Origin of the sequence: Vibrio sp. 05-20-BW147, assembly GCF_013369385.1 — a bacterium.
Taxonomy (GTDB): Bacteria; Pseudomonadota; Gammaproteobacteria; order Enterobacterales; family Vibrionaceae; genus Vibrio; species Vibrio floridensis.
Genome location: NZ_SZTO01000006.1, coordinates 115,344 through 173,014 on the forward strand (window position 1 = coordinate 115,344; position 57,671 = coordinate 173,014).

The following is a 57,671-nucleotide window of genomic DNA, read 5'->3' on the forward strand; positions in this document are numbered from 1 at the left end:
CGCGACTGCGTTTGAGGTCACCGAAGACCAACCTGCATCTTGGTTCGTTCGTCGCTCTCCTGACGAATCGCTTTATGCTTTGATGATTGAATTCTTCGGGGACATCAGCCAATCTGGTGAGCTTGCTCGATTAGAAGAGAAGTACATTGGTCACATTGGTACCTTCGATTATGTCGATACGCGCGCGTTTATTCGAGCGCTAGACAGTAAGTTGCCTCAATGGGCACCGCTGTTTGAACAATATTCTGCCGAGTTTGACTGGCGCTTGATTGCTGCGTTGGCTTATCAAGAATCGCATTGGAACCCGTTAGCGAAATCGCCAACGGGGGTTCGTGGCATGATGATGCTTACCCTGCCAACCGCACAAAGTGTCGGCGTCAAAAACCGTTTAGATCCAGAACAATCGATTCGAGGGGGTGTAGAGTATTTGCGCCGTATTGTCGCGCGAGTACCAGAATCCATCCCCCAACATGAGAAAATCTGGTTTGCCCTCGCATCGTATAACGTTGGCTTTGGCCATATGATGGACGCTCGCCGTTTGACAAAAAAACAAGGAGCCAATCCGGATTCTTGGGCTGATGTGAAAGAAAGGCTGCCTCTGCTAAGACAGAAAAAGTACTTCAGCCAAACTCGCTACGGTTATGCCCGTGGAGACGAGGCGAAAAATTACGTTGAGAATATTCGCCGCTACTACCAAAGCATCATTGGCCATGTAGGACAAAACTCTCTAATTGCCAGCGATCAAGAGGGCGAAATTCAAGTGATTCCGCCACTCGAAAATGAAGAGTTGGCCGCGGTTAATGATGTTAGTGAATCCGCAACCGGCTCGTTAGCACAAGATACGGTTGTCAGCCAAGCAGAAGGCAACGTACCGACCAACCAATAACCACCACATAGGAAGCGATTTTTGTAAAAGTCGATTGCTTTTTAGCAACGACTTTATCTAAAATCGCTCTCCTGAATTAGGCCAAACTGACCGTTTCGTCAATTATGCTGGCCCTCTTTATAACGCTTCTTTGTAACAAAATAAGCTAACTGAAGAACATTCAAATTGAACGCCCCAAACGCTTTTTATTTTTCTCAACATCAACAATACCTGGTGACGTTGAGCATCGTGGTGGGGATTTTTTTATCGTCAGTAGGAGGTCGTTGTGTTAAGACGTCGCGTCCAATCCAAGCGCCTAAATAAAACGGTAGCGGCTAACCGCCGTAAACGTAAGTTAACGAATACAAAACGAAAAATATGCGCTCGCAACCGTATTTACGTACATCTAGTAAATCACGCGTAACCTGTCAGCAAGCATCTGCTTTCAATGCAGATGTTTGTTTTACCTTCTCACGCTACTGATCTTCGCTTTCGTTTTCGCTCACGTGCAGCTCCCTCTTCAACGCCTTGATCTCTTTACGACGACGCTTAAAAAAGGCCTGTAACTGCTCACGGCATTCCGACTCTAACAATCCTTTTTCGATGGTTGCGTAATGATACGCCGCTTGACTAGAAAACAGATCGAGTACCGTCCCAGCCGCCCCTGCTTTCAAATCAGGAGCCCCAAAGACAATGCGTTTCACACGGCTATGCAGCAGTGCGCCAGCACACATTGGGCATGGCTCTAAGGTGACGTACAACGTGGTGTCGAGCAGACGATAGTTACCCAGACTCTGCCCAGCCTGACGTAAGGTCTGTATTTCTGCATGGGCCGTCGCATCATGTTGGCCAATCGATTGATTCCATCCTTCAGCAATCACTTCGCCATCTTTGACCAGTACCGCACCAACAGGCACTTCCCCTTCATTTTCAGCAATCGCGGCAAGCTCAATGGCTCTGCGCATAAAACGTTGATCATCGAGACTAAAATGACTATCAGACAAAGAAACTCCTAAATCGAACTGACAACAATTTTGAACAGATTATAGGGAAAACATTTCGCAGAGCCCATAAAAAAACGCAGGCGAACCTGCGTTTTTCATTTCATGCACAATGATTACATTGTGTAGGTGTATGGCGCTTGAACACCCAGCGGAATACCCACAGCCCAGTAAGCGAGCAAGAAGATAGTCCAACCAATCAGCATCGCAATAGAGAATGGCATCATCAGTGATGCAAGCGTACCGATACCGGTTGATTTCACGTAACGTTGACAGTAAACAACAACAAGTGGGAAGAACACCATCAACGGTGAAATGATGTTGGATACAGAGTCACCCACACGGTAAGCCGCTTGAGAAAGCTCAGGAGAAATACCCACAGCCATAAGCATTGGAACTAGGATAGGACCAATCAATGCCCACTTAGCCGATGCTGAACCGATAAGTAGGTTCACTGACGCCGTCAGCAGAATCATACCAACAATCGTCGCCTCACCTGGCAGGTTCATCGCTTTCAGACCTTCAGCGCCGTAAAGTGCCAACATGGTACCGATGTTTGACTGAGCAAATGCCGACAAGAACTGTGCACAGAAGAACGACATCACAATGTATGCGCCCATCGTCGACATTGTTGTTGCCATCGCTTTGATAATGTCGTTACTGGATTTGAACGTGCCAGACACACGACCGTAAACATAACCAGGGATGATAAACAGGATGAAGATCAATGGAACAATTGACTTCATGATCGGAGCTGAGAACGCCGTAATTTCACCATTTGGTGAACGCAGTGCTGAGTTCTCAGGCCAGATAGCCGCGATAAGCAGCGCAATACCTGCCATCATTGCCCAACCAGCGTAACGGAACGCTTTTGATTCTAATTCAGTGAATGAACCAAGATCTGGTGCTTTTTCTGCATCGTCATCAATTGGAGTATTCGCAAGACGAGGCTCGATGATTTTCTCTGTCACATACCAGCCAATCGCAATGATGATCACCGAAGAAAGACCAGTGAAGAAAATGTTCGCCAGCGGGTTAACCACGTATGCAGGATCTAGAACCTGAGCTGCCGTTTGTGTAAAGCCAGCCAATAGAGGGTCGATACCTGAAGGGATAAAGTTGGCCGAGAAACCACCCGATACACCCGCAAACGCAGCCGCGATACCCGCAAGAGGGTGACGACCTGCTGCATGGAAAATGATACCACCTAGAGGAATAACCAGTACGTAGCCTGCATCCGCTGCGGTGTGCGAAACGATCGCAACCAAAATCAGCATTGGAGTCAGAAGCTTAGCTGGCGTGAAATTCAGCATCTTCTTGAGGCCTGTGGTAATAAAGCCAGAAGAGTCTGCAACGCCGACACCAAGCATCGCCACTAACACGATCCCTAGAGGTGCAAAACCAGTAAATGTGGTCACCATGTTTGCAAGAAAACTGGCTAATGATTCACCGGTTAGAAGGTTTTTGATTGCAAGAGCGTCGCCAGTTCGAGGATTGATAAGATCAAACGAAACGTTTGACAAAAGTGCAGACGCAGCCCAAGTAATCACTAGTGCCCAGAAGAACAAAATCGCAGGATCTGGGATCTTGTTCCCTACCCTTTCGATGAAGTTCAAAAAACGATCCATGCCGCTCGGCTTCGGCGATGGCGCTTGATTTACCGCTTGGTTACTCATGGTAACTCCATAATCAATGATGTTGGTGCCAATGGCTTCTTAAAATTATTGTTTCAGCCAATTTTTCAACGTTTGATTCTATTAAATCCGTTTAAGAAAAGCACAAGGTTCTGAAAGTTTTTCCATATTTGGAGACATATTTTGCAAAAACACAATTAATGTGCAACAAATTAAACACAAACAAACGACAACTTGCGAAACAAAAAAGAAACCTTCCAGAAACACATCATCTTAACCGTAGCTAACCATCTGTACTCATCAGCACTACTAACCAACTAATCACATAGTAAATTCACTGTGTTTGGAAATCATGGTTTTGAGTTCTACCGAATGGTTATTGCCAAAGCGATCTTGCCAAGTAGTTTGAACATGGACTGTTTTCAGCTCACCAGATAACGCTGTGTTTGGAACGCTCCATGTAACGGTATATGGGGGGTGTGCGCTGGAGCCTGCGCCGATATCAGAATCAAAATTGGCCACGGCAATCGCAGAGGAAGCAGTCGCACCACGAGTGCGAAACCATTCCAATTTTTGCTCCGCCAAATTAAGTGCTTCAATACTATGAATGGCATAGTCGGCCTTTTGCTCGATGTAAACCTGTAGCTTAACTAACCCCAGCGCACCAAAGCCAATCAGTACAAATGAAATCAATACTTCCAACAAACTAAAACCATGTTGCTTACTTTGCATTCCAGCTCCCCTTTTGCCATCTAGGAGGAAGAGTACTATTCACAAACTCTTTCATGATATCTGAACTAAATTTAAGATTGATTGAGTTTTTAAATAATGCATTTTGATTTTTAGTATCTAAAATCATTCCCCCCGTAAAATTAAATGAACCTTCCATATACATGGTAGCTAATGTTGCATCGCCTTGGGAATATGTACCATTAATCGCTTCGAGACCCGCTTTGAAATCATTGGGGTCATGTTTTAGTGTGGCAATTAATGTCGCATCAAACTTTTTATTATCCCACTGCTCTTTTATTGGCGTATAAGTACTATTTACATGAACAAAAACACCATTAACATTCACAGCACTTCTCCCCCCCACAATTCCATCATGCACGACAAGAAGAACCTTCATATTGGGGTAAGTATCTTTATTCAGTAAGGCAGCAAGCTCCGTATTAAATTCACAAGGTCCATCTACCCAAATTGCGTTCTTACCATTGGTTTTCAAAACCAGTTTATTTATCTCTGTATAACAATCGCTACCTTTAGTGGTGGATACTTTTTTAAAATTATTTTTCGGATCATCTCTTACTTGCTTCCAATCCGAAACTTTTTTACCAAAAATGTCTTTAAATGGAGACAAGTCCGTTTGTCGTTTTACGTCAAGTTCCAATCCATTTCTTTGAACCAATCCATCTTTAAAATAATATCCTATTTTATCACTGGATGACGTAATGAAACTCGATCCACATTTAACGCCAGATTTATATCCATTTCCTGGATGAACACCTGCAGAATAGTTCAAATCGCTATTAATAAAACCTGAACCAAAGTAAGCTTTATCTCTGATGACCATGGAAACACATTCATAATATTCTTGTTCATCATATTTTTTAAGTTCTCCTGGATCAGGTGAAATAGTTACAGCTGCATTAACAACTAAATTTGATGAACTACGTATCGATCCCGCACCACCTCCTGAGGCAGAACTGACTATATTTTTACTTAAACCTGCATAACCAATTTTGCTGGTAACCTTAGTTGGGTTGTTCACTGCAGTGACAGCTTCATAGGTAAAAGTCACTGAATGACTCCCTATGTTGCATTCGGGTATCGAGGATGCGGTAGGAATAACACCATCCTGCACTGTTTTTGTGTAAACACACTCCAATCCACCTTCTGCCAACCAGTGCTCTTGCCTTGACTTGACTTCATTTTGAGCGATTTTTATCTGATAAAGTAATCCTCTGGCAGAGGCTAAGGAAATAACCAAGGAAAACAACAATAAAAACGCAGTAAATAACAATGTCACATAGCCAGTTTTTAATTTCATTGCCAGTTCCTTTGTTTAATTATGACGGTTGATGTATCACTCAATGATCCATCATTAGCACTTAACCCAAGAACTATTGTGGTCATCCTACTTGATGATTGAGTACTTTTGACTTCCTCAGAGACCACTGAAAAATGATTAACTTTAAGTACGCCATCATCAATTAATGGTTTGCAAGATCCAATTTCAGAAAAGCTTTTTATACCTGATGACGAAATTACGCCTTCTTCACAAATATATAGCTGATCTCGATCCTGCTTATATTTGATATTGCGATATTTTTTGTTTTCATTCGCATCACTTTTGAAATAGACAAAGCCTATTGCATTAGCGCCACTGACCACTAATGTCCCCGTTGCACCTGAAAGCGTTAAGGAATGTCCAAAGCCACCATCATAGCCTGCAAGTTGAACATCCTCTTTCATAACCGATAACGTACTATCTAAACTTTGCATCAAGTTAAGATGTAAACTATTCTCTCTCACTGATTTTTGTAAGTTTAAGAACAAAGAACCAATAGTCCCGATCAGTATTACTCCCAACATCGCACTGATCATCAACTCAATCAAAGAGCTTCCTCTTTGTTGCGTCCTACTAACACGTTGGATAGTCATATAGTTTAGCTCCCGACAGACTGCATACCCGAACTCGTCCTGGCGGATTGGAAATGACAACAGATAATTTTTTGGTTTCATCTGATGTAGGATAAAAGACTATGCTTCCGCCTTGAGGCCTACCTCTGACTGGATCAAATGAAATATACTTATGTTCATAGTTATGGACGATCGAAAGACCTGAGTAAGATGACCCCGATAAGTAGAGCAATACATTGCTGGCGCTGCTTGAAGATGCACTTAGTTTTAAGGACCATTGGCCTTTGTTAGCCACTTCAGCTTTTGCTTTAGTAAAATGAACATACAACTTGGTGTTTCTCAGCACCGCTTCTGACTTACTTTGATTAAAAAAGCCATTCAGTTCAGAGGCCAATCTTTGCATCTCGACCGTTTGAGAAACACGAGTAAAACTGGGTGCCGCCGAAGCTAAAACAACAGCCAAAACAGCGACTGTGATTAAAAGCTCCAAGAGTGTGAAGCCGCGAGTCATTTCCCAAATTCCTATGTAATGTACTGCTGAACGAGAATTCAGCTTGCACCTATGCTAGCACCATAGAAAAATAGGCGGATAATCAACAAGGAAGTGTTCGTGATGATTCGAAATTTTCCCTGCAAACGCTACAAACTATACTCATCAGGCATGACATTGATCGAATTAATGATCGCTGTTGTCATCATTGGGGTATTGGCAAGCATCAGCTATCCGAGCTACAAAAATTATGTAATCGAATCGCATAGAACCGTTGCTAAAGCGGATATGGCGAAAATTCAATTGGCGTTGGAGCACGGTTATAACGGAGCTTACCAATGGTCGCAGATTGTTTCTGGCGGCTCTTGCACGATTTGTGATTCTTCGTCAGACAGATATGAATTTGAGGTCGCCAGTTCTGCAACTATTTCATACACCATTACAGCGAAGGCGCAGACCGATAAAGGTCAAAACAACGACCCTTGTTTAGCCAATGAAACAGTAAAAAAAATGACGCTCGATTCCACCAACCAGGCGAAACCAACGGCTTGTTGGTAACAAAAAGCCCGTTTGGCATCACCAAACGGGCTTTGTCGTACTGAACTTTTTATCACATGACTAGCTGGTCAAATCGTCAAAGAACTTCTTCACACCATTAAAAAAGCCTTCTGATTTTGGTTTGTGCTTGGTGGCCGCTTCACCACAGCAAGACTCTTCAAACTCTTTCAGCAATTCTTTTTGACGTGAACTTAAGTTAACTGGCGTCTCAACCACGAGCTTCACAATCAAATCACCAATTGCGCCGCCGCGAACGCCTTTAACGCCTTTGCCACGCATACGGAACATGCGGCCAGTTTGGGTCTCAGATGGCACTTTTAAGTTCACACGGCCATCGAGCGTCGGTACTTCCACTTCGCCACCCAGTGCCGCCATAGCAAAACTTACTGGCACTTCACAGTAAAGGTTATTGCCTTCACGTTCAAAGATGTGGTGCTCTCTCACGTGCACTTGTACATACAAGTCTCCCGCTGGCGCGCCGCGTTCGCCCGCTTCCCCTTCACCAGAGAGGCGAATGCGATCGCCTGTGTCAACACCTGCTGGAATCTTAACATTGAGCGTTTTGGTTTTCTGCTTGCGGCCTTGACCATGACACACATTACATGGGTCTTTGATGATCTTGCCTTTTCCGTGACAGGTTGGACAGGTTTGCTGTACAGCGAAGAAACCTTGGCGCATCTGAACTTGACCATGGCCATGACAGGTACCACAGGTTTCAGCTGAAGTGCCTTTCTTCGCCCCAGAGCCTTCACAAGTGTCACAATGAACCAATGTCGGAACTTCAATTTCCTTCGAAACGCCACGTACGGCTTCTTCTAGCGACAGTTCCATGTTGTAGCGTAGATCGGCACCACGCTGCGGACGAGCGTGACCACCACCGCGGCGACCACCGCCAAAAATATCGCCAAAAACATCACCGAAGATGTCACCAAAATCAGCGCCACCGCCACCACCGAAACCACCACCGCCTTGTTCAAATGCAGCGTGACCATATTGATCGTAAGCCGCTTTTTTCTGTGGATCGGTCAGAATTTCGTACGCTTCTTTTACTTCTTTAAACTTATCCGCAGCAGACTCGTCACCCTGATTGCGATCTGGGTGAAATTTCATCGCCAAGCGCTTATATGCTTTTTTGATGTCTCGCTCTGAGGCATCGCGACTAACGCCTAATACTTCGTAAAAATCACGTTTTGACATGTTATTCGTCACCAATTAATTACTACAAACGGTTGATTCCGCTTGGTGTTTGTATCGATATAGATAAAGGTGCGACGTTCTCAAACAATGCGGTCCTTTATCTATAAGTACACAGGTATTTACAAACTTACGGGCGTCAGAGTTTCCCCAAACGCCCGCAAACAGGAAGTTAAGTACCAGATGGCTCAACACCATCTGGTCAAACAAGATTATTTCTTGTCGTCTTTTACTTCTTCAAACTCTGCATCAACTACGTCGTCATCTTGAGACTTAGCGCCAGCGTCTGCTGAGCCTTGTTGTGCTTGAGCTTGTTGCTGAGCGATTTCCATTAGCTTTTGAGCTGCTGCCATTAGCGCTTGGATTTTCGCTTCGATCGCTTCTTTGTCTTCGCCTTTACGAGCTTCTTCAAGTTCGCTGATTGCTGTTTCGATCTTCGCTTTCTCATCTGCTGGTAGCGCTTCGCCCGCTTCTTCTACTTGCTTGCGTGTACCGTGGATGATTTGGTCAGCTTGGTTACGTGCAGTTGCTAACTCTTCGAACTTTTTGTCCGCTTCTTTGTTTGCTTCTGCTTCTTGTACCATTTTTTCGATCTCAGCGTCGCTTAGACCACCAGATGCTTGGATAGTGATCTTCTGCTCTTTACCCGTCTGCTTATCTTTCGCAGATACGTGTAGGATACCGTCCGCATCAAGGTCGAAAATGACTTCGATCTGTGGCATGCCACGTGGTGCAGGGTTAATACCTTCAAGGTTGAACTGACCTAGCGACTTGTTGTACATCGCTTGTTTACGCTCACCTTGTAGCACGTGAATCGTTACCGCACTCTGGTTGTCTTCCGCCGTTGAGAACACTTGGTTCGCTTTGGTTGGGATAGTGGTGTTCTTCTCAACCAATTTCGTCATTACACCACCCATAGTCTCGATACCTAGAGACAGTGGCGTTACGTCTAGTAGCAGAACGTCTTTCACATCACCCGCAAGTACACCACCTTGAACAGCTGCGCCTACCGCTACTGCTTCATCTGGGTTTACGTCACGACGAGGCTCTTTACCAAAGAACTCTGTTACTTTCGCTTGAACCATAGGCATACGAGTCTGACCACCTACTAGGATAACGTCAGTGATGTCACCTACAGAAAGATCTGCATCCGCAAGCGCAACTTTTAGTGGCTCAAGTGAACGTTGAACTAGGTCTTCAACCAGTGATTCTAGCTTCGCACGTGTCACTTTGATGTTCATGTGCTTAGGACCGGTTGCATCTGCCGTGATGTATGGCAGGTTTACGTCAGTCTGGTTAGTAGAAGACAGTTCGATCTTCGCTTTTTCTGCTGCTTCTTTAACGCGCTGCATCGCTAGAGGATCTTTCTTCAGATCCAGACCTTGGTCTTTCTTGAATTCTGCTACTAGGTAGTTGATTAGACGGTTGTCAAAATCTTCACCACCAAGGTGAGTATCACCGTTAGTTGCTAGTACTTCGAAGGTTTTCTCGCCTTCAACTTCATCGATTTCGATGATAGAGATATCGAATGTACCGCCACCTAGGTCGTATACTGCGATAGTGCGATCACCGCCTTGCTTGTCTAGGCCGTAAGCTAGCGCTGCCGCAGTTGGCTCGTTGATAATACGCTTAACTTCTAGGCCCGCGATACGGCCAGCATCTTTTGTTGCTTGGCGCTGAGCATCGTTAAAGTATGCAGGAACGGTAATTACTGCACCTGTTACTGCTTCACCTAGGAAGTCTTCTGCTGTTTTCTTCATTTTCTTAAGAACTTCAGCAGAAACCTGAGGTGCAGCCATTTTCTGGCCTTTCGCTTCAACCCAAGCATCACCGTTATCCGCCTTCACAATTTTGTATGGCATGATTTCGATGTCGCGTTGAACTTCTTCATCTTCAAAACGACGACCAATCAAACGCTTGATTGCAAATAGCGTGTTTTCTGGGTTTGTTACCGCTTGACGTTTTGCAGGTTGACCAACAAGAGTCTCACCATCGGTATAAGCGATAACTGAAGGAGTTGTGCGCTCACCCTCCGCATTTTCGATTACACGTGGTTTGTCGCCGTCTAGTACAGCAACACAAGAGTTAGTAGTACCTAAGTCAATACCAATGATTTTACCCATCTGGCTATCTCCAAATAAATTCTATTTTCTTTTGCTTTATCCCCTATATGGGGATCGACAATGGGGATTCAACCCTTACTCACAAAACCAAAATAAGTTGTGTGTTTCACTTATGCCTCATAAATAGGGGCGTCAAAAACCTTTTCAAGGGGCAACAAGAAAAAAAGTGATATTTTTTTATTGGATTCGAGTCATCAGATGGCGGAGTCAATATCCGCTCCGCACAATTGAAAGGATAATTTAAGACGAGAGAGGACGAGACTCTGCGCGTTGAAAATATAAACTCGCTAGCTTAACCATCACGCCAACGGCGCCGACACCTGCCATGGTCAGCACAATACTGGGCCCGACCGGATAATCTCCCCACAATGACATCAAAAAGCCGGCGCTCCCACCAACAATACCCAAGCTTATCGCTGCCCACCAATAGAGCGAAGTTCGGAAGAGCAAGGCAAACAAAGCGGGCAAAATGAGTGCCGCAAATTCAAGATACACCCCTAGGTTGATCACCAAAGGCGGAACCGCCAAAGCGAACAGCAGATAGAATTTTGCGCCCTCCAACCAATGACAACGCAGCCATTGCACCCAAATTAAACTGAGCGTCACCATCAAAACCAAACCAACATCAGTGATGCCTGTCCAAAGCAGACGCCCACCCAACAGTGAATCAATCAACTCTTTACCATGTGCTTGAACGCTCACCACATTGATGGAAACACTCGCAGCAATGACATACAGCATACCAATCATGGCTTCCAAATACGGCGTCGCTCGATGCTCTAAATAGCTGAGTAACCCAGCCACTGGTAAAGTCAATAAATACGAAGCCAGTACTTTACTCAGCAAACTGGCTTCAAACCCCGCATAGAGCTCTACGATGATCATCGCCAGTGCCGAGATTTGTGCCATGGCCAAATCAATAAAGACCACCCCACGGCGTAACACTTGCCTTCCTAAAATGATGTTACTCACCAAAGCCAGCAACCCAATGGCCGCTGGCATCATCAACCACATGTGCGCACTCATGGCACACTTCTCAACTGAAGCAGTTGCGCAATGCTGTCATCAATCAGCGCAATCAAATCACTGGCCTGCTCTCTTCCTCCAACACTTTGAGCCAACTGCACAATCGGCAACTGGCTTCGCTGGGCCAGCCAGTTGGCCGCATCCACAGGTTGATGGCTGGAGTAGACGATACCACTCACTTGGCTCAAATCGAGCTGATTCAACTTTTGCAGATGCGCCATCGTCGGTGGCAGTCCGGGCTTTGGTTCAAGATCCGCCACTTGTTCTATTCCCAACCAAGCATAAAGGTAGCGATAGGTCTGGTGGTAACCCACCACTTGCATACCTCGTAATGATCTTGCTTGCTCACGCCAAACGGATAAACGTTTTTGCCACGCATGACGAAACTTTACCCCCATCCCTTTATATAGGGACTGATTGTCTGGATCGATAAGCGTAAGCCTATCCGCTAACGCGCGAGACACCGCTGGCATATCGGCCAGTGCAAATTGGACGTGAGGATTACCGTGTGCGTGGACATCGCCCATAGAACGATCAAGCAGCTCATGTTTATCCAACATTTGCACATAGTCACTGACCCAAAACAACCCCGTTTGCCCGTTTTGTACTTTCGGGTTGCGGCTTTGTCTTTGCAGTTCAGGTAGCCAACCGATCTCCAGCTCAGCACCAGAGCAGACGACCAGATCTGCACGGCGCATTTGTGCAATCAGTGATGGCCTAGCTTGAACATAGTGCGGATCTTGCATCGCCGTGGTTGCAGAGTAAATCCGTGCATCAGGCGCGTGCTGGCGAACTAAATCGGCCCAATCCGGCTGGCAGACAAAGACATTCAGCCCAGCGATGCTCGGCATGCTCAAAAGTAACAGCGACAAACAAACACTAAAACGCATGAGCATGGTGCGCTCCAAATGACATCACGTATTGCAGGCTAAATAAGGTCTCATCACCATCAACGTTTTCTTCATAGGTCACCTGACCACGAATGCGACCAAAATGGGAAGCATGCCAATCCAGCGCGACATCCCACTCTTTCAGATCGCCACGAGAAAACTCGCCATGCAAGTGATCACCATGAGCATGCACATCTCCTTCCACAGTTCGCACTTCCCCATAACGTGTACTCATGGTCCAACTCGGACGGAATTGATAAGCAAGCTCCGCATACCAACCTTGTGCAGCTTGTTCCGCTCCAGGCACACTCGCCATTGACGGATCAAATCGATTGTCTAAATACCAAAATTCACTGCTGGCTCTCACATTGGTTTGACGATAGTTACCTTCCGGTGCCCATTTCCAAGTGAAATCCGTACCGTATAAATTACGCCCGGTTATCGCGGGCCCATGCGAATGGCCAGCGTGATCATGATGATGGTCATGCGCACTGTGATCCGATGACTCGGAATGAATAAACTGACGACCATTGGTATTGTAAAGTGCACTCACTCCCCAGCGCCAACTGTGCTCCACACCTAAATCTGCGCCAATTTGCACGTTCGCGGTATACACACCAACATTCACCGGATCGCTATACCCTGCATCCAAAGGTTTTCCACTTAATGCTTCGATGCTCGTCTGTAGATAAAAATCGGTCGGCGCTAGCCAACTCATTTGAACGCCATCATCAAAATAGTGACCCCCAAGAAATGCACGATAAACAGCAGGACGTTCGATAAACGCGTCTTCATGCATGTGTTTATTGTTTAGATAACCAATGTGAGAGAGCAATCTCCCTGCTTTCACTTTGGCCCCCAGCGGTAAACTGAGCGTTTCTATCCAGGCCTCTTCGAGTTCAAGCTCAGTTTCTCCCCCATGGCTCGCCAGTACCGTAACGAGCTGACCTTTGAAGTGATGATCAATGTTACTGCTTAGTACAAGCTCAGAATGACCAAGCGAAAATCCCTTGTCACGGCTTCCCCAATGGCGAGATTCATTTTGATAACTGCCATCCAGAACGACGCCAATATCAATATTTGCGTTTACCGCTGAACTACTGATGAGCATGGCACCACACAAAAACAACCTACTCTTCTTTACTGCTGGGACTCTCACGACATCCATCTCCGATTAATTAATGATAATACGTCTCAAAACTATTGAATGAAATAAATGTTATGTTATAACATTTCAAAAATCAATCAGACCTACCTCAATTAATCTCGTAGGTTTATTCCATCGCTCAAATGAAAGGACATCTTTAAATGCAACCCCTGTTGACCACCAAAGGCAAATACACCGCACTCTCTCTGGCTGTCATACTGACACTCAGTGGCTGTAGTGAAGGCGAGAACAAAGCAGACCATCACAATCATCAAGATTCAGAACATTCGCCATCCGCCATGAGCCGTTTGGTCGTCACAGAGCAAGGCAGCACGAACCTCTACGTTCTTGAAGGCAAAAATTGGGCACCCTTGGAACAGTTTAATTTACAAAATACGCCATCAGGCCTGAAAACCAGCCCAGATGGGCGTTACGCGTTGGCCTTGCAACGCAATCAAAACCTCGTGGAAATTCTCGATTCTGGTATTGAAGCAGAAGCGCATGGCGATCATTTCCATTTACACGTAGAGCGTCCGCAATTACTCACGACCCAGTATCAGGGCATCAAACCAACGCATTACGACCTTAGTGACGACGCTGCGGCGCTCTTTTTTGATGGCGACAGCAACAGCGGAGAAAACGCAGAGTTCCGAGTACTGAATGATGCCAGCATCGCTAATGGCACAGCCCTAGCTCATTACACCTTTAGTTATGCCGTGCACGGCACCGCGCAACTGCTTGGGGAACATGCTTTTACCGGCATTGTCGACAATGCGGCCAATCCCGCTTTGCCAAACAAAGTCGTGGCTCTTGAGCGGCACGGTGACCATTTTCACGAATTAAGCACCTCACCCGATGCGTGCCCAGCGCTTCACGGCAGTGCGCAATCCAAAACACAAGTGGCTTTTGCGTGTAGTGATGGCGTGATCGTTGTTGAGACACCAAGTACCACCCCGCAATTCACCAAACTCACCAATCCGGCAGGTTTAGACACAGGATCTCGATTTGGCACTGTGGTGGGTTTTGATGCTGCGGATAAACTGTTGTTTCTCACTCGTCAGGCTCAAGCCTTTTATCTCGCCCAAGGGGAGCTGAAAGAGGTCAATTGGAAATCTTCTCCGGAGGAAGGCGCACTAGCTCATTATGCCGCTAACGATGCCTTGATTGTGGTGAGCTCCAACGGCACATTGAAAGTGTTTAATGCCGCGGCGAATTTCATTCAAAGCCACAATATAACTTTATGGGAAACGCCACCAGCATTAGCGGAAGGACAAAAAATTCAGTTAACGGAAGACAAACGTACAGGTCATCTTATTGTGAGCGATCCTGCCAATAACCAACTGCTAGAAATCGACCTTGTCAAAGAAGAGGTCCGTCAACATCCGCTTGGTTTTGTTCCTCACTTACTCACTTGGGTAGGGACCGTAGAACAAGAACACCAGCATTGACGCTTGATGTACTCAATGAGCAAAAGAGGGGGCATCATTTCAAAGTACAAAAAAGCGAAGCCGCTAGGCTTCGCTTTTGTTTCGCAGAAAAAGTGTGCTTACGCATTCGCTGTGGTTGAAGGCGCTGTTTGCGCTTCGCCCGCTTCCACACCAATTTCCCCTTCAGATTTCGCAACGATGGTATTCACCGCGGTATCGCCTACTACGTTAGACGAAGTACAGAACATATCATTGATACGGTCTACCGCGGCAATAATAGCAAGGCCTTCAGGTGGCAAACCAAGTTGATGAAGCAATACACCCACCATCACTACGCCGCCGCCAGGTACACCACCGGCACCAATCGAAAGTAGAAGAATCGTCAAACCCAGTGTAAAGATGTCTGCCGTGTTAATTGGCTGGCCAAATGCGTTTGCCACAAACATGGTCGCCAACGCAATGTAAATAGACACGCCTGACATGTTCATGGTCGCGCCCAGTGGCACACCAAAACCAGCCACAGACTTAGATACATTAAGCTTCTCAGTCAGGGTTCTCATGGTCACGGGGATGGTTGCATTCGAGCTCGCGGTCGATAACGAGAACAAGATCTGCTCACGAGTTGCACGCAAAAATGCCTTGGGTGTGATCCCAGTAGTAATGCCCACCACCATTGGGTAGAAGAAGAAGATCCAAAACACCAGCATGGCCACAACTAACGCGACATAGCCCGCAACCGACATCAGCGTGTTGGCATCCAAAGTCGCTCCAAGTTGAATCATCAGAGCAAACACACCGTAAGGCGCAAGGCTCATCACAAGGCCAACCAGTTTCATCATGATCTCATTGGCCATTTTGAAAGTACGGATAGCAGGACCACCACGAGAATCCAGCGCTTGGATTGCCAAACCGGTCAAAATCGCCATAAAGATGATTTGCAGCATGTCACCATTGGCGAAAGCTTGCACTGGGTTGCTTGGCACAATGTTCACTACCAACGAAAAGATATCCGGTGTTTCCGTTGTGGTTAGTTTTACCGTTTCTGAAATGGTACCCGCAAGATGTGCATCCGCCCCTGGTTGGAAGATAAGACCAACCGTCAGCGCTGCCGCAATCGCAATAATGGTATTGATAATGTAAAGCGCAAAAGTTTTACCACCAAGGCGACCAAACGCAGTAATGTCTTTTAGGTCAACAATGCCACACACAATCGAAACATAAACAAGTGGCACAACCAGCAGCTTGATTAGCGATACAAACATACCACCAGCGCCCTCTGCGGCACCCAGCAAATAAGTATCAAAGATAGCAACGCCACTAAAGAGATACTGAATAGCAGTACCGATAAGTAGACCAGCAAACAAGCCTACAAAAATCTTACTTGAAAGTGATTTATCCATCCTTCACTCCAGAATGTTGTGTTTGTAATTTATGGTTTTGTAGTTAAAACCGCCTATATTTCAGACGGAGTTCGCACATAATACACACCTGAGTTACAAAATGAAGCTTTTGTTTACAATAATGATACAAATTTCCAATCAGAAATTAATTTTCAGTTAAAGGAAAAGCAAAGAATAATCGACTAAATCAAAGGGTTGGTTTGCTAGGTGCGGGGGCTTAGGAGACATAAAAAGAGCGGCAAAAGCCGCTCTGTGTGTTTGAATCGGTCTATCAGTTCGCTTATTTCGCAACCATAACCATCGCAGGACGAATCACTCGACCATTCAATTCGTAGCCTTTTTGCATCACGAACATCACGGTGTTTGACTCGTGATCTGGGCTTTCCTGAATCGACATCGCCTGATGCCATTCTGGGTTAAATGGCTGACCTTCAGGATTGATTTCTTTCAAACCAAACTTACTGACCACATCAACGAACGTTTTATGAGTCAATTCAACGCCTTCAAGCAGCGGTTTTACCGCTTCGCTTTCAGCGTCAGCCGCTTGAATCGCACGCTCTAGATTATCAATCACTGGCAGCAGTTCTTCAGCAAAGCGATTCAACGCATATTTACGCGCTTTATCAATTTCTTGCTCAGTACGGCGACGCATGTTTTCCACTTCTGCTTTCGCACGTAGCACTGAATCTTGCTGCTCTTTCACACGCGCTTCGCTGGCCAATAAAGCGGCTTCCAGTTCAGCGATTTTCGCCGCTGATTCATCGGCCTCTTCGTTCCATTCGATATCAGCATCAGTGCCAACAGCTTCTACTTCTACTTCCGCAGCGTCTTGCTGTGTAAGCACTTCTTCGTTGATCTTGTTCTCTTCGTTGCTCATGATATCTCCAGAATTCAACTATTTGTCCTTAAAGCCCTTCACGTTTTATGGGCTTTATCTTCACAAAAATTCGCAAAGTTAGATAACTTGCCATTATTATGGGGATGATGAATCCCGATTCAAGCCTCTTTAGTGCGGAAAAGCTATGAAAAAACCATTTAACGTGATCGCTATTATCGGTAAGCCAAGAGATCAACAAGCAATTCAGACGCATCGCGACCTATATCATTGGTTGAGTTCACTCGGCTATCAGGTATTTATTGACGATCGACTTTCCGCCATTCTCAATGATGTTCCCGAAGAACACTTTTCTGGTTTGGTCGAGTTAGGTGAAAAAGCCGATTTGGCCATTGTGGTTGGTGGTGATGGCAATATGCTCGGTGCAGCCCGTATTCTCTCTCGCTTTAACACCCGTGTTATCGGGGTAAACAGAGGCAATCTTGGATTCTTGACCGACTTAAACCCTGAAGATTTCCAGCACTCTCTGAAAGCAGTTTTGGACGGAGCCTACATCGAGGAAGAACGATTTTTGCTTGAAGCAGAAATCCACCGGCATGGGCAAGTAAAAAGCCACAACGCCGCACTCAATGAAGCCGTGCTCCATCCGGGGCAAGTCGCGCATATGATTGAGTTTGAGGTTTACATCGATGAGAGCTTTGCGTTTTCCCTACGTGCAGACGGTTTAATTATCTCTACACCAACAGGTTCAACCGCTTACTCGCTCTCAGGCGGAGGCCCCATTTTATCACCGAGCCTGAACGCCATTTCTTTGGTGCCAATGTTCCCTCATACACTTTCAAGTCGACCATTAGTCGTGGATGGCAATCGCAGGATTAAACTACTGGTATCGCCAGACAACCGAGGAACGCAAGAAGTCAGCTGTGATGGCCAAGTCTCTCTTCCCGTATCTCCCGGCGATGAGATTCACATCTACCAGAGCCCAAATCGACTTCGTCTGATCCATCCAAAAGACTACAGCTACTATCACGTATTACGTAACAAGCTTGGTTGGTCGAGCAAGTTGTTCTAAATCTCCTTCCTTAAAAGGGTTAAGGCGTACCTTAACCCTCTGTACGATCATCAAAAAACACTCTTCCGACAAAGGAAATTCAACTTATCACCTTAGCCATCACCTTAGCTTTACCTTTACGTTTTCTTCTTTGGCAACAGCACTCTATTGATGAATAAAACCGCCTTCACATTTTTTCTCTTGGAGATCTTTACTGTATAAAGAAACAGTATATACTGCATTTATATACAGTATTGTTCAGCTATACAGGTAAACCAAAATGCTGGCTCATTTAAGTGTTAATAATTTTGCTATTGTTAAGTCTTTACAACTCGAGCTGTCAAAAGGCATGACAACCATTACCGGTGAAACCGGAGCAGGTAAATCCATTGCCATTGACGCACTGGGGCTATGCCTTGGTGGACGCGCAGAAGCCAGCATGGTGAGGCAAGGCGAGGACAAAACCGAAGTCAGTGCCGCCTTTCTACTCGACAACAATCTTCACGCCACACGCTGGCTAGAAGACAACGAACTTTTAGACGGCAGTGAATGTATTTTACGCCGCATTATTACCAGTGAAGGGCGCTCTAGAGCCTTCATCAACGGCAGTCCGGTTCCCCTTTCTCAGCTAAAAGCATTAGGACAACTGCTGATCAACATTCACGGCCAGCACGCCCATCATCAATTGATGAAGAGCGAACATCAAATGGCCATGGTGGATCAATACGCTGGCCACCTCAACTTGCTGAAAAACACACGTGTCGCTTACCAAAATTGGCGCCAAGCAGATAATCATCTAAAACAGTTGCAAGAGAACAGCCTTCAAAACCAAGCTCAAAAACAGTTATTGGAATACCAAATAAAAGAACTCAATGAACTTGCGATTGGTGAAGAAGAATTTACTGAGCTCGAACAAGAACATAAGTTGCTATCCAATAGCGGAGAGCTCGCCAGTACTTGCCAGCATGCAATAGAACTGATCTACGAAGGCGAAGAAGTCAACGCACTCGGTATTTTACAAAGCGCCAGCAATGCTTTGATTGAATTGGCGGAGCTAGACCCGAAACTCAGTGCACTTCCTGATATGGTCGCCGAAGCGATCATTCAGCTTGAAGAAGCCAACAGTGAGCTCAGAAATTACCTCGATCGTATCGATGTCGATCCAGCTCGTATGGCCTATGTAGAGCAGCGTTTTTCCAAGGTAATGTCCGTGGCTCGTAAACACCACGTTCAACCTGAAGAGCTTTATCAACATCATCAAGATCTGCTGCAACAAATAGAAGCGTTAGATTGCTCCGATGAAAAAATGGATGAGTTAGCCGCCAATGTGCAGGTTAAATACCAAGACTATCTTGAACAAGCGGAGAAACTGCATAAATCCCGCTGTCGCTATGCCAAAGAACTCAACAAGCTGATTACCCAAAGTATGCATGAACTGAGCATGGAAAAGGCGGTCTTTAACATTGAAGTCAACAATGAAGGCACACATCCCTCGCCATTAGGCTTAGACACCGTGTGCTTCTTGGTTTCAACCAACCCAGGTCAACCACTGCAACCTATTGCTAAAGTCGCTTCTGGTGGTGAGTTGTCGCGCATTTCTCTTGCCATTCAAGTCATCACGGCGCAAAAAGTCGACACACCTAGCCTCATTTTTGATGAAGTAGACGTGGGTATCAGTGGGCCAACAGCGGCGGTCGTTGGAAAAATGCTGCGTAAACTGGGAGAATCAACTCAGGTGCTATGTGTGACTCACTTACCGCAAGTTGCAGGGTGTGGTCATCAGCAAATGTTCGTGGCTAAGAACACCAAAAATGGCACCACAGAAACACAAATGCGCTTGTTAGACCAAAATCAGCGCGTGTCGGAGTTAGCACGCCTACTTGGTGGAAGCCAAATTACTGAATCCACACTCGCCAATGCAAAAGAGTTGCTGATCGCAGCGTAGTTTAAGCCTTCTTCAACAATCAGCCAGGTTCCTTGAGCCTGGCTTTTTTCTTCATAAATGCAACTCATCTCAAAATTCGTTGTCTGATTCCTCAATACTCTCCACAGAGCTTTTTACATCTGAGCCGAGCTTGTTTATTATCGGTCGCAGTATTTTTGAGGTTACTAAGAATTTAGCTATGCAATTAAAGAAGTGGTTGGTTGCCTTACCATTGGCAATGACAATGCTGACAGGCTGCTCGGTGTTAGAAAAACTGGTCTATCGTATTGATATCAACCAAGGTAACTACGTTGAACAACAAGCAGTTGATAAATTGAAATTTGGCATGACCAAAGCCCAGGTCCGTTTTGTCATGGGTTCACCGATGTTGGTAGAAAATGGTTATCCAAACACTTGGTACTATATCTACCATCACACCGAAGGTCATAAGGCATCAATTCAGAAAAACCTCATTGTTAACTTTAATGATGACGGTACCTTAGTTGAGGTTGCGGGAGATTTTCCAGCCAGCGATAGCTTCTTTGAAGGTATTCGCTAACCTCCCAGCTTTTACGCGGACATCAAAAGGCTCAGCCCAAATAACAACAAACCCCGATGAATTCGGGGTTTGTTTTATCCAGTATTGAAGCTGAAGTTAGTCCGCTTTGCGCAGTGGGCTTGGCTTGCCTCCTGTGACAGGATCCGCCGCACCACTCTCTTTTGCTTGCTCTGCACGTTTACGACGAATCTCTTTTGGATCGGCCAGTAAAGGACGATAAATTTCAATACGATCTTTATCGCGCACCGTTGCATCTAATTTCACCAAGCGACTAAACACGCCAACCTTATTTTTGCCAAGGTCAATCTCAGGGTAGATCTCTAACACGCCAGATTGACGAATGATCTCTTCCACTGTCGCTTGTTGGTTCACCACTAGGGTTAATACACGTTGCTCCTGAGGTAAAGCATAAACCACCTCAACGTGGATCATCTCAGATTCAATACTCATAAATACACCTGCTTCGCACGTTGAGTAAATGCATTGACCATATTATTGGTCAGCTCATTAAAGATTTTGCCAAAGGCGAGCTCAATCATCTTGCTTGAAAACTCAAACTCCAGCTTTAACTCAACTTTGCACGCTTGCTCATCTAGGGCAGTAAAAAACCACCCTCCTTTGAGGGTTTTAAACGGGCCATCGACCAGCGTCATCATGATTGCTTCACCTGGAACAAGATGATTGGCAGTGGTGAACGTTTTGCTGATACCAGCCTTTGCCACATCTACCGATGCGACCATATTGGAATCCGACGCCTCGATCACTCGGCTCCCAGAACAACCTGGCAAAAATTCAGGGTACTTTGCCACATCATTCACTAGGGCATACATCTGTTCTGCACTAAACGATACCAGTGCAGACCGGGTGACTTGCTTCATAGACTCTCCTCTCAATGGCTTTCATTTCAAAGCGCTGAACAATTTTACTTTTATTCTGAGCCAGCGCAAATAAAAGCATTTCCTATAAAAGTTGCACACCGTATAATGAGCTCACTATGGCAAAGAAAAATTCAAAACCAAAAGCGGGTAGTAGCACTATCGCGCTGAACAAAAAAGCTCGCCACGAATATTTCATAGAAGATGAGATTGAAGCAGGCATGGAGCTACAAGGGTGGGAAGTGAAAGCTCTTCGCCAAGGCAAAGCCAATATTGCTGAAAGTTACGTATTTATGCGTGACGGCGAAGCCTTTGTTAGTGGCATGACTATCACTCCTTTGAATCAAGCATCAACGCACGTTGTAGCTAACCCTACCCGTGTGCGTAAACTGCTAATGAGCCGCCGTGAACTTGATAATTTGCTTGGGCGTATCAACCGCGAAGGCATGACGTTAGCAGCACTTTCACTCTATTGGGCTCGCTCATGGGTGAAGATTAAAATTGGTGTGGCAAAAGGTAAGAAGCTACACGACAAACGTGACGACATTAAAGATCGCGATTGGCAGCGCCAAAAAGCTCGCGTGATGAAAAGCTCGCTGCGTTAAACTTAACCACTTAGACGCATACTACTGGACAGGCTAGGCTTTTCTGGTAGTATGCCCAAATTACCTTGGGGCTGATTTAGGATTCGACGGGAATTTTGCAGTCTGAGGTGCATGCCGAGGTGCGGTAGGCCTCGTTAACAAACCGCAAAAAAATAGTCGCAAACGACGAAAACTACGCACTAGCAGCTTAATAAACTGCTCAGAGCCCTCTCGCCCTAGCTTCCGCTTGTAAGACGGGGAATCACGAGGGGTCAAACCAAATCAAGCTGGCGTGGATTCCCCCACCTGAGGGATGAAGCGTGAGATATAATTCAGGTTAGCTATTCATTCGCGTGTCGGTTCGCAGGTGGTGGTGAAATTAAAGATCGACTAAGCATGTAGTACCAATGATGAATGGTTTTCGGACGGGGGTTCAACTCCCCCCAGCTCCACCAAACGTTTGGAAAGGGCGATAACTCTTTGAGTTATCGCCCTTTTTGTATTCTGTCCCTCAATAACTGGATATGTGTACTAAAACAAGGTACTAAACGATGCACTATCTGAGCCTTTCAACATCTGGTAACTGGTACTTTCACGACCAAAATATCGTCACCTCTTTGTTCACCATACTGAAGTCAAACAGTCGCTACGTACCTAATCAAACATACCCTACGTAAGAGAAAGGAGACCGGCCTTGGAATCATTGGCGATTTCAAGACCTACGTCAAAAATTAATAAATAGTTCCATCCATTCTGTTCATCAACAATTTGGGCTTACAGATTACGAGTAATTATTTACTCACAAAGAGTCTCGCCACATACTTATGAGTAAATCGTTACTCATAAGTTGAAAGATAGGAACTTTAAGAGTAAAGTTTTACTCATTGATAAGTAGAGGTGTTGTTGATGGAAGAACTAACCGTACAAGCTTTTATCAGAAGTGAATGGATAGATATTGGTATCATCTCATTCCCAAAAAGTAGCCAACATAATTTCCGAGTGACTGAACTCAACTACCTCAGCGACTATGCGCTAGAACATCACGATAAAGATGACTTTCACGCTGTTTCACTAAACCACCCTGTCTCATTCTTTTTTAATGACATGGGTAAACCTGGATGGTTAAAGTTTCTAGACGATATTATGCCTAACGGCGCTAGTAGACGGTACTGGGTCAGATATCTAGATATTGAAGACCTTAGTTCTGATGAACAAGACTATGTTTTGCTCAAGTTTGGCACAATGTCGCCTGTTGGTAACTTAAGAATAAAAGACTCTCTTCCTGAGCGCTACGAAGTAGCAGACAACCTCTACTTCTCTGTTGATGATGTTAAAAATCGAGCAGGTGATTTCCTCGACTATGCACTGCAAAGGGGCGCAGCCGCAGGTGGTGCAACAGGGGCTGGAGGTGAGGCGCCAAAACTGATCCTCCGATGCGGTTTCGATCATGGATCTGGCAGCGAAAAAATATGGATTGACCCATACCAAGATGACAATAGCAACCACGACTTACATTACTTAGTAAAGTACCCTAGAGGCTCAAGAAGCACCATCGACTGTAATATTCTAAGAGCTGAGTTCTACTTCTACCACGAGCTAACTGAAATGGGAGTTGAAACGATCTCCACCGACGGTATGCGCTTGGAGGAAGGATTAAACTACCCTTCCTTGTGGCTTCCTCGATTTGATGTTCAAATTAATGAGCAACAAATAGAGAGATTCGGCATGGAATCTGTGTATTCCATTTTGAACAAAGGCGCTGGGGTCACTCTTGATCACGAAACAACAATCCGAACTCTCATAGAAAAAATTACTGAAAGCAATATGGTTAAACACCAAGGGTATAGGTTTGATACCCAAGCTTTCGTCATTGAATGGGTGAAGAGAGATCTACTCAACATCTTGTTTGGTAATAGTGATAACCATGGCAGAAACACTTCATTCTTAAAAGGTGATGGAGTCATAAAGCTTGCTCCCGTTTACGACTTCGCACCAATGAAAGCTGATCCTGAAGGCATTCCAAGAACAACAAAATGGAAAGCCCCACTAGAGGTTGGCGGAACTTACGACTTCGTAGGAATAGCGGACACCTTATCTGATCTCGTGCCAAAAGAAGTGTTATTACAAGAGCTAGAGGTTACTGCAAGTAAATGCATTGATTTAAAGCAGAGACTAGCATTACGAGGAGTACCAGAACAAATCTTAGAGATGCCAGCCGTTGGACTTAATCATATATCAGAAAAGCTCACTAAATGGGGGCTACTATGAATAAGCCAAGCAATAAAGAGTCCGTACAAGATACCGTTGCTCGTCTAAGAGCAAACCGAAATCAACATCAGCCCAAGACTGGGACGGATGCAACTCATTCGACCAAAGAACGATCGCAACTTAATACTCCGACTAGATCGAAAACCTCAAAAAACGCCAAAGCAGTAAGTGCAACAGAACGCAAAACAGAGGCAAACAAAATCATCAAACACTTATTGCTTGGAGAGCTAACACAAGGCCAAGCGTTAAAAAGTTTACGCATTAATATACTGGGACTCAAACAGGATGTGTTCGCAAGACTTGTAGATGTCTCAAGAAAAACACTCTCAGATATAGAGAATGATCGGGGCAACTACAATACAGAGATTCTCAACAAGGTATTCAAGCCATTTGGCTTAAAAGTCGGAATGCTACCGTCTTCTCCCGATGTGTTAAAATCGCTACTAATAGATGGTGAGGCTGGGTAAAATACTCAGTATCAGCGCTATTGCTTTAGATTAAATTGCTATAAAAAACTAGCATTTTTAAATGATTTAGTAATACATGGACGCGGGTTCAGTTCCTTTTGAAGCAGGAAATTGATGTAACATTTGATGCAACACCAAATTGGTAACATCGTTATAAGTTACTGAATTTATGAAAAGTGAGAAACCATTTCAACTCCCCCCAGCCCACCAAATCATAGTTTAAAGACGTCCTAGGGCGTCTTTTTTCTTACCTGCAACAACTAAAAATCAATAACTTAGCATTTATAGCCATTCCATAGCAGCTTTGACTTTTAGGAACCAATGTAGGAACCTTAGTTTTGTGTTCCTAATTTATGGTTCCTAAACAGGCTTTGTTGTACTGTTTCCAGTTAGTTGTTTTGTAACGAGGTTTAGGCATGACGCTACGATGATTAATAGATGTAGCCGAACAGATCGTAGCTTCTTGATTTAGTTCCATCGATTTAAGCAACAAAGCCGTGCAAAACTGATGGCTCACCCCGTAACCTGTATATCAATCGATATCTCATCTACAGCACCACAACTGCTTACAATAAACTGCGGTGAACATAACTCTGAGACTTGAGTCATTCTGCCACATTCGTATACTTTGCTCTCTGGACGTAGGAACTCTTCAATATGAAATCAAACAAAAGTTTACTCAGCAACGTACTGCTCAATATCGTTATCCCCGTTGTTATTCTCAGTAAGATGAGCGGCGAAGATAGCCTAGGACCAACTTGGGCTCTCATCATAGCGCTAGCTTTTCCGCTTTTGTTTGGAATTCATAGCTTCACTCAAGAACGTAAAGTGAACTTTTATTCCGCCTTAGGCTTAATTAGCGTATTGCTGACTGGCGGTATAGGGTTATTGCAGTTAGATCCCGCTTACGTCGCTATTAAAGAAGCCGCAATTCCTGGGCTCATTTTTGTCGTGATCATTATTAGCAATCTTATTGGTTATCCTTTGGTGCGTAAGATGCTGTTAAATGAAGATATTGTCGATTTAGAAAAGTTGCAGAGCGCGCTCACTACCGATGAGAAGAAACATCAATTTGAACAAAAAGTAAACACAAGTTCTTACTTAGTTGCCTTATCATTTCTTATCTCATCGGTATTGAACTACGTACTGGCGAAATGGATTGTCACGAGTCCTGCAGGAACTGCGGCTTTCAATGAAGAGATAGGGAAAATGACCGCATTGAGCTTTCCCGTCATCTCGATTCCTGTCACGATCATCATGATGGGGGCGCTGTTCTATCTATTTAGAAGCTTATCTCAGATAACTGGTTATAAAATTGAAGAGTTTATGCGTCACTGAGTTTTAGTAACAGCATTCCCTTTCCGAGCGAACTAATCTAAGCACCTCTTAAGCGGTGCTTTTTGTTGCCATAAGCATCCCGAGGCTCATTGTCAGTTAAATGTCTTTTCACTACGATACTCGCATCTTCACAACAGTTGAGTATAATGTCGCCTCCGTTTTTCTCCGCAGTCAGAAATGGCTTGCTTTTCGGAGAACGCAGATAATCGGCCTTATCAGCCAACCCTGAGGAAGTAACATTGAACACGCTTTATCTTTCTGCCCTAGAGCAAAAAGACATCGATCAAGCCAAAGAGATTCTCGCCAGCGGTGAGCTCGTGGCGATCCCAACTGAAACGGTTTACGGCTTAGCCGCAGATGCCACCAATCCAGACGCTGTAAAAAAGATCTTTGCTGCGAAAGGAAGACCTGCCGATCACCCTTTGATTGTGCATATTGGCCGTGTGGAGCAATTGACCGATTGGGCGATCGACATTCCTCAAGAAGCGTATACTTTGGCGCAAGCCTACTGGCCAGGCCCAGTTACCTTGCTGTTGAAAAAAGCGCCTCATGTTACTCCCGTGGTTACTGGTGGCTTAGAGACCATCGGCATTCGAATGCCTGCGCATGACGTATTTGCAACCCTATTGCAATCTTCCGGTATGGCGGTTGCAGCGCCTTCAGCGAACCCTTACAAAAAACTGAGCCCCACTTCAGCCAAACACGTCATGAATTCACTCGGTGGCAAAATTTCGGCCGTATTAGATGGAGGCGACTGCGCTCACGGGCTTGAGTCGACGATTGTCGATCTAACCGAAAAACCTTTCCGTATTTTACGTACCGGCCCAGTGACCGCCGCCCAACTCTCTGCCACGTTGGGCGAGGAAGTGAGTTCTCCGGTTAGCCATAATGTTGCGGTACCCGGTAATGTCACCAGCCACTACCAACCCAATACCCGCGTTCGTTTGGTTCAAGCTAGCGATTTGGCACTGATTGGGGATAAGAAGATCGCCTACCTTCACTACACACCGTTCACTGCGCAAGAGAATGTCGAAGCCAGACAGATGCCTTCTTCCGTCGCCGAATACTCGCATGACTTATATCGCACACTCGATGAAGCGGACAAATGGGGCTGTGAGGAAATTTGGGTAGAAAGACCACCGGTGACCGAAAGCTGGTTTGCCGTTCATGACCGGCTCAATCGAGCACAATCAAAACTTTGATTTAAAAGAGAATAACCAGAAAACCCAGCCGCTATCGCTGGGTTTTCTTTATGTATTTTTCCCACTTTTTCCGTCGCTGGTTCTGCTTTTTGAGCATTAGGATCATCATGTTCCAAATGCTTTAGGTACATGATGATCTAAATGCTTCTTAAGCTGTACACATCACCATTGCTGAGTCACCGCTCGACAACTGAACGGTTTTGTAAAATCCACGCAAGAACCCATCAGCACACTTGATTCGCGCCATAGACAGGCGTATTAACATCTCTTTATCGCATACCCCTTCTGGACAGTGACCGTGCAACATCTCAACCAACTGCTGATTTCTATGCAACCTTTGTTGGAACAATATGGCTACCTAGCGTTGATCGTCAGCATAGTGCTTGAGGGCGTTGGCGTACCGATGCCAGGGCAATCGCTAATGATCGCGGCATCCATCCTCTCTTCTGATGGTGTGATGAATTTTTATTGGGTGATGCTCGTCTCTTGGTTGAGCTGTTTTATCGGCAACAGCTGTGGTTACTTGTTGGGTTACCACTTTGAGTCTTGGTTGGATAAAAAAGGCTACATTTCAGGTGCTAAGTTTCACAAGCTGCAACAGGCCATTCAAAAATATGGCCCAGCTTGCCTAGTCATCAGCCGCTTTGTCGAAGGGATGAAACAATTTATGCCACTGGCGTGTGGGATTGCCAAAATGCCCCTCAAAGAATTTCTCTTAGGCAACCTTCTCGCCACCAGCATTTGGGTTGCGGTATTTGGCTTACTGACTCACTTTGCCTTCGAACATTTGCATCAAATCGCCACCTTCTATGAGCAACATCGTTACCTTATTTGGTCTTTGGGCGCACTTATCTTTGCCGCCATGCTCTACGCAGTGATAAAACATAAGCGGCAAAGTAAGATATAGCGTTTAGGGTTATCGCGTCATTTTCTTTACAAACACCACCACAAACAAAGCCATAGTAAAGCTGCCAAGAAAGGCCTCTAGTGCCGCAACAAAACGCGCCACTCCAACCGGTGAGATATCTCCGTAACCAAGCGTGGTAAAGGTGACGACACTAAAATAGACCGCGTTGAGAAACTCGAGTAGATAGAATTTCCAGCCTGTAACGTCGGCATAAATGGGGTTGGCTGAAGTGGTGTCTAAGAAAAAGTAGGCACCAGCGCTGGTGAAAATCAAAAAGAGTGAAAAAAGCACCACTCTCAATGGGTCTTCACCATAGCCACAAAAGAGATCGACGATCTTAGATAAAATACGCTGCAAGCTGAATTTTGCCATTTGATAGCGTCGAAAACGCATTTCCTTTTTGAAAAACAATCCAGCGGTTTCAAACAACCCTTGTTTTTCACACTGCTTACGCACCCCTCGGCAGACTTCTTCAGCCTCTTGCCATAGTGAACGCGCTTTTTTTTTGTCGCCTTTTTTCATCGCAACTCGCGCTTCTTGCTCTTGTTTGAGCTCCTCCCCCCACTCGATATTTTCGAGACGGGCACGCGCCAAGTCCGCTCCGAGTAAATTGCAACCCTCTAGTTTTGCGCAGTGCAAATTGGCACACACCAATTTGCTCTTCATCAGTGAAGAACCGCGTAAATCTAAGCAAAAAAAATGAGCATCACTTAAGTCTGCGCGATAGAAATCGGCACCTCGACACTGAAACCCAACCTTGCTACCACGGTTAACCAAATTGAGATCAACCAAGTTTGTTTTTGCCAACTGAAATCCGTCTAAAGGTTTACCTTCTGCTGCCCATTGCTCAACCTGCGACTTTACGTCGTCATTGCTTTTATCGACTTTGGGATCGTGCCAGTAACAAAGACCAGACTCCCCACACGGTTGATCGCAGCACCAGCCATCAGGATTTTGATAGCTGCATCGGCCTTTTTCTGACTTCATTTGCTGCCCCTCTTGTCATACCGATTTGGATTTATTTGTTATGACCACGGTATAAAAGTAAGTGTAGGAGCTAGTTATTGAGTTGCCACTGAATTTGAAATTTGTTGCTTAAGCCAAGTGGTAAACGCAGCGGTGCTATCGTTTTTGCTGTTGCGGATCAAATAGTAACCCGCCTCTGCTCGGATGGGCTGAAAAGGAGAGACTAAGCGGCCGGTTTGTAACTCATCATCAATCAGCGCCATGCGTGCCATAGCAATCCCTACGCCCGCCTCAGCAGCCGACATCGCCATATCGGTCCGGTTAAAGAAATGGCCTCTTTCGGTTGGTAAATCGAGTCGTCTCTGCGCGACCCAACTAAGCCATTCATAATCCCTTGGTGCGTTTTCCCACGGCATAGCGTCGTGCAAAAGCACCACTTGACTCCACTCATCTGCCGCATACACGGCATTGTGCAACCACGCGTGTGTTTGCAAGTATCTGGGATTCATCACAGGCAGCAAATATTCATCCAATAGCAACTCGGTATTGGCTTGACGAAACGGGTGTGGGCGGTAATCAATCGCGAGGTCAAAATCTCGCGTATCACTGTTCACCAACGCGCCTTCGGCAAAAATTTGGATTTGAATATCGGGGTACTGCTGGTGAAAGCTTTCCAATTTTGGCACCAGCCATTTGAAGGCAAAAGAAGGAGTCAATTTAAGACGCACTTCCTGTGGGCGATTCTGCTCTTGCTTTAAACGTTGGATTTCCGCTGCCATTTCCCCAAAGTGCAACGCGGCACATTGATGAAGTTGCCGACCTTTCTCCGTAAAGCGAATACCGCGAGAGTGCCGTTCAAACAAACTAAAACCAAGTTGCTGTTCTAGCTGTAATAGCTGCTGGCTCACCGCACCAGTGGTTAAACAAAGTTGCCTTGCTGCCTCGGTTAAACTGGGGTACTTACCTACTTCCACAAAAGTATGCAGTGCCGATACATAAGTGCTTTTGATCATTTTTGCCCACTTGCGTTTAGTTTTTCTATAAGCAGCAATTAATTTATATCGATTGTTACCAAGTTGTAAACCTAAGAAACTCACGCTGTTTCTAATCAGGAGAAAATCGATGAAAGCAGTGGTATTGGGCAGTGGTGTGGTTGGCTTGATGAGCGCGTGGTATCTACAAAAAGCGGGCTATCAGGTGACCGTTGTCGACCGCCAAGCACGCAGCGCGGAAGAAACCAGTTTTGCCAATGCAGGGCAGATCTCTTACGGCTACTCTTCGCCTTGGGCTGCACCGGGCATTCCACAAAAAGCGCTTCGCTGGCTGATGGAAGAGCACGCGCCACTGAAAATCAAACCCTCTCTTGATCCTCAACTGCTGAAATGGGCGACACAAATGTTGGCCAACTGCCAACTCAGTCGTTATCAAGTGAACAAAGCGAGGATGCTGGCAATTGCTAATCACAGCCGTGAATGCCTTAGCCAACTTCGCCAAGAGCACGATATAGAATACCAAGGCCGCCAACAAGGCACATTGCAGGTTTTTCGTACGCAAAAGCAGTTGATCGCCATTGAAAAAGACATCGCACTGCTTGAGCAAAGTGGTACGCGCTATCAACGTATGAGTGTCGATGAGTGCATTAAGCAAGAGCCGGGGTTGGCAGCCGTAAGCCATAAGCTGACGGGCGGTCTTTACCTGCCTGACGATGAAACGGGCGATTGCTATTTGTTTTGCCAACAGATGACGGAACTGGCACAACAGCAAGGCGTGACTTTTTTGTTCAATACGAACGTGAAGAAAGTCAATACTCAAGGTAACCAAGTAGTGAGTGTGTCTACTGATGCTGGCGAATTGCAAGCGGATGTATACGTGGTGGCCATGGGCAGTTATTCCACCGCAATACTGGCACAACTAGGGATCACGATACCGGTTTATCCGGTCAAAGGTTATTCACTGACCGTTCCGATCACCGATGAAAGCCAAGCTCCGGTTTCTACGGTCATGGATGAAACCTATAAAGTGGCGCTGACACGATTTGATGACCGTATCCGCGTGGCAGGCACGGCAGAGCTCGCGGGGTTCGATCCTGCAATTCCTGAGAAACGTAAAGCAACCATTTCTATGGTGGTGAACGATCTTTTCCCTCATAGCGGTGATTTTGCTAAGGCGGAATTCTGGACAGGTTTTCGCCCTATGACACCAGACGGCACACCACTCATCGGTAAAACCCCGCTCAAGAATCTTTACACCAATACCGGACATGGCACCTTAGGTTGGACCATGGCGTGTGGCTCAGGTCACTTGCTAAGCCAAATCATCACCGGCGAGCAAACGGAGAGTCAGGCAGGGTTGGATCTCTTCCGCTACGCCAGCTAACCCAACACGCAATAAAGTGGCCAGATAAGCCATTAGAGGATTTATCTAAAATTTCCCAACATCGCAGAACCCATCTTATACAAAAGATGAATGGTTCTGCGATGCATTATTCTGCAATAAAAGTAAATAGCCACCGATATCCCGCATCTTGTTCTATACAGCGTTTTTCCCACTTTCCATTTAACAATTTATTAGCATTTTGTGTTCACAGTCACGAAGGTGATATGTTTTGGATATTTTAATTAACAATTGCATTACAAAAAGATTAATATACCGAACAGAAAACAAACAACACAAACATCTAACAGGGAAAAATACTCATGCAGTCTTTAGTTGATTTTCTGAATGGAATTATCTGGAGCCCGGTGCTGATTTATCTGTGCTTGGGCGCTGGTCTGTTCTACTCCATCGTGACTCGCTTCGTTCAAGTGCGTCACTTCTTCGAAATGTGGCGCCTACTCCTTTCTGGCAAAAGCTCTTCAAAAGGGATCTCCTCTTTCCAAGCATTAGCCGTTTCACTTTCTGGTCGCGTCGGTACAGGTAACATCGCAGGTGTCGCAGCAGCGATCGGTTTTGGTGGTCCGGGTGCGGTATTCTGGATGTGGGTTGTTGCCTTCTTTGGTGCAGCAACCGCCTATGCAGAATCCACACTGGCGCAAATCTACAAAGAAGAAGACAACGGTGAATTCCGTGGTGGCCCAGCTTACTACATTGAAAAGGCCATGGGTCAGAAGTGGTACGCATGGATCTTTGCTATCTCTACTATCTTTGCGTGTGGCTTCCTATTACCAGGCGTGCAGTCGAACAGCATTGGTAATGCGGTTGAAGCGGCATTTGGTCCTGGAGAGATGATTGAGACCGCCATCGGTACCTTCAGTTTTGCGAAAATTTTCACTGGTACGGTCATCTCTGTCATCCTAGCGTTCATCATTTTTGGTGGTGTAAAACGTATCGCTAACTTCACCCAAGTCGTGGTGCCATTCATGGCGCTTGCTTACGTGATCACGGCGTTTGTGATCATCCTACTCAACATTGGTGAAGTACCACGCATTGTTGCCATGATCGTGGGTGATGCCTTCACTCCGATGGCGGGCATCGGCGCTGCGATTGGTTGGGGTGTGAAACGTGGTGTTTACTCCAACGAAGCGGGTCAAGGTACCGGTCCTCACGCAGCGGCAGCCGCCAGTGTTGATCACCCAGCGCAGCAAGGTTTGGTGCAGTCGTTCTCAATTTACATTGATACACTGCTCGTCTGTTCAGCGACCGCCTTTATGATTCTAATCACTGGCGCGTATAACGTTCATGGTGCGGAAGGTTTCCTCGTGCAGAACATCTCGGCTGAAATCGCAGCCAATGGCCCTGTGTTTACACAAATGGCAATTGAAAGTGCATTGCCAGGCGTAGGTAAACCATTCATTGCGGTTGCGCTGTTCTTCTTCGCCTTTACAACGATTCTTGCTTACTACTACATTGCAGAAACGAACATCGCGTACATTCGCCGCAGCGTGAAAGTGGAAGGCCTAATGTTCCTGCTCAAAGTGGCACTGATCGCAGTTGTGTTCTACGGCACAGTAAAAACCGCAAACTTGGCATGGGCTATGGGTGATGTGGGCGTAGGCTTAATGGCATGGCTCAATATCGTCGGCATCTTGATCATTTTCTTCATGTCAAAACCGGCGATCAAAGCGCTGCAAGATTATGAAGAGCAACAAAAACAAGGCGTGACCGACTACACCTTCAACCCTGTAAAACTGGGTATCTCAGGAGCGACTTACTGGGAAGAGAAATACAAACGTAAAACCGGTCAAGATCCACAAACGGAAGAAAAACAAACCACCGTCGTGGAGCAGCCTTCACTCTAACTTCTCAGGAAGTAAACACAACATCGTACAATAAGAAAAAGGCAGTGTTGCCCTCACGGGCAAATAAGAAAAGGGGTTAGCCATTGGCTAACCCCTTTCATTTCTGTTCCCAAAACGATGTGGCTTATGCAGCAAGCTCTTGCGCGTTCACTGCTGGTGCTTTCTTTTCACCAATAGGCAAAATAGTGCGGCCATATTCGTTGTTTAGCACTTGGGCCATAGCAAAGTAAATTGCGCTCGCACCACAGAAGATGCCTTCAAAGCCCGCGATCGTGCCAATAAGTTCGCTGCCCGTAAAATCACGTGCTGCTAGCAGTGCAAAAAGAATGGTCAATGAACCAAACACCACTTGTTTTGCTGTTGGGTAGCAAAGTGAGCCAATGAACATGAAACCAGTGAAAATGCCCCACAGTGCAAGGTACCAACCCATGAAATTCGCTGGGCTTGCTGGTAGGCCCATGTATGGCATCACGATCAACGCAACCAGCGTCAACCAGAATAGGCCGTAAGACGTAAACGCTGTGGTACCAAAGGTATCACCACGCTTAAAGCACATGATACCTACGATCACTTGGCTTAGACCACCATAAAAGATGCCCATTGCCAAGATCATAGAGTCAATCGGGAAGAAACCTGCATTGTGAATGTTGAGCAGGATAGTAGTCATACCGAAACCCATTAGACCAAGTGGCGCTGGGTTAGCCAGTTTAGTAGACATAAACGCGTACCTTTTCAAAAATGTTTATAAAAATTACGCGCGGATTTTAATGAAGCGTTGGATAAAAGATAGCTAGCTAAAGTGCAAACTAAGATTTCATATTAAACTGGCTGAATAAACAAACTCTGGCATAGCCAGAGTTTGCTTGAGGTTGGAAAGGTTACTGACAAGAAATCTCATCCCAGAACCAGTTTGATTGCGTTGGCGTCTCCCAAACTCCTGGGCCATTTTTAGCGATAAAGCACTTACCGTTGTAAGTCACTTTTTCACCATTAGCAACCTGCGTTACACCCGGTTCCCACTGAATAAAGATACCTGGGACAGGGGTTGGATCGGGCGTCGGTTCAGGAGTTGGATCCGGTGTTGGCTCTGGGTCCGGAGTCGGTTCTAGGGTTGGCACAGGATCCGGTGTTGGCGTTGGCTCTGTTGGTGTTCCCGCCACCAATTCCCAAGGCCCACCTAGGCTTGGATCGTTGCCTCGTGTCCACCACTTCGCCTTGTATGTCGCACCTTTGTAGGTAACTTGGTCGCCAGCAACGTAAACTTTACTTGCGCTCCATTCATTGCCACCCGGTTGGGTTCCTGGGTCAACAGGGTCTAGTTTGTCAACCACACGCACTTCTGGCCAACTTGCGTGCGAGCCATAGAAGTTAGTCACACATTTTTCGTAGTCACCTGGTACTAACGCCGAATAGGCCGTTTGGAAGCCCACCAATTCACACTCAAAGGAATAGCCTCCTGGACGATCGGCGTAATATTTCCAGTTGCCGTCCCAGTTGGTGTAGAGCACGTCGGTTGCACCATTGAGGTTCAAACTGCCATAAGGGGTTTGCTGCCAACAGGTGTTCTTTTCATCCGCTTCCACAGGGATTTGATAGTGCGATGCTAACCCTTCCCAGTAACGAATACGGTTAACTGGCTGGCCTTTGTCTTTATTCTGCTCACCACACTCAATGCCACCATTGATGACGTTAATCGTGGTACCAAAGCCGTAGCCAATGCCCGCGTCCACTTCACGTTGGGATGGTACCCAAGTACGGTCGATCACATGCAGCATGGCTGGTTTCGGCGCTTGAGGCGTTAAGAAAAACCAAATGGCTGAAGCGAGGTTTAACCAAGAGTCCGCCACCAAAGCTGGGTTCTTAAGCAGCACAGTAGCATCACCATCGTACATCACTTCCGAAAACGCACCGTAGTTGAAGTGGTAAGAAAGCTGTTTTGCCCCACGGCCAAAATAGCCCTGCCCCGCTTCACACGGCCAACGTTTGTTTTGCCAATCGTTCTGACCACAACCCGTGGTGTAACCTGCTTGACCTTCCGACCACCCCATTTCACGCACATGAACCAACGCTTGTTGCCACTCTTCCAGGCCTAGTGGGTTGTCAGAGACGTTATCAATTGCAATGTGGCCACCGGTTTCTTGCGAGAAATGAGCAAAGGCCGTCACGATGGATTTTTTACAGATCGCATCCGAATCCCGCCCATCAGTGTATTCACCACAGAAAGCGGGGAACTTACCTATCGCCTTTAAAAAACGCGTATAAGTGTATTCGGGCGCAGCCATATGAGTGAGAAAATCCCATTCACTTTGTGGGAAAACACGTTCAGTACGCTTTACGTTATCAGGGTTACTCGCCGCACCGGGAGCAATGGCTTCGACGATGGTATTCGAGCGTGTTTCTAACGCCTTCGACCAAATTGCGTACATGGGATCTGCCGTTTGCGCCTGCTCAGCGGTTTGCAGATCCGCGCGTGAAACAACATATCCATTTGGGTTTTGAGGGTCTGGTTGGATATTCATTGCCGCTTGCGCTCCAGCGGCCAACGTACATCCGATCAGAACCGACAGATGGGAAATCTTCATTTATCCTTTTCCTTTTTCTCTACACAAATTGTTACCTTTTTGGCAGAGTAGTCCTTAATTGATAGGAAAGTCAGAGAGATTTCCAATTGCGAAACAAAACTGCGAGTCATTTCCGTCACATGCAAACAGCATAACATTCCAAGACAAAATGAATGTTCACCTTGTTCCAAAACCAACACCCCCAGTAAACAGCAGTGAATGGCTGCCGTTTTATTTGGTGGTTTAGTGAAGGTAATAAAAAACCCCGAGTAAAACTCGGGGTTCTGTCTGGGGTTCATGCGTTGCTATGGACGCAAGATTATTCCCATTCGATGGTTGCTGGTGGCTTACCAGAGATATCGTAAACCACGCGTGAGATACCGTTTACTTCGTTGATAATACGGTTAGAAACCTTACCTAGGAAATCGTACGGTAGGTGTGCCCAATGCGCCGTCATGAAGTCGATGGTCTCTACAGCACGTAGTGATACCACCCAGTCATACTTACGACCGTCGCCCATTACGCCTACGGAACGTACTGGTAGGAATACCGTAAACGCTTGAGATACCTTGTTGTAAAGATCCGCTGCGTGGAGCTCTTCAATAAAGATAGCGTCCGCACGACGTAGCAAATCACAGTACTCTTTCTTGATTTCACCAAGAACACGAACACCTAGACCCGGACCAGGGAATGGGTGGCGGTAGAGCATTTCGTAAGGTAGGCCAAGTTCTAGACCAATCTTACGCACTTCATCTTTGAACAGCTCACGTAGTGGCTCAACAAGACCCATAGCCATGTCGTCTGGCAGACCGCCCACGTTATGGTGAGATTTGATTACGTGCGCTTTACCTGTCTTAGAGGCAGCTGACTCGATTACGTCTGGGTAGATGGTACCTTGAGCGAGCCATTTCGCATTTTTCAGCTTCTTCGATTCTTCATCAAATACATCGACGAATACGTGACCGATGGTCTTACGCTTCTCTTCAGGATCAGATTTGCCTTCAAGTGCTTTTAGGAAACGCTCTTCAGCATCAACTTTGATGATGTTTAGGCCAAACTTGTCGCCAAACATGTCCATCACTTGCTGACCTTCGTTTAAACGAAGTAGACCGTTATCAACGAAGACACACGTTAGCTTGTCACCGATTGCACGGTGAACCAGCATTGCTACGACTGATGAATCCACACCACCAGATAAACCGAGGATCACTTCATCGTCACCCACTTGCTCTTTAATACGAGCAACGGCATCTTCGATGATGGATTCTGAAGTCCATAGACGCTCACAACCACAAACACCAAGAACAAAGTTCTCTAGCATTTGTAGGCCATTTTTAGTGTGCGTTACTTCTGGGTGGAACTGAACGCCGTAGTATTTTTTCTCTTCGTTCGCCATTGCTGCGTAAGGACAAGTGTCTGTTTCACCTACTTTGGTGAAACCTGCTGGAATCTCAACCACTTTGTCACCGTGGCTCATCCACACATCTTGAGTGGCTTCAAGATCTTTGAAAATAGCTGACTCACCAGACACTTTAACTGCTGCATAGCCAAATTCGCGCTCGTCAGAAGTCGATACTTTGCCACCTAGCTGTTCAGCCATGGTTTGCATGCCGTAACACACCCCCAGTACTGGCACGCCTGAATCGAATACATATTGAGGTGCGCGAGGAGAGTTATCTTCTGTCACGCTCTCTGGGCCACCAGAAAGAATAATACCGTCTGGGTTGAATTCACGAATATCCGCTTCTTCAACATCCCAGCTCCAAAGCTCACAGTAAACGCCGATTTCACGTACGCGGCGCGCAACAAGTTGAGTGTACTGCGAACCGAAATCTAGGATCAGAATACGTTGGTCATGAATATTTTTAGTCATTGAGGTTAATCTCGATATCAAATTTGGTGGATGGGGAGCAAATCTCGCTCCCCATAAGCTTTAAATTTCAACTCAGGGTCAATTAACCCAAGCGATAGTTAGGTGCTTCTTTGGTGATTTGTACATCGTGCACGTGAGACTCTTGCATACCCGCGCCCGTGATGCGTACGAATTCCGCTTTGGTGCGCATTTCTTCAATCGTTGCACTGCCTGTTAGGCCCATACTTGAACGTAGACCACCCATTTGCTGGTGAACGATCTCTTTTAGGCGGCCTTTGTACGCGATACGGCCTTCGATACCTTCTGGTACCAGCTTGTCTGCTGCGTTGTCTGACTGGAAGTAACGATCTGAAGAACCTTGAGACATTGCGCCCAAAGAACCCATACCACGGTAAGCTTTGTAAGAACGGCCGTTGTAAAGAATCACTTCACCCGGTGCTTCTTCAGTACCCGCAAACATAGAACCAACCATCACACAAGATGCGCCCGCCGCAATCGCTTTACAGATATCACCAGAGAAACGGATACCACCATCAGCAATCACTGGCACGCCATATTGGTTCGCCACTTCCGCTGCGTCTGCAATCGCGGTAATTTGTGGAACGCCTACGCCAGTTACGATACGAGTCGTACAGATAGAGCCTGGGCCAATCCCCACTTTTACTGCGCTAACGCCCGCTTCAATCAGGGCTTTGGCACCCGCTGCTGTTGCAACGTTGCCGCCAATGATATCAAGATTCGGGAATGCCGCTCGTGTATCACGAATACGTTGTAAAACACCTTCTGAGTGACCATGTGAAGAGTCAATCAACAGTACATCAACACCGGCTTCAACCAGTGCAGCAACGCGTTCTTCGTTACCCGCACCCGCACCAACCGCTGCGCCTACGCGTAGACGACCTTGCGCATCTTTACATGCGTTTGGTTTACGTTCTGCTTTGTGGAAGTCTTTTGCCGTGATCATACCGGTCAATTGGAAATCATCATTCACAACCAGTACTTTCTCAACGCGGGCTTCATGCATTTTTTCTTGCACTTCAGCGCGAGTTGCACCTTCTTTTACGGCAGCCAAGTTTTCTTTTGGCGTCATGACAGAAGAGACTTTCTTAGAAAGGTCTGTCACAAAACGTACGTCACGACCAGTGATGATACCCACTAGCTCATTGCTTTCAGTAACCACAGGGAAACCAGCAAAACCGTGCTTGTCGGTCAGCGCAACCACATCCGCGATGGTCGCATCAGGGCTTACAGTGACAGGATCCGTTACCACACCCGCTTCAAACTTCTTCACTTTACGAACTTCAGCAGCTTGCTGTTCGATAGACATATTCTTGTGAATAAAGCCAATGCCACCTTCCTGCGCAAGTGCAATAGCGAGACGAGCTTCCGTCACGGTATCCATCGAGGCAGAGATCATAGGAATGTTCAGTGTGATGTTTTTCGTCAACTGAGTGCGAAGATCAGCTGTGTTTGGGAGAACGGTGGAGTGAGCTGGCACGAGTAGTACGTCATCGAATGTCAGCGCTTCTTTGGCAATTCTTAGCATTTGCAATATCTCACAATATGTAGAGGTAAAAAGAACAATCCAATCTCATCGTTTCGCATAATGAGGGCAGCAGACGTTGAGTAACGTGCCACATTTGGATTAGATATTGCGGACGGATTATACGGCCAACGCAATCGCTTGGCCACAAATTTTTTAATTTTTTTCTTGCATTTACCCTCTTGATATGTATTATATTGCGGCTAACCTCCATACCCACGTCTACGGGATTAGTTTTGTCTTCTCTGACCAATCCAAACATCTTCACCGTCTCACGTTTAAATTCTGAAGTTCGTTTATTGCTTGAAAACCAATTAGGCATTGTTTGGTTAGTGGGAGAGATTTCTAACTTCTCTGCGCCGGTTTCTGGTCACTGGTATTTCACCCTCAAAGACTCAATGGCTCAAGTTAAATGTGCCATGTTTAAAGGGAATAACCGCCTCGTTTCTTTTAAGCCAACCAATGGTAATCAAGTGTTAGTCAAAGCACGTCTTTCGTTGTACGAGCCACGTGGTGATTATCAGTTGATCATCGAAAGCATGCAGCCAGAGGGCGATGGTCGTCTGCAACAGCAATTTGATGCATTAAAAATGAAACTGGCCAGCGAAGGGCTTTTCGCTCAATCCACGAAATTGACGATCCCAGAACACCCTAAATGCGTCGGTATTATTACCTCTAAAACTGGCGCCGCGCTTTACGACATTCTCGATGTACTGAAACGCCGAGATCCTTCTCTTCCTGTGGTCATTTATCCGACTCTGGTACAAGGAGAAGAGGCCGCCATTCAAATTGCTCAAGCAATTGGACGTGCAAACAGCCGTAACGAATGTGACGTATTGATTGTCGGCCGTGGAGGCGGTTCACTGGAAGATCTTTGGTGCTTTAACAACGAGATTGTTGCTCGAACCATTGCCGCCAGCCAAATCCCGATCATCTCTGCGGTTGGTCACGAGATTGATGTGACAATTGCGGACTTTGTTGCAGATTTGCGTGCGCCAACACCATCCGCAGCTGCAGAACTGGTTAGTCGTGATAACAGCCACAAAGATCAAGCCTTAATCAGCCGCGAGCAAAAACTGCATTCTGCCTGGCGTCATTACCTCACCGAGCAAAATCGCACCATCGTCTCGCTGAGCCATCGACTAGAGAAACAGCATCCTCGCTATCGCTTGATGCGTCAGACTCAACAAGCTGATGAGTTGCAGATCCGCTTACAACGAGCGATGGAAAAGTATCTGGCACAACGAGAACAAAAGGTCTCTCGTGTTCAGCACAAACTGCAATTACTCTCGCCTGTTCGTCAAATCAGTGAACAAAAAAATGCACTTGCACGAGTGGAACAGAAGATGATGGATGCTATGGACCGCAAGCTGCTAAGGTTGCGCCACCAGATCGCGATCGCCGCGGAGAAGCTCGACACTGTAAGCCCTTTGGCAACACTGAAACGAGGCTACTCTATTACTCAAAGTGAATCAGGCGAAGTGATTACGCGTCAATCACAAATCAAAACGGGCGACACTTTGGTCACCCGCCTATCCGATGGTGAAGTACGCTCTACTGTGAACTAAGCCATGGCTTAATCTGTGGTTTTCTCTTTGAACTGAAAGCGGATTCTTGATTTCGATTTAAGCTCGTTGCAGTGATTACAGAAGTAATTGGCCGCACCGCACGCTTGCAGCTTCTCTAGCTCAGCTTCGCATTCTGGACAATAACCAATCTTACTAAAGTCTTTATGACAAGGCTCACAGTGATAGTGACCATTCCACTCTAATGCTTGTGCACAAACAGGACACTTATTCTCATTCATTACCTAATACTCTTGTCTGTTGTTCTGTTACTCAGTTCAGCCTTGCGCTAATTTTCTGGTGGACACGCTTTATCTGATACATACGAATATCAGCACTGCGAATTAACTTATCCAATTTCGCTAAACGTTCACCTTGAGCATAGTCAGCGCCAATACTAACGGAAACAGAATAATCTTCTAGCAGCAAAAACATTTTGATCTCGCCTTGCAATTGCTGATAAAACCGGTCGAAATCTTCTTGCTCTTCAAACTGGCACACCGCGACAAACTCATCGCCACCATATCGAGCAATCACCGCCTGTTTCGGAAAGTGTTGCATCAGCCATTGCGCCAAACTCACCAAAACCTTGTCACCCACATCGTGACCAAATCGATCATTAATGTATTTAAACTCATCAACATCGATGAAAAAACACCCTACCCCACGTGCGCTTTGCCGAGCACCAACGAGTAAAGGCTCTGACTCCGAATAGAGAATTCTTCGGTTGTAGCATTGAGTAAGCGGATCTCGATTCACATGGTAATGCAGTTGATCCTCAAGATGGTACTTTTCTAACGCAACTGAGTAGAGAGCAGCTAGCAGATGCAAAATCTCAAGTTCTTCTTTAGCGGGACTTGATGGCATTTCACTGTAAATAGCAAAAGTCCCTAGCACTTTCTTTTGTCGCGACAGGATTGGCACAGACCAACATGCAGCAAGGTTGGCCGCTTCCGCTAACGCGAGATAAGGCTGCCAATTCGGGTGTTGGTAGATATCACTGACGACGACAGATTTGCCACTATAGGCAGCAGCGCCGCAAGAACCTACATTTTTACCGATAACAACCCCTTCAATCGTTTGATTGTAGAAATCTGGAAGATTCGGGGCGTATTCTACGTGAAGGGTGTTTTTGTCAGGATCTAACTTGAGAATCGAGGCCTTTCGAGATCCAAAAAGAACCTCTGAAAGTGCGACGATCTCGCCGTTTAACTGATCTTTGTCCAATCCCAAGGCCAGTTTGCCTAATAGCTGGTTGATCGACTTATGAGCTTCCAATAGTCTGACGGTATCCATAGCAGCGCTCTAGTGTACTAACTTTACTCAATATTATTATGATTTATCCTAGCATTGTTGATTCACTCAGCAATGCTACGGTATGGTTATCGACAGTTTAACAGAACGATAACATCATTAATACGACCTCAGGCACGCTTATCGGATCCTATCTTGATCGTCTGGTTATTACATTTTGATCAGCGATCTACTCAAAAAAGAATATTTATATAACCACACCCCGAAAGCATAAGTTACATATGCTGCATATCAATTTTAAACAGACAAAAATACCAAGATAATAGCTAATAAACGACAAAAACAGAATTTAACGCAAAGATCATTTTCCATTCAGGTTTGCTTTTTCTGTCAGCGATTAATCACCTCTTGTTTTTACAATCTTAGAGATCTTAACCACTCAATACTCATCCGTTTGATGAACTTGAGATTTCCTAAGGCTAAATTCAGATATAAAAAAGCCCAAGTCGATGCTTGGGCATTAGGTGTCAGAAACGACTTACTTCTTGCGGTTTTTCACCGCGCTCATCATACGCTTACGCGCACGCTCTTGAGACAAAGTCATTTTGCTTGAGCGATTTTCAAATGGGTTATCACTGTTTTGGAACTGGATGCGAATCGGTGTACCCATGATATCTAGTGACTTACGGAAGTAGTTCATTAGATAACGCTTGTAAGAATCCGGCAGATCACGAACTTGGTTACCGTGAATCACAATGATGGGTGGGTTGTATCCACCAGCGTGCGCGTATTTCAGCTTCACACGACGGCCACGAACCATTGGCGGTTGATGATCTTCTGTTGCCATCTTCATGATACGCGTCAGTACCGATGTCCCTACACGAGTGGTTGCAGAGCGGTAAGCTTCTTGCACTGATTCAAACAAATGACCAACACCCGTACCATGCAACGCAGAGATGAAGTGAATGCGAGCAAAATCGACGAAACCAAGACGGCGATCGAGCTCTTTCTTCACATTCTCTTTCACTTCGTTATCCAAACCGTCCCACTTGTTCACAGCAAGAACAATGGAGCGACCAGCATTCAGAGCAAATCCAAGCAAGCTTAAATCTTGGTCTGAAATGTTCTCACGCGCATCGATAATCAATAGCACAACGTTGGCGTCTTCAACCGCTTTCAGGGTTTTAACAACAGAGAATTTTTCAACCGTTTCATGTACTTTACCGCGACGACGAACACCTGCTGTGTCGATCAACACGTATTCGCGACCATCACGTTCCATTGGAATGTAAATAGAGTCACGCGTGGTTCCCGGCATGTCATACACAACAACGCGTTCTTCACCTAGAATACGGTTTGTCAGTGTCGATTTACCTACGTTTGGACGACCGATAATCGCCAACTTGATCGGCTGGTCTTGAAGACGTTTTAATGATGCTTCCGCATCTTCTTCAGAAAAATCTTGCTGTTCTGCGTCTTCATCTTCAAATTCGGTCAGATCTTCTAGTTCACCTTCCGCATGAGAGCTCAGCAGATCGTCGAAAAAAGGATTCAGCGCACGTTCAATTAGCGCTGTCACACCGCGACCGTGAGCAGCGGCAATTTGGTACATTTCACCCACACCAAGTTGCCAAAAGTCCGCGCTGGCGGCATCCGCATCGATACCGTCCACTTTGTTCACCACCAACATAGTGGCTTTTTCAATTTTACGTAAGTGGGCAGCTATCGCCTCATCGGATGGCGTCAATCCTGCACGGCCATCCACCATGAACAGCACAACGTCAGCTTCGCGGATCGCAGCAAGTGACTGTTCTGCCATTTTGGTCTCAACGCCTTCTTCAGAACCATCGATACCACCGGTATCAATCACAATAAAGTCGTGCTCACCCACTTTGGCTTGACCATACTTACGGTCTCGCGTGAGGCCAGGAAAGTCTGCAACCAACGCATCACGTGAGCGAGTTAGTCGGTTAAATAACGTAGATTTTCCTACGTTAGGACGTCCAACCAAAGCAACAACAGGTATCATAACAACCTCTACATTCATCTTCGTTCTGTAGTTATAGGTAACCACTTGCTCGACCACTAGGAACCAGCTTTTTACCTATAACCACAATCTATTTATTAGTCATCAACATCGCTAAACAAAAATCTAGCAACAAAACGGCTCCTAACTGTCACCAGCCAGGAGCCGAATGTGAATTATATCACGATTATTCGTTAATCGTCAGTTTCTTTACATTGCCGTCACGCGTGGTAATGACATAGCCATCTGGCAATACCGTAGGTCCAACCGAAAAACCGCTGTCATTGATCATCTGCTGAGCCACGAACTCACCAGAAGTGCGATCAAGCCAATGTAAATAGCCTTGGCTGTCACCGACTACAACATAGTTATTCACGATAACTGGTGCGGTCAACAAACGATGCTCTAGCTGTTCATTTTGCCACAACTCGGTGCCACTGCGTGCATCGACCGCCACGAGGTGATCTTTGTCAGTCACAACAAACAAACGGCTGCCATCGGTCGCCATATCGATTGCCGATGAGTAATTGCGCTTCCAAACAGCATTGCCTGAACGTAAATCAAGTGCGATTAACTGTCCGTTGTAGCCCACGACATACAGCGTGCCACCCAAAACGATTGGTGACGAATCCACATCCACTAAACGATCGATTTCAGTCGCGCCTTTTGGTGTACCAACAGGCTGTTGCCAGATCAACTGACCACGCTCAACAATAGCCGCCGCTAAACGGCCATTCGCCGTTCCCCAAAACACACCACCTGATACCGCCGTCGGTGTACTATCGCCGCGCAGAGTCAAGTTAGGTACTTCAGTGCTGATGGTCCACTTTTGTTCGCCATTATCTTGATCGAAGGCCATCAATACGCCATTGCTGGTATTCACAATCACTAGACCATTTTCAGCAACGGGCTTTGCTAAGATCTCGCCGACCACAGAGATGCGCCAAGAGACCTCACCAGTCGCTTCGTCCAAAGCGATCAGCTCACCATTTTCACTGCCAATGTAGACGCGGCCGTAAGCGGCGGTTAAGCCACCAGACAATCTCGCTGTGTCGCCTTGCTTGACGTTTTGGCTCCACAGTTGCTTACCTGATGTTGGATCCAGAGCTCTCACTACACCATCACGACTGGCGATAAATAGCTTGTCGTAAGCATATTCAGGAGAGAGTTTAGAGAAATAATGGCCTACACCATTACCGACACTGGTACTCCAAGCTGATTGCGGAGTGAACTGGCTATTCACCTGTGGCAATGGCGCCATTACAATGGTGTCTTCTTCACTGGCACAACCCGCCAACACACCCACTGTAATCATGCCTAATAAGGCTTTCCTGACCATTTTCTTCATGCCATGAAGTCCTTATTTTGCCAGATCATCCAATTTCATTTGCAGAGTTTGACCTGCATCAGCGGCTTGTTGCGCTTCAGAGTAAGCGGCATAAGCGGCTTCTTTGTCACCCTGACGCAAAGCAATATCACCACGCAATTCTGCTACTCGGCCAGCCCAGCTAGCGTCTGTCACTTTTGCTAGCTCAGCTTTCGCTGCATCAAAATTGCCTAACTCTGCTTCTACTCGCGCAATACGGTAAGTCGTTAACGGAATAAGAGCCGCATCTTTGCTGTTGCTCTGAGCCCATTTTAGCTGGGTTAGCGCAGCATTAAGATCACCAGCGGTTACTTGTGCTTTAGCCAGTTGTAACGCCGCCAGTACCGAATACTCTTTGACGTCATTAGAGGCAATGAAAGCTTCAACATCCGCAGCCGCTTCAGCGCCTTTCGCCTGTAATGCATTAATTGCGGAAGTATAATTTTGTGAAGCAGCTTCACGCGCTTGCGTTACGCTATCTTGGTAGTAACGCCAGCCAAATAGACCACCGAGACCAACAACGGCACCGATGATCACGGCTTTGCCGTTCTCTTTCCACCAATCTTTTATCGCTTCAACTTGTTCTTCTTCAGTATTGTAAACTTCCACTTCCTGTCCTCTTTAAAACTGATTCAATGGCAGCGAAACCGCTGCTATTGTTGTGACTGCTGCCAGAGCTTAAATCAGCTCAGCAATTTTGCTGGCAATCTCTTGCTGTGAATACGTAACTTGCTCACCACCAGCGAGATCTTTCAATACAACGGTGTTGTCTGCAACTTCATTCTCACCCAGTACTAGGGCTACAACCGCGCCCACTTTGTCAGCACGTTTAAATTGTTTCTTAAAGTTACCACCACCAAAGTGGTTCATCACGCGAACCCCAGGAATGGCTTCACGAACTTGTTCCGCCAACTTCATGCCAGCCATCATAGTGCCTTCACCCGCAGTGACGACGTAAACGTCCACACTACGACGAACATCCGTCAGCTCTAACGTTTCCAACATTAGCACTAAACGCTCTAAGCCCATCGCAAAACCCACCGCAGGTGTCGCTTTGCCACCAAGTTGCTCTACTAGGCCATCGTAACGGCCACCACCACAAACGGTACCTTGAGAGCCTAGACTTTCCGTGATCCATTCAAAAACCGTGCGGTTGTAGTAATCCAGACCACGAACCAAGCGTTCGTTGACTGTGTATTCGATACCCGCCGCGTCAAGAAGTTCACACAAACCCGCAAAATGTTGCGTTGACTCTGGATCTAAGTAGTCAGACAAACGTGGCGCATCACCCAAAATCGCTTGTACATCTGGATTCTTGGTATCCAATACACGTAGTGGGTTAGTATGCATACGACGTTTGCAATCTTCATCCAGCACATCGATATGTTGCTCAAGAAATGCGATCAGTGCAGTGCGATAGTTTGCGCGCGCTTCCAACGAACCAATCGAGTTCAGCTCTAGACGCACATGTTTATCAATGCCAAGTTCACGCCAAAGACGCGCAGTCATCATGATCAGCTCTGCATCGACGTCAGGGCCATTGAGACCAAAAACTTCTACACCACACTGGTGGAATTGACGGTAACGACCTTTTTGTGGACGCTCGTGGCGGAACATAGGACCCATGTACCAAACGCGCTGTTCTTGGTTGTACAGCAAACCGTTTTCAATCCCGGCACGCACACAACCCGCGGTGCCTTCTGGACGTAATGTTAAGCTGTCACCATTGCGGTCTTCAAAGGTGTACATCTCTTTTTCAACCACATCAGTCACTTCGCCAATAGCACGGCTAAATAGATGCGTCATCTCAACGATTGGCATGCGCATTTCATTGTAACCGTATGCGCTAATTACGTTCTTCACTGCGCCTTCTAGCTTCTGCCACAGTGGTGATTGAGTTGGGAGACAATCATTCATGCCTCGAATTGCTTGGATTGTTTTTGCCACAATAATTACCGTAATTTGAATGACTTCGTTGAGATTTAGTTTTGCACTTTAATGTCGATGCGGTTGCTTTCATCCATGCGTGCCGCTTTGGCACGGATCTTCGCTTCTAGTTGATTCACCAGATCTTCATTGTCGAAGCGCTCTTTTTGACGTTTACCATCTTCGTAAAAAGCGCTCTTCTTGTTGCTGCCAGCCAGACCGAGATGCGATACCTCAGCTTCACCCGGACCATTCACAACGCAACCAATGATGGAGACATCCATCGGAGTAATGATGTCTTCAAGTCGCTCTTCCAGTGCATTGACCGTGCTGATGACATCAAATTCCTGACGTGAACACGATGGACACGCGATAAAGTTGATGCCTCGCGAACGAATTCGCAATGACTTAAGAATATCAAAACCCACTTTGATCTCTTCAACAGGGTTCGCCGCCAAAGAGATACGTAGCGTATCGCCAATACCTTCCGCTAAAAGCATGCCTAAGCCAACCGCCGATTTCACTGCACCAGCACGAGCACCACCCGCTTCTGTAATGCCGAGATGCAGAGGTTGATCGATTTTCTTCGCCAACAGTCGGTAAGAATCCACCGCGAGGAAAACGTCTGACGCTTTCACACTGACTTTAAATTGATCAAAGTTGAGGCGATCAAGAATATCAACATGGCGCATGGCAGACTCGACCAAAGCTTCTGGTGTCGGCTCGCCATACTTCATTTGCAGATCTTTCTCTAGCGACCCACCGTTGACACCGATGCGAATTGGAATGTTTTTGTCACGCGCGCAATCAACGACTGAGCGAATGCGCTCTTCATTACCAATGTTGCCCGGGTTGATGCGTAAACAATCCACCCCGTATTCGGCCACTTTCAGTGCGATACGATAATCAAAATGAATATCGGCGACTAATGGAATCGATACTTGCTGTTTGATCAGCTTGAAAGCTTCAGCCGCATCCATCGTCGGAACAGAAACACGAACAATGTCGGCGCCGACATTTTCCAATGCTTTAATTTGAGCAACGGTGGCTGCTACGTCCGTAGTGCGAGTATTGGTCATGGATTGCACCGCGATTGGCGCACCATCACCGATTGGAACATCGCCCACATAAATTCGCGTCGATTTACGACGGATAATTGGAGATTCGTTGTGCATAATCTTTACAAAGGTAAGGTGAATCGAGCTACTTTGCCTGCAGTATACCGAGAAAGGTCGACAGGTTCACTTGCAAATGTCATGGTCACGCCTTCTGGCGCGCCCAAAATAACGTTAAAAGGGGCCTGACCAGAGAGGTTTAAATCTTGACCCGATTTGCGGATGCCAGAAATCAATGTCTTACCACTGGCGTCTTTAACTTGAACCCAGCAGTCCGAACGAAAAGCCATTGTTAAGGCGGTTTCACCATTGGCTTTGGGTGCTTCTAACGGGAGTGATTCTTCTGCCACTGGCGGTGTCAGTTGTGCTTGGGCATCACTTTCCACCGCTTCCTCAACGGGAGTGCTTTCCGTTGTCTCAACCTGAGCAGGCTCAACCTCCACTTCTGTCGCGATCTCTGGCTGAGCATCCCCTTCGGCCATACTCATTTCTTGCATCACAACATCGTCAAGCACAGGTGGCTCATTCTCTTCAATCACTGCATTATCAAGTTGAGCGGCTTGATTGACCGACTGAGCTAAACTGTTCTCTTGCTGATTTTGCCACCACCAAAGTGAAGAAATGCCCGTGATGATGATGAAAATACCCCAAGTGATCAGCATGATGCGGCTATTGTGTTTCTCCGTATTGGTTTTACGTGAGAAGCTCTGCATCTCCTGTTCTTGGTGCTGCGCGTCACCAGTATTGTCTAGCGCATCAAGAATGATTTTTTCATCAAGACCAACCAATCTGGCGTAAGAGCGCAAATAACCGCGAGTAAAGGTCGCCACTTGGCCACTTTCAAGCTGGTTGTCGTCGATCTGTTCAATCACGTTAACGCGTAAACGTAATCGATCTGCGACTTGTTTTTGCGTGTAACCCATTGATTCGCGTTGGCGTTTGAGTAAGGTACCGACTTGTTCAATGGCGAGAGATTCTGTGGCACTGTCTTGTGAAAAATCGTTATCTGTAGTCATAACTGTCTAAAATCTTCAAATAATGAAAGTTAAGTGCGCTTATTATTCATCGTTCTTGGTTTGCACTGAACTTTGGAAAAAGTTTGCTGCGGTGCTTTGGACGCAGCCCTAATTATTTTATTAGCCAACCTACACTGCCAAAACAGAGCTGTAGCTTTAAACATGATAAGCCAAACTGCGTTATTGACAAAAACTCTATGCTGAGAAATTTACCTTTAGCTCAAGCTTTTGTCCAAAGTTTGACACAAGAAATTCGATATATCGTCCAATTCAGCATAGAAAGTCCACCAAACAAGCAAAAAATGACGATTAGAAAGCAAAACAGCCAGAGCATAGCTCTGGCTGTTTAATAAGAAAATGATGGCTTACAGCGCTTTAACCTCGATGGTCTCACCTTTGGCCGCTTTCAGCATGGCGGTACGCTTGGTTCGGTCGATCACGTCCCCCACTAACTGACCACATGCGGCATCAATATCATCACCGCGCGTCTTACGAATCGTCACCGTATGCTCATATTGCATCAATGTCTTTTGGAAACGATCAATACGTGAGTTGCTTGGTTTCTTGTATGGTGAGCCTGGGTATGGGTTAAATGGAATCAAGTTGATTTTACAAGGTGTATCCTTCATCAACTGCGCAAGCTCATGTGCATGTTCAGTGCCATCGTTAACATGATCAAGTAGCACGTATTCCACCGTCACTTTACCGCGGTTGGCATTGGAAGAAGCAATGTAGCGACGCACTGATGCTAAGAAATCCTGAATATCCCAACGATCGTTGATCGGCATAATTTCACTGCGCAGTTTGTCATTAGGTGCATGCAAAGAAATCGCCAGTGCAACGTCAATTTTGCCCGTCATCTGATCTAAGCCAGAAACCACACCCGAAGTCGACACAGTAACGCGGCGTTTAGAGAGGCCAAAGCCCAGATCATCCAGCATAATTTCCAAAGCAGGAATGAGGTTTTTCATGTTCAGCAACGGTTCACCCATGCCCATCATCACCACGTTGGTGATCGGACGACGCCCAGTTTCTTTCTCAAGCCCTACTTCACGTGCCGCACGCCACACCTGACCGATGATTTCTGACACTTTTAAGTTACGGTTGAAACCTTGCTGCGCCGTTGAACAGAATTTACATTCCAGTGCACAACCCACTTGAGATGAAACACAAAGTGTTGCGCGGTCTTCTTCTGGGATATAAACCGTTTCAACATCTTGATCACCAACACGCATGGCCCACTTGATGGTGCCATCTGATGAGTGTTGAGCTTCTGAAACAACAGGTGCGACGATCTCGCATTTCTGCTTAAGCTTCTCTCTCAACTGCTTGTTGATGTTGGTCATGTTATCGAAATCATCCACACCGAAATGGTAGATCCACTTCATAACCTGATCAGCACGAAACGCTTTTTCGCCTAACTCTTGGGCGAACAGTTCACGCAGGCCTTTGCGATCAAAGTCGAGTAGATTAATTTTTTCAGTGCTCATGTTGCCTCTCAATGACTGAACAAGATTAAGGGCGCGAATTGTACAGGCTTTATGCAGTGACAACAAGGGCTGTAAAACCCCGAAGATGCTAAGGCGATAAAACCAAACGATTAAAATATCACCACACTTTTCTTTAGCCAGAAAAAAGCCCAGCTTGCTGGGCTTGGGAGTTCGTCTACTTAATCAAACCGCTTAACGAGGGCAAATTTCCGACTCTGGGAAGAAAAAAGCAATTTCACGCGCTGCTGATGCAGGACTGTCACTGCCGTGCACCGAGTTGTGACGCATACTCAATGCATAGTCAGCGCGAATGGTGCCACAAGCCGCTTCTTCTGGGTTGGTTTTACCCATCAATTCACGGTAACGTGCAATGGCATTTTCGCCTTCTAGAACCTGAACCATGATGGGTCCTGAAGTCATGAACTCTTTCAATGCTGGAAAAAATTCTTTTCCTTCGTGCTCAGCGTAAAAGCCACTTGCTTGTTCATCATTAAGATGCACCATTTTTGCCGCGATGATGTGTAATCCTGCCTTCTCAATGCGGTGGTAAATTTCACCGATTAAGTTGCGTTCTACAGCGTCAGGCTTAATGATCGAAAATGTTCTTTCTAGAGCCATAAGGTGTCCCTTTATTTCATGTCGTTGTTATAGTCCAGCAGCCCAATTGGGCTGCTGTGAAGTATTACTTATTCGCTTGTGTCACTAACAGGTTGGCCAGAGTACAAACCCCCATTCCTGTCGCACCCGCAGACCATTTGTCGCTGGCTGACTTACGGTAAGTTCCCGAGCAGTCAAAATGCAACCAACCTTTTTGGTAATCTTGTACAAAGTAAGAAAGAAATGCCGCTGCCGTGCTGGCACCAGGAGAGTAGTCACCGCCGCTGATATTAGACATATCAGCAAAGTTTGATGGCAGCATTTCACGATGGAATTCTGCTAGTGGCAGCGGCCACAAACCTTCTTTTTCTTCTGCTGCTGACTTTAGTGCTTCTTGCGCAAGAGCTTGGTCAAACGTCAGTAGCGCGTGGTAATCGTTGCCTAGCGCATTTTTCGCCGCGCCCGTTAAGGTCGCGCAATCAATGATCAACTCTGGATTTTGTTCCGAGGCATAAATCAGGCCATCTGCAAGTACTAGGCGACCTTCCGCGTCGGTGTTCATGATTTCAACTGTCTTACCGTTTTTGTAGGTAATCACATCACCCAGTTTCAACGCTCGGCCAGAAATCATATTTTCTGCACAGCATAGGATCAGTTTTACGCGCTTGTTCAGTCCGCGCATGATCGCGAGGCCTAGACCACCGGTAATCGTACCCGAACCGCCCATGTCCGCTTTCATTGAGTCCATGAAATTGGACGCCTTGATGCTGTAACCGCCAGAATCGAAGGTAATACCTTTACCGACTAGACATGCCCAAACAGGCGCATTCTCATCACCCGTTGGGTTAAAGTCGAGTTGAAGCATTGCTGAAGTGCGATCAGAACCACGGCCTACGGCGTAAATGCCCTCCCAGCCTTCAGCAAGCAGATCTTTATCTTTGACGATACGCGCTGTCACTGTGCCTTCTGGAGCCACAGAACGAATGAACTCCGCCGCCATCGTCGCAAGTTGGCGAGGGGCGACTTCTTCAGCCGGTTTGTTAATGATATCGCGAGTGAACTCAGTGGCTTTAATGCGCGCTTCCAGCTCTGCTTGTGCTTTCTCTTCTAGCGCAACCCACTCAAGTTGGCTGTATTTTTTCGGATTACGATAACCTTGGTGGAAAGCCCAAATCGCTTCCACATCCCAACCTTCACCTGTAAGAAATACACTCTTAATGCCTTGAACATCAAACTTGCGCGCTGCGCGTTGGATTTTAGTTAAATCCGTACTTTCGCCTGTATGGATAAGAGCGCCCAGCTCATTGAATGATACCAGTGCTTTCTCGCCCCACTGTGGAGCGGCGACTTCGTGACTTAAAAATACAGACATCTGTGTAGACATGGTTTCTCCTTGCCTTATAACGGCGCTACCTACGCCTTTCTATTGGAATAACTCACGGATGTTAGCATTATGTAGGGTAGAAATGTCAAATTGATAAAAAAACGGACCAAAAGGTCCGTGTTTTTTAATGAATTTTGTTAACTCGGCTGGATTTATTCCCATTCATCCAACCAGCAAAGAATCACCGCTTCGAGGATCTTTTCATTGGAATGATTGGGCTCGTCATCAAAACCATCAATTTCTAGAATCCATTGATGAAGATCGGTAAAACGCACCGTTTTGGGGTCCATCTCAGGAAAGCGCTCACAAAGCTCAATGGCGATATCACGCGAATCTGTCCATTTCATACTTATCTTCCTTTGAAACATTCGTCACTTCAGCAACAGTTCACTAAGTCAAAAGACCCAGAAAACTGCGCAACACATCGATTAATGGTCTTCCGATGCGTGGTTTAGCGTGTATTTTGGAATCTCAACCACTAGGTCTTCATCCGCCACTTTCGCTTGGCAGCCTAAACGCGATTCAGGCTCTAGCCCCCATGCTTTGTCGAGCATGTCATCTTCTAACTCATCGCTTTCTTCAAGTGAATCAAAGCCCTCACGAATGATGACGTGACACGTAGTACAAGCGCAAGACTTCTCACACGCGTGCTCAATCGCAATCCCATTTTTCAGTGCCACATCTAATACTGTGTCACCACTGTTTGCTTCTAGCACGGCACCTTCTGGGCACAAATCTTCATGAGGCAATACAATAATCTTAGGCATAGTTGTTACTCTTAAATAGTGTCAATTGACTGGCCAGCCAGTGCTGCACGAATAGACTTATCCATTCGACGAGAGGCAAAATCTTGGCTCGCTTTATCAGTGTCTTTAATACCTTGCTCAATCGCATTCGCTTCGTTGCCATTGCGCAGTTCAATCAAGGATTCAATCGCTTGCAGTAAGGTGGCTTTTTCAGCTTCGCTGAGTAGCTCATCCCCGTCAGCTTGCATCGCGGCAATAAGACCTTCAATCACTCGATCCGCTTCTACACGTTGCTCAGCTAAAGCGCGAGCTTGCATGTCTTCTTTGGCATACGTCATGGAATCGCGAAGCATGTTCGCCACTTCGTCATCACTCAGACCATAAGATGGCTTCACTTGGATTTCCGATTGAACACCTGTGCTTTTCTCCATCGCGGTCACTGACAGCAGGCCATCGGCATCCACTTGGTAGGTAACGCGAATATGAGCAGCACCAGCCGCCATTGGCGGAATGCCTTTGAGTGAAAAGCGAGCGAGCGAACGACAGTCATCCACCATCTCACGTTCACCTTGAACAATATGGACGCTCATTGCGGTTTGGCCATCTTTGAAGGTGGTGAACTCTTGAGCGCGTGCCACCGGAATGGTGGTATTGCGAGGAATGATTTTCTCAACCAAACCACCCATGGTTTCAATCCCCAACGAAAGAGGGATCACATCCAGCAATAGCATTTCAGAATCAGGCTTGTTGCCCGCCAGAATATCCGCTTGAATACCAGCGCCAATGGCAACCACTTCATCAGGGTTGATGTTGGTTAATGGTGTGCGACCAAAGAACTCACCCACCATTTCGCGAACCAATAAAGTGCGAGTAGAACCGCCAACCATGACCACTTCAAGTACTTCGTCAGCGTCCACATCTGCGTCTTTCAACGCTCGACGACAGGACAGCAGCGTTTTTTTCACTAGCGGACGAATCAGCTCTTCAAATTGCTCACGCGTGACTACGCCTTTCCAACCAAAGACCTCTACTTCAACAGAGTCTTGCTCAGAGAAAGCAATCTTAGTGGCCGTCGCAATGTTCAATAGGGTGCGGTTTTTTTCTGCGCTCAAAGGCGTCTCTAAGCCCGCTTGCTCGGCAAGAAAATCGGCCAACAGATGGTCAAAATCATCACCACCTAATGCAGAATCACCGCCGGTGGCCAATACCTCAAACACTCCTTTTGACAGGCGCAAAATTGAGATATCAAACGTACCACCACCCAAATCGTAGACCGCAATGACCCCTTCTTGGCCAGAGTCTAAGCCATAGGCAATGGCGGCGGCTGTCGGCTCGTTCAGTAAGCGAAGCACATGCAGGCCGGCAAGTTTCGCTGCATCTTTAGTGCCGGCTCGCTGCGCATCATCAAAGTAGGCAGGAACGGTAATGACCACACCAGAAAGCTCACCACCGAGGCTCTCTTCTGCGCGTTTTGCTAGCACTTTTAGGATATCGGCAGAAACTTCAATTGGGTTTTTGTCCCCTTGAGCCGTCTGGAGAACAGGCAAACCATTCTCACTGGCTTTAAAACGATAAGGCAAAGAAGGATAACGAGTTTGGATGTCCGTTAACGAACGACCCAATAAACGTTTTACTGAGATGATGGTATCTTGTGGCTGAGATTCAGACAGCGCTTTCGCCGCGTAGCCGACAATCGCCTCTTCATTGGCATAATTAACAATCGATGGAAGAAGGCTACGACCTTGAGCATCTTTCAAAGTGTCTGCGGTGCCGCTTCTGACCGAAGCGACCAAAGAGTTAGTGGTACCAAGATCGATACCGGCTGCTCTTTTGTGCTCATGAGGTGCCGAGCTTTGGCCCGGTTCTGCAATTTGAAGTAATGCCATGATGGATCCTTGTTTTTCAAACTAGCCGAAGAGTTTCTCTTCCACTAGCTCTATTTCATTCTTTAGTTTGGCAATAAATTTCAGCTTACGTACGCGATCGGCGGCTTGTGGCCACTGAGCGTCATTCAGCTCTTGCTCAATTGATGCGAGATGTTGTTTATACATTTTGCTCACTCTGGCATCAAACGCCGCCAAAGCACTCTCAGCATCTGAGCGATGAGGGATCTCTTCCAACTCTTCACGCAATTCCATCTGTTCCATCAGAAACATGGGATCTTGCATGGTTTGCTGCTCACCTCGGATTTCTAAACCGTTTTGCGCCAAAAGGTATTCCGCACGAGAAATGGGATTCTTAAGCACCTGGTAAGCATCATTAATTTGTGCCGCTTTTTGCACTGCTAACAAACGATCGCGTTCAGAAGCGGTCGCAAAATTGTCCGGATGGAAGCGTTTTTGCAATTCTCGGAACTGAGAAGAAAGAAGGCTACCATCCAGCGAAAACTGAGGTGGTAGCCCAAACAATTCAAAGTGATTCATTGATCTATGGTCCTTGAATAAATCTTCTGAGCCAATGGTAACGGCTCAGAATTTCAGTCATTAGACGTTGAAGCTTTCACCGCAACCACATTCACTTTTCGCATTTGGGTTGTTGAATTCAAAGCCTTCATTCAACCCTTCTTTTACGTAGTCTAGTTGCGTGCCGTCTAGATACACCAAACTCTTTTTATCGATAATCACTTTAACACCTGAATGCTCAAACACTTCGTCTTCTTCATTCAGTTCGTCAACAAACTCAAGGACATAGGCCATACCCGAACAACCGGTCGTCTTCACACCTAAACGTAAACCAATGCCTTTGCCTCGGTTATCTAGGAATGCTCTCACTCGACTTGCTGCGGATTCTGTTAATGTAACGGCCATACTGCACCTTAGTTAAATAGTTTACCAATGGAATGGGAGCGTAAGGCCCCCATTATAACCTCAAAAAACGCCTTAAAGTTGGTGTTTTTTCTTGTAGTCAGCGACTGCGGCTTTAATTGCATCTTCTGCAAGAATTGAACAGTGCACTTTCACTGGTGGCAATTCTAGCTCTTCTGCAATTTCCGAGTTTTTGATCGAAGCCGCTTCTTCGATGCTCTTGCCTTTTACCCATTCAGTAACCAATGAGCTTGATGCAATCGCACTACCACAACCGTAGGTCTTGAACTTTGCGTCTTCAATGATGCCTTCTGGCGTCACTTTGATTTGCAGTTTCATTACGTCACCACATGCAGGCGCGCCAACCATGCCGCTACCTACCGATGGATCTTCTTTGTCAAACGAACCAACGTTACGTGGGTTCTCATAGTGATCAATTACTTTTTCGCTGTATGCCATGATATTTACCTCGAATCCTCTATAACTTGTCTATGAATTGATCTTAGTGGTGAGCCCACTCAACCGTGTTGAGATCAATTCCTTCCTTGTACATATCCCATAGAGGAGACATGTCGCGCAGCTTTTCAACCGCTACACGGATTTGTTCAATTGCGTAGTCGATCTCTTCTTCCGTGGTAAAACGACCAAAGGAGAAACGAATCGAGCTATGTGCTAACTCATCATTGAGACCGAGAGCACGCAGTACATAAGAAGGCTCTAGACTCGCTGAAGTACAAGCACTGCCTGACGATACCGCAAGATCTTTTAGTGACATCAGTAGTGATTCACCTTC

Annotated in this window: 54 protein-coding genes and 1 other RNA gene (2 of these 55 cut by a window edge); 16 read left to right on the forward strand and 39 right to left on the reverse strand. The window is 46.2% G+C overall.

Annotated features, from left to right (window positions below):
- On the forward strand, positions 1-886 hold the 3' portion of the coding sequence (gene mltF / locus FC652_RS06855) for a membrane-bound lytic murein transglycosylase MltF (protein WP_176298003.1). It extends 701 nt beyond the left edge of the window; the window shows 886 of its 1,587 coding nt (coding positions 702-1,587); its start codon lies beyond the left edge, outside the window; its stop codon occupies positions 884-886.
- A 455-nt stretch (positions 887-1,341) separates the two neighbouring features.
- Here mltF and tadA read toward each other — a convergent pair whose 3' ends face one another.
- The 6 genes from tadA to FC652_RS06885 all read right to left on the reverse strand — a co-directional run bounded on the left by tadA (position 1,342) and on the right by FC652_RS06885 (position 6,654).
- Positions 1,342-1,869, reverse strand: a complete 528-nt coding sequence (gene tadA / locus FC652_RS06860; RefSeq protein WP_176298004.1) for a tRNA adenosine(34) deaminase TadA — start codon at positions 1,867-1,869, stop codon at positions 1,342-1,344.
- 113 nt (positions 1,870-1,982) lie between these two features.
- Positions 1,983-3,542 (reverse strand): AbgT family transporter, encoded by a 1,560-nt coding sequence (locus FC652_RS06865; protein WP_176298005.1) that lies wholly within the window; start codon positions 3,540-3,542, stop codon positions 1,983-1,985.
- Between the two features lie 279 nt (positions 3,543-3,821).
- Entirely contained in the window at positions 3,822-4,232 is a 411-nt protein-coding gene (locus FC652_RS06870) for a prepilin-type N-terminal cleavage/methylation domain-containing protein (RefSeq protein ID WP_176298006.1), read from the reverse strand.
- Entirely contained in the window at positions 4,222-5,550 is a 1,329-nt protein-coding gene (locus FC652_RS06875) for a hypothetical protein (RefSeq protein WP_176298007.1), read from the reverse strand. The genes FC652_RS06870 and FC652_RS06875 overlap by 11 nt, the downstream gene beginning before the upstream one ends.
- Positions 5,547-6,164, reverse strand: coding sequence for a PilW family protein (locus FC652_RS06880; protein ID WP_176298008.1), 618 nt, complete (start codon positions 6,162-6,164; stop codon positions 5,547-5,549). The genes FC652_RS06875 and FC652_RS06880 overlap by 4 nt, the downstream gene beginning before the upstream one ends.
- A complete protein-coding gene (locus FC652_RS06885) occupies positions 6,145-6,654 on the reverse strand; it encodes a GspH/FimT family pseudopilin (protein ID WP_176298009.1) in 510 nt (169 codons plus the stop codon). The genes FC652_RS06880 and FC652_RS06885 overlap by 20 nt, the downstream gene beginning before the upstream one ends.
- A gap of 102 nt (positions 6,655-6,756) precedes the next feature.
- Between FC652_RS06885 and FC652_RS06890 the strand changes: the two genes are divergently transcribed.
- The gene (locus FC652_RS06890; protein WP_176298010.1) at positions 6,757-7,191 is read left to right on the forward strand and encodes a type IV pilin protein; all 435 of its coding nucleotides are present in this window, start codon (positions 6,757-6,759) and stop codon (positions 7,189-7,191) included.
- 60 nt (positions 7,192-7,251) lie between these two features.
- Here FC652_RS06890 and dnaJ read toward each other — a convergent pair whose 3' ends face one another.
- From dnaJ to FC652_RS06915, 5 genes are all read right to left on the reverse strand, one after another.
- The gene (gene dnaJ, locus FC652_RS06895) at positions 7,252-8,388 is read right to left on the reverse strand and encodes a molecular chaperone DnaJ (protein WP_176298011.1); all 1,137 of its coding nucleotides are present in this window, start codon (positions 8,386-8,388) and stop codon (positions 7,252-7,254) included.
- Between the two features lie 209 nt (positions 8,389-8,597).
- Positions 8,598-10,508, reverse strand: a complete 1,911-nt coding sequence (dnaK, locus tag FC652_RS06900) for a molecular chaperone DnaK (protein WP_176298012.1) — start codon at positions 10,506-10,508, stop codon at positions 8,598-8,600.
- A gap of 240 nt (positions 10,509-10,748) precedes the next feature.
- The gene (locus FC652_RS06905; protein ID WP_045620314.1) at positions 10,749-11,534 is read right to left on the reverse strand and encodes a metal ABC transporter permease; all 786 of its coding nucleotides are present in this window, start codon (positions 11,532-11,534) and stop codon (positions 10,749-10,751) included.
- Positions 11,531-12,430 carry a metal ABC transporter solute-binding protein, Zn/Mn family gene (locus FC652_RS06910; protein WP_176298013.1) on the reverse strand — a complete coding sequence of 300 codons (900 nt, stop codon included), beginning with the start codon at positions 12,428-12,430 and terminating at the stop codon, positions 11,531-11,533. Before FC652_RS06910 ends, FC652_RS06905 begins: the two co-directional genes overlap by 4 nt.
- Complete coding sequence (locus FC652_RS06915; protein WP_176298014.1) at positions 12,414-13,592, reverse strand: TonB-dependent receptor; 1,179 nt, start codon at positions 13,590-13,592, stop codon at positions 12,414-12,416. The genes FC652_RS06910 and FC652_RS06915 overlap by 17 nt, the downstream gene beginning before the upstream one ends.
- Positions 13,593-13,732: 140 nt before the next feature.
- Between FC652_RS06915 and FC652_RS06920 the strand changes: the two genes are divergently transcribed.
- A complete protein-coding gene (locus FC652_RS06920; RefSeq protein WP_176298015.1) occupies positions 13,733-15,019 on the forward strand; it encodes a hypothetical protein in 1,287 nt (428 codons plus the stop codon).
- A 98-nt stretch (positions 15,020-15,117) separates the two neighbouring features.
- Here the strand turns inward: FC652_RS06920 and FC652_RS06925 are convergent, their stop codons facing one another.
- Together FC652_RS06925 and grpE are read right to left on the reverse strand one after the other, a co-directional pair.
- Positions 15,118-16,398 (reverse strand): dicarboxylate/amino acid:cation symporter, encoded by a 1,281-nt coding sequence (locus FC652_RS06925; protein WP_176298016.1) that lies wholly within the window; start codon positions 16,396-16,398, stop codon positions 15,118-15,120.
- Positions 16,399-16,678: 280 nt separating this feature from the next.
- Positions 16,679-17,275, reverse strand: a complete 597-nt coding sequence (gene grpE / locus FC652_RS06930) for a nucleotide exchange factor GrpE (RefSeq protein ID WP_176298017.1) — start codon at positions 17,273-17,275, stop codon at positions 16,679-16,681.
- Between the two features lie 145 nt (positions 17,276-17,420).
- Here grpE and nadK point away from each other — a divergent pair, with 145 nt between their 5' ends.
- The 3 genes from nadK to bamE all read left to right on the forward strand — a co-directional run bounded on the left by nadK (position 17,421) and on the right by bamE (position 20,767).
- Positions 17,421-18,305 (forward strand): NAD(+) kinase, encoded by an 885-nt coding sequence (gene nadK, locus FC652_RS06935; protein WP_176298018.1) that lies wholly within the window; start codon positions 17,421-17,423, stop codon positions 18,303-18,305.
- Positions 18,306-18,564: 259 nt separating this feature from the next.
- Positions 18,565-20,229: a DNA repair protein RecN gene (gene recN / locus FC652_RS06940; RefSeq protein ID WP_061058294.1), complete on the forward strand. Its 1,665-nt coding sequence runs from the start codon at positions 18,565-18,567 to the stop codon at positions 20,227-20,229.
- A gap of 178 nt (positions 20,230-20,407) precedes the next feature.
- Positions 20,408-20,767 carry an outer membrane protein assembly factor BamE gene (bamE, locus tag FC652_RS06945; protein WP_045620307.1) on the forward strand — a complete coding sequence of 120 codons (360 nt, stop codon included), beginning with the start codon at positions 20,408-20,410 and terminating at the stop codon, positions 20,765-20,767.
- Positions 20,768-20,863: 96 nt separating this feature from the next.
- Here the strand turns inward: bamE and FC652_RS06950 are convergent, their stop codons facing one another.
- Together FC652_RS06950 and FC652_RS06955 are read right to left on the reverse strand one after the other, a co-directional pair.
- Positions 20,864-21,217, reverse strand: a complete 354-nt coding sequence (locus tag FC652_RS06950; RefSeq protein ID WP_011078464.1) for an RnfH family protein — start codon at positions 21,215-21,217, stop codon at positions 20,864-20,866.
- Positions 21,214-21,645: an SRPBCC family protein gene (locus FC652_RS06955; protein ID WP_026050324.1), complete on the reverse strand. Its 432-nt coding sequence runs from the start codon at positions 21,643-21,645 to the stop codon at positions 21,214-21,216. Before FC652_RS06955 ends, FC652_RS06950 begins: the two co-directional genes overlap by 4 nt.
- A 116-nt stretch (positions 21,646-21,761) precedes the next feature.
- Between FC652_RS06955 and smpB the strand changes: the two genes are divergently transcribed.
- The 7 genes from smpB to FC652_RS06990 all read left to right on the forward strand — a co-directional run bounded on the left by smpB (position 21,762) and on the right by FC652_RS06990 (position 28,408).
- Positions 21,762-22,247, forward strand: coding sequence for an SsrA-binding protein SmpB (smpB, locus tag FC652_RS06960; protein ID WP_176298019.1), 486 nt, complete (start codon positions 21,762-21,764; stop codon positions 22,245-22,247).
- A 67-nt stretch (positions 22,248-22,314) separates the two neighbouring features.
- Positions 22,315-22,681: a transfer-messenger RNA gene (gene ssrA / locus FC652_RS06965) on the forward strand.
- 451 nt (positions 22,682-23,132) lie between these two features.
- Positions 23,133-24,494 carry a type II toxin-antitoxin system HipA family toxin gene (locus FC652_RS06970; protein ID WP_176298020.1) on the forward strand — a complete coding sequence of 454 codons (1,362 nt, stop codon included), beginning with the start codon at positions 23,133-23,135 and terminating at the stop codon, positions 24,492-24,494.
- Positions 24,479-24,961, forward strand: a complete 483-nt coding sequence (locus tag FC652_RS06975) for a helix-turn-helix transcriptional regulator (protein ID WP_176298021.1) — start codon at positions 24,479-24,481, stop codon at positions 24,959-24,961. Before FC652_RS06970 ends, FC652_RS06975 begins: the two co-directional genes overlap by 16 nt.
- Positions 24,962-25,618: 657 nt before the next feature.
- Positions 25,619-26,299, forward strand: a complete 681-nt coding sequence (locus FC652_RS06980; protein ID WP_176298022.1) for a VC0807 family protein — start codon at positions 25,619-25,621, stop codon at positions 26,297-26,299.
- A gap of 239 nt (positions 26,300-26,538) precedes the next feature.
- The gene (locus tag FC652_RS06985; RefSeq protein WP_176298023.1) at positions 26,539-27,501 is read left to right on the forward strand and encodes an L-threonylcarbamoyladenylate synthase; all 963 of its coding nucleotides are present in this window, start codon (positions 26,539-26,541) and stop codon (positions 27,499-27,501) included.
- A gap of 298 nt (positions 27,502-27,799) precedes the next feature.
- A complete protein-coding gene (locus FC652_RS06990; protein WP_176298024.1) occupies positions 27,800-28,408 on the forward strand; it encodes a DedA family protein in 609 nt (202 codons plus the stop codon).
- Between the two features lie 9 nt (positions 28,409-28,417).
- On the opposite strand, the gene FC652_RS06995 is transcribed toward FC652_RS06990, so the two are convergent.
- Complete coding sequence (locus tag FC652_RS06995) at positions 28,418-29,395, reverse strand: ion channel (RefSeq protein ID WP_176298025.1); 978 nt, start codon at positions 29,393-29,395, stop codon at positions 28,418-28,420.
- A gap of 74 nt (positions 29,396-29,469) precedes the next feature.
- Positions 29,470-30,471: a LysR substrate-binding domain-containing protein gene (locus FC652_RS07000; RefSeq protein ID WP_176298026.1), complete on the reverse strand. Its 1,002-nt coding sequence runs from the start codon at positions 30,469-30,471 to the stop codon at positions 29,470-29,472.
- 25 nt (positions 30,472-30,496) lie between these two features.
- On the opposite strand from FC652_RS07000, the gene FC652_RS07005 reads away from it, so the two are divergent.
- On the forward strand, positions 30,497-31,750 hold the full coding sequence (locus FC652_RS07005; protein WP_176298027.1) for a D-amino acid dehydrogenase: 1,254 nt from the start codon (positions 30,497-30,499) through the stop codon (positions 31,748-31,750).
- Between the two features lie 320 nt (positions 31,751-32,070).
- On the forward strand, positions 32,071-33,612 hold the full coding sequence (locus tag FC652_RS07010; RefSeq protein ID WP_176298028.1) for a sodium:alanine symporter family protein: 1,542 nt from the start codon (positions 32,071-32,073) through the stop codon (positions 33,610-33,612).
- 124 nt (positions 33,613-33,736) lie between these two features.
- On the opposite strand, the gene FC652_RS07015 is transcribed toward FC652_RS07010, so the two are convergent.
- From FC652_RS07015 to guaB, 4 genes are all read right to left on the reverse strand, one after another.
- Positions 33,737-34,330, reverse strand: a complete 594-nt coding sequence (locus FC652_RS07015) for a GPR1/FUN34/YaaH family transporter (RefSeq protein WP_011078514.1) — start codon at positions 34,328-34,330, stop codon at positions 33,737-33,739.
- Between the two features lie 160 nt (positions 34,331-34,490).
- Entirely contained in the window at positions 34,491-36,194 is a 1,704-nt protein-coding gene (locus tag FC652_RS07020; protein WP_176298029.1) for a chitinase, read from the reverse strand.
- Positions 36,195-36,492: 298 nt separating this feature from the next.
- Positions 36,493-38,046 (reverse strand): glutamine-hydrolyzing GMP synthase, encoded by a 1,554-nt coding sequence (gene guaA, locus FC652_RS07025; RefSeq protein WP_017419991.1) that lies wholly within the window; start codon positions 38,044-38,046, stop codon positions 36,493-36,495.
- An 82-nt stretch (positions 38,047-38,128) separates the two neighbouring features.
- Positions 38,129-39,592 carry an IMP dehydrogenase gene (gene guaB / locus FC652_RS07030; RefSeq protein ID WP_013572343.1) on the reverse strand — a complete coding sequence of 488 codons (1,464 nt, stop codon included), beginning with the start codon at positions 39,590-39,592 and terminating at the stop codon, positions 38,129-38,131.
- A gap of 233 nt (positions 39,593-39,825) precedes the next feature.
- Between guaB and xseA the strand changes: the two genes are divergently transcribed.
- Positions 39,826-41,157: an exodeoxyribonuclease VII large subunit gene (xseA, locus tag FC652_RS07035; protein WP_176298030.1), complete on the forward strand. Its 1,332-nt coding sequence runs from the start codon at positions 39,826-39,828 to the stop codon at positions 41,155-41,157.
- Between the two features lie 8 nt (positions 41,158-41,165).
- On the opposite strand, the gene FC652_RS07040 is transcribed toward xseA, so the two are convergent.
- The 18 genes from FC652_RS07040 to FC652_RS07125 all read right to left on the reverse strand — a co-directional run.
- Positions 41,166-41,396, reverse strand: a complete 231-nt coding sequence (locus FC652_RS07040) for a zinc ribbon domain-containing protein (protein WP_176298031.1) — start codon at positions 41,394-41,396, stop codon at positions 41,166-41,168.
- Positions 41,397-41,427: 31 nt separating this feature from the next.
- A complete protein-coding gene (locus FC652_RS07045) occupies positions 41,428-42,450 on the reverse strand; it encodes a sensor domain-containing diguanylate cyclase (RefSeq protein ID WP_176298032.1) in 1,023 nt (340 codons plus the stop codon).
- A 496-nt stretch (positions 42,451-42,946) separates the two neighbouring features.
- Positions 42,947-44,437, reverse strand: coding sequence for a ribosome biogenesis GTPase Der (gene der, locus FC652_RS07050; RefSeq protein WP_176298033.1), 1,491 nt, complete (start codon positions 44,435-44,437; stop codon positions 42,947-42,949).
- 184 nt (positions 44,438-44,621) lie between these two features.
- Positions 44,622-45,782, reverse strand: coding sequence for an outer membrane protein assembly factor BamB (gene bamB / locus FC652_RS07055; protein ID WP_176298034.1), 1,161 nt, complete (start codon positions 45,780-45,782; stop codon positions 44,622-44,624).
- Between the two features lie 12 nt (positions 45,783-45,794).
- The gene (locus FC652_RS07060) at positions 45,795-46,409 is read right to left on the reverse strand and encodes a YfgM family protein (protein WP_045627619.1); all 615 of its coding nucleotides are present in this window, start codon (positions 46,407-46,409) and stop codon (positions 45,795-45,797) included.
- A gap of 69 nt (positions 46,410-46,478) precedes the next feature.
- Positions 46,479-47,747 carry a histidine--tRNA ligase gene (gene hisS, locus FC652_RS07065; RefSeq protein WP_011078525.1) on the reverse strand — a complete coding sequence of 423 codons (1,269 nt, stop codon included), beginning with the start codon at positions 47,745-47,747 and terminating at the stop codon, positions 46,479-46,481.
- Between the two features lie 35 nt (positions 47,748-47,782).
- Positions 47,783-48,901, reverse strand: coding sequence for a flavodoxin-dependent (E)-4-hydroxy-3-methylbut-2-enyl-diphosphate synthase (ispG, locus tag FC652_RS07070; RefSeq protein ID WP_011078526.1), 1,119 nt, complete (start codon positions 48,899-48,901; stop codon positions 47,783-47,785).
- A gap of 5 nt (positions 48,902-48,906) precedes the next feature.
- Positions 48,907-49,857, reverse strand: coding sequence for a cytoskeleton protein RodZ (rodZ, locus tag FC652_RS07075; RefSeq protein ID WP_108653624.1), 951 nt, complete (start codon positions 49,855-49,857; stop codon positions 48,907-48,909).
- Between the two features lie 365 nt (positions 49,858-50,222).
- The gene (locus FC652_RS07080) at positions 50,223-51,347 is read right to left on the reverse strand and encodes a bifunctional tRNA (adenosine(37)-C2)-methyltransferase TrmG/ribosomal RNA large subunit methyltransferase RlmN (RefSeq protein ID WP_011149605.1); all 1,125 of its coding nucleotides are present in this window, start codon (positions 51,345-51,347) and stop codon (positions 50,223-50,225) included.
- A gap of 192 nt (positions 51,348-51,539) precedes the next feature.
- Positions 51,540-51,965 carry a nucleoside-diphosphate kinase gene (gene ndk, locus FC652_RS07085; protein ID WP_108653625.1) on the reverse strand — a complete coding sequence of 142 codons (426 nt, stop codon included), beginning with the start codon at positions 51,963-51,965 and terminating at the stop codon, positions 51,540-51,542.
- Between the two features lie 64 nt (positions 51,966-52,029).
- Entirely contained in the window at positions 52,030-53,328 is a 1,299-nt protein-coding gene (pepB, locus tag FC652_RS07090) for an aminopeptidase PepB (RefSeq protein WP_176298035.1), read from the reverse strand.
- Positions 53,329-53,480: 152 nt separating this feature from the next.
- Positions 53,481-53,675, reverse strand: a complete 195-nt coding sequence (iscX, locus tag FC652_RS07095) for a Fe-S cluster assembly protein IscX (protein WP_130250849.1) — start codon at positions 53,673-53,675, stop codon at positions 53,481-53,483.
- Positions 53,676-53,756: 81 nt separating this feature from the next.
- Positions 53,757-54,095, reverse strand: a complete 339-nt coding sequence (gene fdx, locus FC652_RS07100) for an ISC system 2Fe-2S type ferredoxin (RefSeq protein WP_011078532.1) — start codon at positions 54,093-54,095, stop codon at positions 53,757-53,759.
- An 11-nt stretch (positions 54,096-54,106) separates the two neighbouring features.
- Positions 54,107-55,960, reverse strand: a complete 1,854-nt coding sequence (gene hscA / locus FC652_RS07105; protein ID WP_176298036.1) for a Fe-S protein assembly chaperone HscA — start codon at positions 55,958-55,960, stop codon at positions 54,107-54,109.
- Positions 55,961-55,981: 21 nt separating this feature from the next.
- Complete coding sequence (gene hscB / locus FC652_RS07110) at positions 55,982-56,497, reverse strand: co-chaperone HscB (protein WP_176298037.1); 516 nt, start codon at positions 56,495-56,497, stop codon at positions 55,982-55,984.
- Positions 56,498-56,557: 60 nt separating this feature from the next.
- Entirely contained in the window at positions 56,558-56,881 is a 324-nt protein-coding gene (gene iscA, locus FC652_RS07115; protein WP_039424285.1) for an iron-sulfur cluster assembly protein IscA, read from the reverse strand.
- Positions 56,882-56,953: 72 nt separating this feature from the next.
- Positions 56,954-57,337, reverse strand: coding sequence for a Fe-S cluster assembly scaffold IscU (gene iscU / locus FC652_RS07120; protein ID WP_011078536.1), 384 nt, complete (start codon positions 57,335-57,337; stop codon positions 56,954-56,956).
- A 43-nt stretch (positions 57,338-57,380) separates the two neighbouring features.
- Positions 57,381-57,671, reverse strand: partial view of an IscS subfamily cysteine desulfurase gene (locus FC652_RS07125; RefSeq protein ID WP_176298038.1) — the 3' end only. Its footprint extends 924 nt past the window's final position; 291 of the gene's 1,215 nt are visible here — the last part of the coding sequence; its start codon lies off the right edge, out of view; the stop codon is at positions 57,381-57,383.

Bases quoted from the DNA above. Each gene is read 5' to 3' on its own strand.
- FC652_RS06865 (WP_176298005.1), bottom strand. From the start codon at position 3,542: ATGAGTAACCAAGCGGTAAATCAAGCGCCATCGCCGAAGCCGAGCGGC.
- FC652_RS06870 (WP_176298006.1), bottom strand. From the start codon at position 4,232: ATGCAAAGTAAGCAACATGGTTTTAGTTTGTTGGAAGTATTGATTTCA.
- FC652_RS06875 (WP_176298007.1), bottom strand. From the start codon at position 5,550: ATGAAATTAAAAACTGGCTATGTGACATTGTTATTTACTGCGTTTTTA.
- FC652_RS06880 (WP_176298008.1), bottom strand. From the start codon at position 6,164: ATGACTATCCAACGTGTTAGTAGGACGCAACAAAGAGGAAGCTCTTTG.
- FC652_RS06885 (WP_176298009.1), bottom strand. From the start codon at position 6,654: ATGACTCGCGGCTTCACACTCTTGGAGCTTTTAATCACAGTCGCTGTT.
- FC652_RS06890 (WP_176298010.1), top strand. From the start codon at position 6,757: ATGATTCGAAATTTTCCCTGCAAACGCTACAAACTATACTCATCAGGC.
- dnaJ (WP_176298011.1), bottom strand. From the start codon at position 8,388: ATGTCAAAACGTGATTTTTACGAAGTATTAGGCGTTAGTCGCGATGCC.
- dnaK (WP_176298012.1), bottom strand. From the start codon at position 10,508: ATGGGTAAAATCATTGGTATTGACTTAGGTACTACTAACTCTTGTGTT.
- FC652_RS06905 (WP_045620314.1), bottom strand. From the start codon at position 11,534: ATGAGTGCGCACATGTGGTTGATGATGCCAGCGGCCATTGGGTTGCTG.
- FC652_RS06910 (WP_176298013.1), bottom strand. From the start codon at position 12,430: ATGCTCATGCGTTTTAGTGTTTGTTTGTCGCTGTTACTTTTGAGCATG.
- FC652_RS06915 (WP_176298014.1), bottom strand. From the start codon at position 13,592: ATGGATGTCGTGAGAGTCCCAGCAGTAAAGAAGAGTAGGTTGTTTTTG.
- FC652_RS06920 (WP_176298015.1), top strand. From the start codon at position 13,733: ATGCAACCCCTGTTGACCACCAAAGGCAAATACACCGCACTCTCTCTG.
- FC652_RS06925 (WP_176298016.1), bottom strand. From the start codon at position 16,398: ATGGATAAATCACTTTCAAGTAAGATTTTTGTAGGCTTGTTTGCTGGT.
- grpE (WP_176298017.1), bottom strand. From the start codon at position 17,275: ATGAGCAACGAAGAGAACAAGATCAACGAAGAAGTGCTTACACAGCAA.
- nadK (WP_176298018.1), top strand. From the start codon at position 17,421: ATGAAAAAACCATTTAACGTGATCGCTATTATCGGTAAGCCAAGAGAT.
- recN (WP_061058294.1), top strand. From the start codon at position 18,565: ATGCTGGCTCATTTAAGTGTTAATAATTTTGCTATTGTTAAGTCTTTA.
- bamE (WP_045620307.1), top strand. From the start codon at position 20,408: ATGCAATTAAAGAAGTGGTTGGTTGCCTTACCATTGGCAATGACAATG.
- FC652_RS06950 (WP_011078464.1), bottom strand. From the start codon at position 21,217: ATGAGTATTGAATCTGAGATGATCCACGTTGAGGTGGTTTATGCTTTA.
- FC652_RS06955 (WP_026050324.1), bottom strand. From the start codon at position 21,645: ATGAAGCAAGTCACCCGGTCTGCACTGGTATCGTTTAGTGCAGAACAG.
- smpB (WP_176298019.1), top strand. From the start codon at position 21,762: ATGGCAAAGAAAAATTCAAAACCAAAAGCGGGTAGTAGCACTATCGCG.
- FC652_RS06970 (WP_176298020.1), top strand. From the start codon at position 23,133: ATGGAAGAACTAACCGTACAAGCTTTTATCAGAAGTGAATGGATAGAT.
- FC652_RS06975 (WP_176298021.1), top strand. From the start codon at position 24,479: ATGGGGGCTACTATGAATAAGCCAAGCAATAAAGAGTCCGTACAAGAT.
- FC652_RS06980 (WP_176298022.1), top strand. From the start codon at position 25,619: ATGAAATCAAACAAAAGTTTACTCAGCAACGTACTGCTCAATATCGTT.
- FC652_RS06995 (WP_176298025.1), bottom strand. From the start codon at position 29,395: ATGAAGTCAGAAAAAGGCCGATGCAGCTATCAAAATCCTGATGGCTGG.
- FC652_RS07005 (WP_176298027.1), top strand. From the start codon at position 30,497: ATGAAAGCAGTGGTATTGGGCAGTGGTGTGGTTGGCTTGATGAGCGCG.
- FC652_RS07010 (WP_176298028.1), top strand. From the start codon at position 32,071: ATGCAGTCTTTAGTTGATTTTCTGAATGGAATTATCTGGAGCCCGGTG.
- FC652_RS07015 (WP_011078514.1), bottom strand. From the start codon at position 34,330: ATGTCTACTAAACTGGCTAACCCAGCGCCACTTGGTCTAATGGGTTTC.
- FC652_RS07020 (WP_176298029.1), bottom strand. From the start codon at position 36,194: ATGAAGATTTCCCATCTGTCGGTTCTGATCGGATGTACGTTGGCCGCT.
- guaA (WP_017419991.1), bottom strand. From the start codon at position 38,046: ATGACTAAAAATATTCATGACCAACGTATTCTGATCCTAGATTTCGGT.
- guaB (WP_013572343.1), bottom strand. From the start codon at position 39,592: ATGCTAAGAATTGCCAAAGAAGCGCTGACATTCGATGACGTACTACTC.
- FC652_RS07040 (WP_176298031.1), bottom strand. From the start codon at position 41,396: ATGAATGAGAATAAGTGTCCTGTTTGTGCACAAGCATTAGAGTGGAAT.
- FC652_RS07045 (WP_176298032.1), bottom strand. From the start codon at position 42,450: ATGGATACCGTCAGACTATTGGAAGCTCATAAGTCGATCAACCAGCTA.
- der (WP_176298033.1), bottom strand. From the start codon at position 44,437: ATGATACCTGTTGTTGCTTTGGTTGGACGTCCTAACGTAGGAAAATCT.
- bamB (WP_176298034.1), bottom strand. From the start codon at position 45,782: ATGAAGAAAATGGTCAGGAAAGCCTTATTAGGCATGATTACAGTGGGT.
- ispG (WP_011078526.1), bottom strand. From the start codon at position 48,901: ATGCACAACGAATCTCCAATTATCCGTCGTAAATCGACGCGAATTTAT.
- rodZ (WP_108653624.1), bottom strand. From the start codon at position 49,857: ATGACTACAGATAACGATTTTTCACAAGACAGTGCCACAGAATCTCTC.
- FC652_RS07080 (WP_011149605.1), bottom strand. From the start codon at position 51,347: ATGAGCACTGAAAAAATTAATCTACTCGACTTTGATCGCAAAGGCCTG.
- ndk (WP_108653625.1), bottom strand. From the start codon at position 51,965: ATGGCTCTAGAAAGAACATTTTCGATCATTAAGCCTGACGCTGTAGAA.
- pepB (WP_176298035.1), bottom strand. From the start codon at position 53,328: ATGTCTACACAGATGTCTGTATTTTTAAGTCACGAAGTCGCCGCTCCA.
- iscX (WP_130250849.1), bottom strand. From the start codon at position 53,675: ATGAAATGGACAGATTCGCGTGATATCGCCATTGAGCTTTGTGAGCGC.
- fdx (WP_011078532.1), bottom strand. From the start codon at position 54,095: ATGCCTAAGATTATTGTATTGCCTCATGAAGATTTGTGCCCAGAAGGT.
- hscA (WP_176298036.1), bottom strand. From the start codon at position 55,960: ATGGCATTACTTCAAATTGCAGAACCGGGCCAAAGCTCGGCACCTCAT.
- hscB (WP_176298037.1), bottom strand. From the start codon at position 56,497: ATGAATCACTTTGAATTGTTTGGGCTACCACCTCAGTTTTCGCTGGAT.
- iscA (WP_039424285.1), bottom strand. From the start codon at position 56,881: ATGGCCGTTACATTAACAGAATCCGCAGCAAGTCGAGTGAGAGCATTC.
- iscU (WP_011078536.1), bottom strand. From the start codon at position 57,337: ATGGCATACAGCGAAAAAGTAATTGATCACTATGAGAACCCACGTAAC.